The organism is Azospirillum sp. CT11-132 (genome assembly GCF_047302835.1).
Classification (GTDB): domain Bacteria; phylum Pseudomonadota; class Alphaproteobacteria; order Azospirillales; family Azospirillaceae; genus Azospirillum.
Map to the genome: position 1 here is coordinate 286,805 of NZ_JBGLZA010000009.1, position 55,037 is coordinate 341,841.

Genomic DNA, 55,037 nt, shown 5'->3' on the forward strand with positions numbered 1-55,037 from the left:
CACGTCGACGTCGCCGATGGAGAGGCCGAGGCGGGCCAGCAGCTTCTGCGTCGCCGGGGCCGGGCCTATGCCCATGACGCGCGGCGCCACGCCGGCCACCGCGGTGCCGACGACGCGGGCGCGCGGGGTCAGGCCGTAGCGCTTCACCGCGTCGGCCGAGGCGACGATCACCGCGGCGGCCCCGTCATTCACGCCCGACGCGTTGCCGGCGGTGACGCTGCCGCCTTCCTTGCGGAAGGGGGTGGAGAGCTTGGCCAGCGCCTCCAGCGTGGTGTCGGGGCGCAGATGCTCGTCGGCGGCGACGATGATCGGCTCGCCCTTGCGGCGGGGGATGCTGACCGGGACGATCTCACGGGCGAGGCGGCCCGATTCCTGGGCGCGGCCGGCGCGCTGCTGGCTGCGGACGGCGAAGGCGTCCTGGTCGGCGCGGGAAATGTTGTGGTCGGCGGCGACGTTCTCCGCCGTCTCCGGCATGCTGTCGATGCCGAACTTCGCCTTCATCAGCGGATTGACGAAGCGCCAGCCGATGGTGGTGTCGAAGATCTCGGCCTGCCGGGAAAAGGCGCTGTCGGACTTGCCCATGACGAAGGGGGCGCGGGTCATGCTCTCCACGCCGCCGGCGACGATCAGTTCGGCCTCGCCCGCCTTGATGGCGCGGGCGGCCATGCCGATCGAGTCCATGCCGGAGCCGCAGAGGCGGTTGACCGTGGTGCCGGGCACCGCCTCGGGCAGACTGGCCAGCAGCGCCGCCATGCGGGCGACGTTGCGGTTGTCCTCACCGGCCTGATTGGCGCAGCCGAGGATCACGTCGTCGACGGCAGACCATTCTACGCCGGGATTGCGCTCCATCAGGGCCTTCAGCGGCACCGCGGCGAGGTCGTCCGGGCGCACCGGAGCCAACCCGCCGCCGTAACGGCCGAAGGGGGTGCGGACGGCATCGCAGATGTAGGCTTCACGCATGGTTCGCTCCAGAAACTATCAGATGGGGATCGTGACCGTGGCCGCTAGGGGCAGCTATTCGACCGGGATCACGGTCCCCGCGATGCGCGCCGACTGGCCGCGGAACAGGCCGACCACCGTGCCGTCCTGGTTGGTGACGGTGACGTCATAGACGCCGGAGCGGCCGCGCTTGTGCACTTCGCGGCATTCGGCGGTCAGCACGTCGCCCAGCTTGGCCGGAGCCGGGAAGGTGATGGAGCAGCCCGCCGCCACCGTCACCTCGTTCGCCGCGTTGCAGGCATAGGCGAAGGCGGTGTCGGCCAGCGTGAAGGTCATGCCGCCATGGCCGATGTCGTGGCCGTTCACCATGTCCTTGCGCACGGTCATCGCCATGCGGGCATAGCCGGGGGCGATCTCCAGCAGCTCGATACCGTGGGCCTGGGCGCAATGGTCGCGCTCGTACATGCCGCGGCCGACCGCTTCGGCGAGGGATTGGGGATTGTGGGGAGCGGTGGTCATGCGGAAAGCTCCTTGCTTCTTGAATCCCTCTCCCGTCCCGGGAGAGGGGGGCGCCGCAGGCGCCGGGTGAGGGGTGATCCAAGGATCAGGTGCGTCCGTCTTGGATCACCCCTCACCCTTCCCAAGCTCCGCTTGGGCCCCTTCCCTCTCCCGGGGCGGGAGAGGGTATGAGGCTTGCGGAGATCTTTCGGCGCAGCAGGGCCGACGCCCGGTAGCGGTCCTCGCCATAGGTGCGGGCCAGTGCGTCGAGCACGGCCAGCACATGGGGCAGGCCGATGCGGTCGGCCCAGGCCAGCGGACCCAGCGGGTAGTTCACGCCCTTGGTCATCGCGATGTCGATGTCGGCGGCGCTGGCGACGCCCTGCATCGCCGCGTCCGCCGCCTCGTTGGCGAGCATGGCGACGGTGCGCATCACCACCAGACCGGGGGCGTCGTCGATCACCGACACCGCCTTGCCCAGCGCCTGGAACAGCCCGACGGCGACGGTGACCGCTTCGGACGGCGTCCCGTCGGCGGGGGCCAGCGCGACGCGGGTCGCCTTGGCGTAGTCCAGCGCGAGATCGAACAGCACCAAGGGAGCGATGCCGTCCTCGGCAGCGCGGGCGGTGGCGGTGCGGCCGTCGGTCAGGGCGAGCGTGACGCCATCGGCGACGAGCACGCCGGGGCCGGCGGTCTCCTCGACGGCGACGCCGGCCTCGCGTAGCAGCCCGGCCAGGGACGCGGCGGGGCTGAGGTCGCCCTGCACGGTGACACGCTGCGGCTTGGCGGCGGGTTCGGCGCTGCGCGGCACCGGCTTGGCGGCGCCGGGGCTGTGGTCGTAGAAGCCGCGGCCGGTCTTGCGGCCGAGGCGCCCGGCCTCGACCAGCTCCTGCTGGATCAGTGAGGGCTGGAAGCGCGGGTCGCCGAAATAGGCGGCGTGGACCGAGCGGGTGACGGCGAAGTTCACGTCATGGCCGATCAGGTCCATCAGCTCGAACGGCCCCATGCGGAAGCCGCCGGCCTCGCGGGCGACGGCGTCGATGGTGGCGGGATCGGCCGCCTGCTCCTGCACCAGCCGCAGCCCTTCGGCGTAGAAGGGGCGGGCGACCCGGTTGACGATGAAGCCGGGGGTGGAGCGGCAACGCACCGGGCTCTTGCCCCAAGCCTTCGCCGTGTCGAACAGCGTATCGAGCACCGCGGCGTCGGTGGCGAGCCCGCTGACGATCTCCACCAGCGCCATCAGCGGCGCCGGATTGAAGAAATGCAGGCCGGCCAGCCGTTCCGGCCGCTGCACCCCGGCGCCGATGGCGGTGACCGACAGCGACGAGGTGTTGGTGGCGAGGATGGCGCCCACGCCGACGATGCCTTCAAGCTCGGCGAACAGGCGGCGCTTGACGTCGAGGTCTTCGACGATGGCCTCCACCACCAGACCGGCGGGGGCGAGATCGGACAGGCCGTTCACCGCGCGCAGGCGGTCGACGGTGGCGTCACGCTCCGCCGCCGTGCGCTTGCCCTTCTCGACCAGGGCGGTTAGCGCCTTGGCGATGGACTCGACGGCGGCCTGCGCGGCGCCGGGGCGGGTGTCGACCAGCAGGACCGGGTGGCCGGCCTGCGCCGCGACCTGGGCGATGCCCTGGCCCATGGCGCCGGCCCCGACCACCGCGACGGTGACGGAAGGATCGAGCGCCGCCATCACCGCCCCTCGAACTTCGGCGCGCGCTTTTCGACGAAGGCGGCGACGCCCTCGCGGTAGTCGTGCGTGCGGCCGGCCTCGCGCTGGAGATCGCGTTCCAGGTCCAGCTGGGTGTCGAGGTCGTTGGCGGAGGAGGCGTTGAGCGCCTGCTTGATGAGGGCGAGGCCGCGCGTCGGCTGGGTGGCGAGCTGGCGGGCGAGCGCGCCCGCCTCTGCCATCAGCCTGTCGTCGTCCACCGCCTTCCAGATCATGCCCCAGGCTTCCGCCTGCTCAGCTGACACCTTGTCGCCCAGCATGGCGAGGCCCATGGCGCGGGCATGGCCGACCAGACGCGGCAGGGTCCAGGTGCCGCCGCTGTCGGGGATCAGCCCGATCTTGCAGAAGGCCTGAATGAAGCTGGCCGACCGCGCCGCCAGCACGATGTCGCAGGCAAGCGCGATGTTGGCGCCCGCCCCGGCGGCGACTCCGTTGACGGCGCAGATGACCGGCATCGGCAGGGCGCGCAAGGACCGGACCAGCGGGTTGTAGTTGGTCTCGATCGACACGCCGAGGTCCGGACCCTGGGCGCCCGGCGCGACGGCGCGGTCGGACAGATCCTGCCCGGCGCAGAAGCCGCGCCCGGCGCCGGTCAGCAGCAGGCAGCGCACGGCCTTGTCGTCGCGCACCTCGCCGACGGCCTCGCGCAGCTCCTCATGCATCGCCGCGGTGAAGCTGTTCAGCCGGTCGGGCCGGTTCAGCGTGATGGTGGCGACGCCGTCGGCGATGTCGAGAAGGATGGTCTTGTCGGTGGTCTGCCGGTCGCTCATTGGGCGGCCTCCAGAACCGGAACGCGGCTCTGCACCACGCGGAAGCGGTTGGCGACGAAAGCGAGGTCGCACAGCGCCGCATTGGCCGCCGGGTTGGCGCCGGTGCCGTGGAAGTCGCTGAAGGCCGCCGACTGGTTGACGAAGACGCCGCCGGTCAGGTTGACCGACAGGGCGACGCCGGCCTCGACGAACAGGTCGGTCGCCTGCTCGATCAGCTGCGGATCGGTGCTGTAGAGGCCGGTGGTCAGGGCGCCCTTGGTGCGGGTCAGGCGGGCGGCGCGCTCCAGGCTGTCGGCGGTGCTGTCGGTCTTCACGATGATGGAGATCGGGCCGAACAGCTCATGGCCGTACTTGTCCTCGTCGGCCGCATCCATGGTCAGGATCAGCGGGGTGCGGATGCGGGCGTCCGGGAATTTCGGATGGGTGATGGCGCGCGACGGCAGCACGACGGTGCCGAGCTTGGCGGCTTCGTCGATGCGGGCCAGCGTGGCGTCGGACTGGATGGCGCCCAGAACCTCCACCGCGCGTTCCGGGTCGGACAGGAACTTGTCGACGCCGCCGGCCAGTGCTGAGACGACCTGATCGAAGCTCATCCGCTCCGGCCCGGCCTGGATGCCGTCCTTGGGCACGAAGATGACCTGGGTCGTCGTGCACATCTGGCCGGAATAGAGGCTGAGCGTGAAGGCGAGGTTGCGCACCATGCCCTTGGGGTCGTCGGTGCCGTCGATCACCACCGTGTTGACGCCGGCCTTCTCGGTGTAGACCTGGGCCTGACGGGCGTTCTGCTCCAGCCAGTCGCCGAAGCCGGTGGAGCCGGTGTAGTCGATCACCGCCACCTCGGGCCGCAGCGCCAGATCCTTGGCGACGGTGTCGCCGATGGCGAGCGTGACGATGTTGGGGTCGAGCCCGCATTCCGCCAGAACCTCGCGCGCGATCTTTACGGTGATGGCGAGCGGCAGGATGGCGGTCGGGCCGGGCTTCACGATCACCGCATTGCCGGTGACGAGGCTGGCGAACAGGCCGGGATAGCCGTTCCAGGTCGGGAAGGTGGCGCAGCCGATGACCAGCCCGACGCCGCGGCCGACCACCTCGAAACGCTTGTCCATCACCAGCGGCGGGTTCTTGCCCTGCGGCTTCTCCCAACGCGCCGTCGGGGTCTGGTCGGTCATCGCCTTCCAGCCATAGGCCACCGCCTCAAGCCCGCGGTCCTGGGCATGCGGCGCGCCGGCCTGGAAGGCCATCATGAAGGCCTGCCCGGTGGTGTGCATCACCGCGTTGGCGATCTCAAAGCTGCGGGCGTTCAACCGCTTCAGGATTTCCAGGCAGACGCCGGCGCGGCCGTTCGGCCCGGCCTTGCGCCAGCCCGGCATTGCCGCCTTGGCCGCCTTGACCAGCGCATCGACGTCCGACACCGGATAGGTGATGCCGAGGTCGAAGCCGAAGGGCGAGCGCTCACCACCCGCCGTGCCGGTGACGCCCGGCTGGTCCAGCTCGAAGGGCTTGTCGCGGTAGGCCGCGAAGGCCGCCTCGCCATCGGCCGCCGCCGTCTCGCCATAGGCGCGCGGGCTCGGCATTTCGGGGAAGGCCGACCAGTAGGCGCGGCTGCGGCAGGCCTCGACGGCCTTCTGCAGTGTCGCCTCGTGCGTCTCGAACAGCGCTTGCGGGGTGGTGGTCATGGCGGGGCGTTTCCTTTTTCTCGTTGATTAGGCGGCGTCGAAGTCGATGACGACCCGTTCGGTCAGCGGGCGCGACTGGCAGGTCAGGACATAGCCGGCCTCGACCTCCCAAGGCTCCAGCGAGTAGTTCTCGGCCATCTCCACCTTGCCTTCGCGCACCTTGGCGCGGCAGGTGCAGCAGACGCCGGACTTGCAGGAATAGGGCAGGTCGGCGCCATGCCGGTGGGCGGCGTCGAGGATGCTCTCGCCGTCATAGGGCAGCGTGAATTCCTTGCGCTTGCCGTCCTGCAGGATGGCGATGGTCGCGGCATCGGTGGGGGTGTCGGTCGCCACCTTCCTGACCGTGGGCCGCGCGGCGGTCGTGGTGCCGAACAGCTCGACATGGATGTTGGCGGGCGGCGTGCCGCAGGCGGCCAGCGCGTCGCGCACCTCCTCCACCATCGGCTGGGGGCCGCAGAGGAAGGCGGCGTCGATATCCTCGGCCTTGAGCGGGCCGGCGCAGAGTTCGCGCACCAGACCGGCGCCGATGCGGCCGCCCAGCAGCCCGGCCTCTTCCGGTTCGCGGCTCAGCACATGGTGGATGACCAGCCGGCCGATATAGCGGTTCTTCAGATCCTCCAGCTCTTCGCGGAAGATGATGGAGGAGACGGTGCGGTTGCCGTAGACCAGCACGAAGCGGCTCTTCGGCTCCTGCGCCAGCACGGTCTTCAGGATCGACATCACCGGAGTGATGCCGCTGCCGGCGGCAAAGGCGACATAGGTGCGCGCCGCATCGGGGTCGATGGGGGTGTGGAAGCGCCCCATCGGCGTCATCACTTCCAGCACCGCGCCCGGCGCCAGCGACTGGTTGGCGTGGGTGGAGAACAGGCCGCCATCGACCTTCTTCACCGCCACGCGCAGTTCGCCCTCGCCCACGCCGGAGCAGATGGAGTAGGAACGCCGCACCTCCTCGTTCCCGATGTGGGTCTTGAGGGTCAGGTACTGGCCCTGGACGAAGCGGAAGCGGTCGGCGAGATCGGCCGGCACGTCGAAGGCGATCGACACGGTGTCCGCGGTCTCCCGGCGGCACTCGCGGATGGTCAGCGGGTGGAAGCTGGGGCTGGTCATGGGGTGGTCCTCGGTCGGGCCGGTTGAGTGGTCGCGGCACTTGCCCCCACCCCGACCCTCCCCCGCTGGGCGGGGGAGGGAGCAAGTGCTTGTTGGGAAAGGTAGCGGCAGTCCCTCCCCCGCCCAGCGGGGGAGGTTAGGTGGGGGCAAGCGCAGCGACCACTCATCAATGGCATTTGAACACGTCGAACGGTTCGAGGCAGGCGTTGCAGGCGTGCAGCGCCTTGCAGGCGGTGGAGCCGAAGCGGCTGATCTGGCGGGTGTCCTGCGAGCCGCAGCGCGGGCAGGCGATCACCTCGTCCGGCGCGGTCAGCGACCGCTTGCCGGAGGACGGCGGCGGGACGATGCCGACCTCGGCCAGCTTTTCGCGGCCGGTGTCGCTGATCCAGTCGGTCGTCCAGGGCGGGGCGATCACCACCGAGACGCGGGCGTCGAGCTTGGCGCGGGCCAGCGCGGTTTCCGCCTCCAGCACGATCACGTCGGTGGCCGGACAGCCGGAGTAGGTCGGCGTCAGGGCCACCGACAGCCGGCCGTCCGCGTCGGCCGACACCGCGCGGACGATGCCGAGATCGACGATGCTCAGCACCGGGATCTCCGGATCCATCACCCCGGCCAGCGCGTCCCAGGCGGCCTTCACGACCGCATCGGCGTCCGGTTCCGGTCCCCAGCAGCCCGCTGCATCCGGCATCTCGCCCTCACCAATTCGCGTCGGGATAGGCGCGCGGCAGGAACTGCATCTCGGCCAGCAGATAGCCGAGATGTTCGCTGTGCTCGCCACGGCGGCCACCCTTCTGCATCCAGCCATCGGCCGGGCGGTCGAGCGTCGCCTCCTCCAGAATGGTTTCGACGCGGGCGGCCCAAGCGGCCTTCAGCCCGGCCGGGTCGGGGACGATGCCGGCGGCGACCAGCGCCTGTTCGGCCTCGTCACGCTCGAACATCTCGCCGGTGTAGGGCCAGAGGCGGCCGAGCGCGTCGGCGACCTTGGCATGGCTGACGTCGGTGCCGTCGCCCAGCCGCACCAGCCAGTCGCCGCTGTGGCGGACATGGTAGCGCACTTCCTTCACCGCCTTGGCGGCGATGCCGGCCAGCGTCTCGTCCTTCGAGGCGCAGAGCCGCTCATACAGCTCCACCGACCAAGCATCGTGCAGGAACTGGCGGACGATGGTGTGGCCGAAGTCGCGGTTGGGCTGCTCGACCAGCAGGTGGTTGCGGTAGTCGAAGACGTCGCGCCGGTAGGCGAGGCGATCCTCGTCGCGGCCCTTGCCCTCCAGTTCGCTGGCATAGGTCAGCAGCATGCGGGCATGGCCGACGAGGTCGAGCGCGACGTTGGTCAGCGCGATGTCCTCTTCCAGCTCCGGCGCATGGCCGCACCATTCCGACAGCCGGTGCCCCAGCACCAGCGAGGTGTCGCCCAGCCGCAGCGTGTATGCGAACAGGGCCTCTTTGAGATCCGCGCTCATCAGATATTCTTCACGTCTGCGGGGATGTCGTAGAAGGTCGGGTGGCGATAGACCTTGTCGTCGGCCGGATCGAACAGGCTGGCCTTCTCCGACGGGTCGGAGGCGGCGATGCTGGATGCTGGGACCGCCCAGATGCTGACGCCCTCGCCGCGGCGGGTGTAGACGTCGCGGGCGTTGTCCAGCGCCATGCGGGCGTCGGCGGCGTGCAGGCTGCCGACATGCTTGTGCGACAACCCGTTCTTCGGCCGGATGAAGATCTCGAACAGCGGCCAGTCTTTACGGTCCATGGTCTCGTTCCCTCGGATTTCTTGGCTCAGCCGGCCTTCTTCAGGGCGCGCTGCTTGCGTTTGGCGGCATGGGCGACGGCGGCCTCGCGCACCCAGGCGCCGTCGTCCCACGCCTTGCGGCGGGCCTCGATGCGCTCGCGGTTGCAGGGGCCGTTGCCCTTCAGGATCTCGTTGAACTCGGTCCAATCGATGGCACCGAAGTCGTAATGGCCGGTCTCGGCGTTGAAGCGCAGCTCCGGATCGGGGATGGTCAGGCCGAGGAACTCCGCCTGCGGCACCGTGGCGTCGACGAAGCGCTGGCGCAGCTCGTCGTTGGAGAAGCGCTTGATCTTCCAGGCCATGTTCTGGGCGGAGTGGGCGGACTGGTCGTCCGACGGGCCGAACATCATCAGCGACGGCCACCACCAGCGGTTCAGCGCGTCCTGCGCCATCCGCTTCTGCTCCGGCGTGCCCTGGGCCAGCGCCAGCATCAGTTCGTAACCCTGGCGCTGGTGGAAGCTCTCCTCCCGGCAGATGCGGACCATGGCGCGGGCATAGGGCCCGTAGGAGCAGCGGCAGAGCGGCACCTGATTCATGATCGCCGCACCGTCGACCAGCCAGCCGATGGCGCCGATGTCGGCCCAGGTCGGGGTCGGGTAGTTGAAGATGCTGGAATATTTGGCCTTGCCCGACAGCAGCTGGCCGACCAGCTCGTCGCGCGACACGCCCAGCGTCTCGGCGGCGCTGTAGAGGTAGAGGCCGTGCCCGCCCTCGTCCTGCACCTTGGCCAGCAGGGCCACCTTGCGGCGCAGAGTCGGCGCGCGGGTGACCCAGTTGCCTTCCGGCAGCATGCCGACGATTTCCGAATGGGCGTGCTGGGAAATCTGGCGGACCAGCGTGCGGCGATAGCCCTCCGGCATCCAGTCGCGCGGTTCGATCTTCTCTTCGGCGTCGACGCGCTCCTGGAAGCGGCCCTGGAGAGCGGCTTCCTGTTCCGTCACCAAACGGGGAGACGGTTGAGCGCCCTGCTCGGTCTTGGCATCCAAACCCTGCGTGTACATCGGCATCCCCGAGATGGATCGCGTGTCCAGCGAACATTTTCTGAAAGCAAAATATGATACAGATCAAAGACTGTAAAGCGGATTTGTGTGTCGCTTTCGGGGTGGAGTGGTGGGCTTAGAAAATAACGTTTTATTTCAATGACTTGTGTCGAGGTGCGCAGGCATGCTTTGGGCCGTGCTCCGCCTGATGCGGGCACGATTGCGCCTCCACCGATACACGGGTGGCGCAGTTTTTCAAATTTTGTGCGATGCGGAAGAGGCAAGGCGAAGGGGGAGGGGCGCTGCCGGGTTTATAACCGACAACGGCGCTCTGGTTTGGGCGGCGGAGTGGCAGGAGTCCGCCACGTCCGCATGCGCCCTCTGCCGGCCCCCCATCTGTCCGACGGGTGTCCGGCTTGCTTTATGTGGTATTTGCGACGGCCCTCGGGCTCGCCGTAGGCAGGGGAGGATCGATGGGGGGCTTACGACGCCCGCAGCGCCCCCAGGAACCCGTCCACCTCCTGCCGCATCCGACCGGCATCGCCGGTGACGGTGTCGACCGACCGCACCATGACGCTGCTCGCCTGTTCGGCGGACGCGGCGGCGGCGGTGACGGCGGCGATGTTGTCGGAAACCGTGCGGGTGCCGTCGGCGGCGTCCTGGATGTTGGCCGCGATCTCGCCCACCGCGGCGCTCTGCTGTTCGACCGCGGCGGCGACCTCGCCCGCGATCTCGTTCAGGCGGGCGATGGTGCGGGTGACGGCGCTGATGGTGTCGACCGCGGTGCCCGACGCGCTCTGGATTTCGGCGATGCGCGCCTGGATCTCGGCGGTCGCCTTGGCGGTCTGGCCGGCGAGCTGCTTGACCTCGCTCGCCACGACGGCGAAGCCCTTGCCGGCTTCTCCGGCGCGGGCCGCCTCGATGGTGGCGTTCAGCGCCAGCAGATTGGTCTGGCCGGCGATGCCGGAAATCATGTCCACCACCTTGCCGATCTCTTCCGCGGCTTCGGCGAGGCTGCCCATCACGGCGGTGCTGCGTTCGGCATCGCGGGTGGCGTCGGCGGCGATGCCGGCGGAATCGGCGACCAGTTGCGAGATGCCGGCGAAGCTGGCCGACAGTTCGGCGGTGGCGGCGGCGACGCTGTCGACATTGGCCGAGGCGCGGCCGGCCGCCGACGACACCGCGTCGGAATGGCGCGCCGTCTCGGCTGCGCCCTCCGCCATCGCGGTGGAGGCGGCGGCCATTTCGGCGGTGGAGGCGGACAGCGCCTCGACAAGGCGCTTCACCGTCGCCTCGAAGCCGTCGGCGAGCGTACGCAGCTCGCGGCGGCGTTCCTCGGCGGCGGCGGTCTTCAGCCGCTCCTGCTCCTGCTGCAGGCGTTCGGTGTCGAGCATGGTGTCGCGGAAGACACGGGCGGCGGTGGCCATGCGGCCGATTTCGTCGCGGCGGCCCTCTTCGAAACTGGCGGTGAAATCGCGGGCGGCCAGCCGCTCCAGCGAACTGGCGACATCGAGGATCGGGCGGGAGATGCCGCGCACCAGAACGGCGCCGAAGCCGAGCGCCAGCAGCGTGCAGAGCGTCACCCCGCCCAGCACCATGCCGTGGGCACTGCTGTAGACCGCTGCGCCCTGGTCGGCCACCGCGCCGGCATCGACCATCGTGCCTTCGACCAGAGCGTCAAGAGCTTCCTGCACGCGGGCGAAGGCGACGGCACTGGGGCGCTTGAAGACGCTGACGGCGGACTGGGCATTGCCGTCGCGGGCCTGACTGCGCACCCGTTCGGCGGCCGATGCGTAGGCGGTCCAGGCCTCGTCGAACGCCGCCAGCCGCGCCGCACCCTCGCCGCCGGTGAAGCGGGATCCTGCGGCCTGACGGCGCGCCGTCACTTCGGCCACCGCGTCGGTCCAGCCCTTCTCGGCCTGGTTCACCTGCATCTCGTTGGTGGCGAGCGCATAGGCGGCCTCGGCGATGCGATGGCCTTGCGCAGCGGAGGTCAGTTGACCGGCCAGCTGGGTCGCCGGCAGCGATCGGCTGCGCATCGTCTCGGCGGCATTGTTTAGGATTTCCAGCCGGCTGAGCGTGAACAGTCCGAAGGCGGCGGCCATCACCACGGTGCCGAGCACGGCGACGATGATCTTGGCGCGGATGGTGAGACGTCCAAATGCACGAATTTTAGCCAATTTGTCCGCACCTCCGCCAAGCTTCCGGCAAGACATCATCCTGCCCGAAGGAATTATTCGACCCTCAATCTTACTAATCCGAACGTTTAAAATTATCAACGCGGAAGGTGAGTGAAATGGTCGGAGATCGCGGAGAACCGGGCAATTGTCACGGCCCGGGTGGGGGTGGACCCCAAAACGAAACGGCCGCCCCACCCCGTTGGTGCGGCGGCCGTTTCGGGACCGGCTGAGGATGGAGATCAGGCGGCCTTGCGAACGGAACCCAGCTCGGTGAACAGCTTCACCACGGCTTCGACGAACTCGTTCAGCTGGTCCTGGCCCAGGGCCGAGACCGTGATGTCGTCGACGACCAGCGCCTCGTCGCTGATCCGGCCGCCGGCGGCGGTCAGGTCGGCGCGGTAGGCTTCCGGGGCGGCCAGCAGGCGGCCGCGCAGCTTGCCGGGGATCGCCAGCAGCTGGATGCCCTGGTCGATGGCGGCGATCGGCTTGCCGGCATCCAGGAAGTGGCCGACGATGCGGCGGGTGTGGGCCGACTGCTGCAGCTTCGCCACGCTGCGCTCACCGCCCGGCAGCAGCAGCATGTCGAAGTCGGCGCCCAGCGCCTCGCTCAGATGCTTGTCCACCGGGAAGTAATGGCCCCAGGACTTGCCGTGCCAGCCGTTGACCAGACCCGTCTCGGTGGAGATGGTACGCAGCGTGGCGCCGGTCTTGATCAGGGCGCGTTGCGGCTCGGTCATCTCCGCTTCTTCGAAGCCGTTGGAGACGAGGATGGCGATGGACTTTCCTGCGAGCGATTGATCCATACTGTCTTGTCCTTTCATCGTTTCACCAAAGAACGCCGGAGCATCTCCGATGGCATGTAGGCCAGGGGAGAACCCGCCGGGGCAAGTGGCGGTCGGGAAACGGTCATCGCCGCGCACGGGAATGCGCGGCGGCCAGTTCCGCCCGCCGGGAGCCCGAGGTCGGGTGCCGGCGTGTGGGACCTTTACGTCCCGGATCGGTTTGTTTTCAGCATGCGGACTTAATTGGTCCCGATGCCGTTCCAAGTCAACAAGGGATTCCGCGGCGCACCCAAGGCCGCCGCCGCCCTGAAACCGGCCCCGACAGTGGATTTGCCGGCATTTTCCAGCCCAGTTCAAGACTTTCGGGCCAGTCTGGCCGTACCACCGGTTGATGCGGCGCAGAGCTGCCATACCATAGGGGCGTGGCTTCGCCGGGGAATTATCTCCGATGACCCTTGCCGGATCCGTTTGGGCACAAAAAAGCGGCCAGGGGGAAGGCCCCCGGCCGTCGGCAAGTCAAAGCATCAGCCGTTCGAAAAGATCCAGCTCGCACACTGGATCACGGACCAATCCCGATGATCGGAACCTGCGATCAATGGAACTGGTCAGCCTCGGTGGAGTCCTTGTACGCGGTGGTCGAGGAGGTGCCGCCGGAGATCGCCGTGGCGACCGCGTCGAAGTAGCCGGTGCCGACTTCGCGCTGGTGCTTGGTGGCGGTGTAACCGTCCTTCTCGGCCGCGAACTCGGCCTGCTGCAGTTCGGAGTAGGCGGCCATGCCGCGCTCGGCGTAACCCTTGGCGAGGGTGAAGGCCGAGTAGTTCAGGCTGTGGAAGCCGGCCAGCGTGACGAACTGGAACTTGTAGCCCATCGCGCCCAGCTCGCGCTGGTACTTGGCGATGGTGGCGTCGTCCAGATTGGCCTTCCAGTTGAAGGACGGCGAGCAGTTGTAGGCCAGCATCTTGCCCGGGAACTGCTTGTGCACGGCCTCGGCGAAGCGGCGCGCCTCGTCCAGGTTCGGCTTGGAGGTCTCCCACCACATCAGGTCCGAATACGGCGCGTAGGACAGGCCGCGGGCGATGCAGTGATCGACGCCCATGCCCTTCTTCAGGCGGAAGAAGCCCTCGGTGGTGCGGCCGCTGTCGAAGTCGATGAAGGGATGGTCACGCTCGTCGATGTCCGAGGTGATGAGCTGCGCCGACTCAGCGTCGGTGCGGGCGATCACCAGGGTCGAGGTGCCGCAGACGTCGGCGGCCAGACGGGCGGCGTTCAGCGTGCGGATGTGCTGCTGCGTCGGGATCAGAACCTTGCCGCCGAGGTGGCCGCACTTCTTTTCCGAAGCCAGCTGGTCTTCCCAGTGCACGCCGGCGGCGCCGGCCTTGATCATCGACTTCATCAGCTCGAAGGCGTTCAGCGGGCCGCCGAAACCGGCCTCGGCATCCGCGATGATCGGCGCGAACCAGTAGGTGTCGCCCTTGCCCTCGGAGGTCTGGATCTCGTCGGCGCGCTTGAAGGTGTTGTTGATGCGCTCGACGACCGCCGGGACCGAGTTCACCGGATACAGGCTCTGGTCCGGATACATCTGGCCGGCCGTGTTGGCGTCACCGGCGACCTGCCAGCCCGACAGGTAGATGGCCTTCAGGCCGGCCTTGACCGCCTGCATCGCCTGGTTGCCGGTCAGCGCGCCCAGCGTGTTGATGTAGGGCTCGGTGTTCAGCAGCTCCCACAGGCGGCGGGCGCCCAGCTCGGCCAGCGTGTACTCGATCTTGACCGAGCCGCTCAGACGCTTGACGTCGTCCATGGTGTAGTCGCGGCGGATGCCCTCGTAACGGGCGGCGTGGATGGCGGCCTTGGTCTTTTCATCGAGCGACATGGGTCAGGTTCCTTGTTGTCCGGTGCGCCCGGTTGATCGGGGCGGAACTGGGGTCTCGGGGCGGGCCTTTTGTCGGTCCCTGCGGCTGTTGTGCAGCGGCGTTTCCTCCCGCCGGTTTCATCTGCACTTTTCCGTCTTCGGGGCCGCTTTCGCTTTACAGCGCGGCCGTGAACCAAGACTTAAACCTGCCTTGAGTGCGTTGCAATAAGCCCTTGTTTGTAAAAAGGTCCGTTTGTAAACTGCCGTCTTCACAATCCTGTAAATCCGTAAATCTTGTAAAGCCAGAGAACTGAAATCCAGAGAACTGGTTGGGGGGCTGATCGTGGCGACTATGGAAAAGAAGGCGATGCTGGGTCCGAAGGTCCGCCGCCTGCGCCGCGACCATGCCCTGACCCAGGCGCAGATGGCCGAACAGCTGGGCATCTCCCCCAGCTATCTGAACCTGATCGAGCACAACCAGCGCCCGGTGACGGTGCCGCTGCTGCTGAAGCTGGGCCAGCAGTTCGGCGTCGATCTGCAGGCCTTCGCCGAGGATGAGGAAAGCCGCCTGGTGGCGGGCCTGCGCGAGGTGTTCGCCGACCCGCTGTTCGACGGCTCCGACATTAAGAACCAGGATTTTCGCGAACTGGCGGCGGTGGCGCCGACGCTGGGGCAGGCGGTGGTGGCGCTCTATCGCGGCTTCCGAGGGGCGCGTGACGATCTGCAGGCGCTGGCGGAGCGGGTGGCCGACCGCGAGAAGCTGCATCTGGTGCAGGCCACCGGCTTCCCGCAGGACGAGGTGCGCGACCTGTTCCAGGCCCATTCCAACCATTTCCCGGAGCTGGAGGCGGCGGCGGAAAGCCTGTGGCAGGACGGCAAGCTGGAGCGCGGCGACCTCTATCGCGGGCTGGTCGACTGGCTGAACACCCAGCACAGCGTGCGCGTCCGCCTGCTGCCGTCGGAGGTGATGGGCTATGCGGTGCGGCGCTTCGACCGCCACAGCCGGCGCATCCTGCTGTCGGAGATGCTGGCGCCGTCGGGCCGCACCTTCCAGCTCGCCTGCCAGATCGCGCTGCTGCGCCACCGTGATCTGCTGAACGGCATCGTCGACGCCGCCAACCTGTCGGACGACGAGGCGCGGCGGCTGACCCGCATCGGGTTGGCCAACTACTTCGCGGCGGCGGTGCTGATGCCCTACGACCGCTTCCACGAGGCGGCGACCCAGCTGCGCTACGACATCGAGATCCTGCGGCGGCGCTTCGATGCGTCGTTCGAGCAGGTCTGCCACCGGCTGACCACGCTGCACCGGTCGGGGGCCAAGGGCGTGCCCTTCTTCTTCATGCGGGTGGACAGCGCCGGCAACGTGTCGAAACGCTTTTCCGGCGCCGGTTTCCACTTCGCCCGTTTCGGCGGCGGCTGCCCGCGCTGGATCGTCTATGAAGCCTTCCGCACGCCGGGCAAGATCCACAGCCAGATGGCGGAGATGCCGGACGGCACCGCGTACTTCTCCATCGCCCGCACGGTGGTGAAGGCCGGCGGCGGCCACCGCAGCCCGCCGCAGCAATTCGCCGTCGCGCTGGGGTGCGATGTCCAGCATGCGGCTCAGGTCACCTATGCGGACGGGTTCGACCTGTCCAACACCGACGCGGCGACGCCGATCGGCGTGAATTGCCGGCTCTGCCCGCGGCTGGATTGTTCGCAGCGGGCGTTTCCGCCGCTGAATCATCGGCTTATCGTCGATGAGAACCTGCGCGGCCTCTCCCCCTACCTGTTCGCGCCGCCCAGTGCGGAATAGCAGGCGAATTGACCGGGATCAATGTTGTACGGCGTCGTTTGTGTTGTTTGCCGGAAAGCCCGTCATTCGACTGGTAGAAATCCGTGGCCTTTGACCGGGTTTGTTGATAGGTTTCGGCCGTTGCGTCGCGGCAGCTCCGCTCGCGTCCTCGCGCACCGGCCACCTGAACGCAGCGTCCCGGACTTTGGTATTGAACACCGCCAACCGAGCTTGGCCTCGACGGGTTTTGGAACGCCCCCCTTTCTGGAACGCCCAAATGAGCAACTTGATCAAAGAGCGCGTGCTGACCGTTCACCACTGGACCGACACGCTGTTCAGCTTCACCACCACGCGCGATCCGTCCTTCCGCTTCCTGCCGGGGCAGTTCACCATGATCGGGCTGGAGGTCGAAGGCCGGCCCCTGCTGCGCGCCTACAGCCTCGTCAGCGCGCATTACGAGGAGACGCTGGAGTTCTTCAGCATCAAGGTGCAGGACGGCCCGCTGACCTCGCGCCTGCAGCACCTGAAGGAAGGCGACACGCTGCTGGTGAACCGCAAGGCGACCGGCACGCTGATCACCGACAACCTGCTTCCCGGGCGGAACCTGTATCTGCTGAGCACCGGCACCGGCCTGGCGCCGTTCCTCAGCATCATCAAGGACCCGGAGATGTACGAGAAGTTCGACCGGGTGATCCTGACCCACGGCACCCGCACCGTGGCGGAACTGGCCTATGACGACCTGATCCACCACAGCCTGCCGGAGAACGAGTTCTTCGGCGAGCAGGTGAAGGAAAAGCTGCTCTATTACCCGACCGTGACGCGCGAGCCCTTCCGCAACCAGGGCCGCCTGACCACGCTGATGGAAACCGGCAAGCTGTTCACCGACCTGGGCCTGCCGGAGCTGGACGCCGAAAAGGACCGCGTGATGATCTGCGGCAGCCCGGCGATGCTGGCCGAGACCACCGCGATGATGGAAAAGCGCGGCTTCGTCATGGGCACCAACGGCGAGCCGGGCGGGTTCGTCATCGAGAAGGCGTTCGTGGAGCGGTGAGGAGGGTGGGTGTCGGCTTCGATGCCCCCACCCTAACCCTCCCCCGCTGGGCGGGGGAGTGGACAAGTGCTTGTTCGGGAGAGCGGCGGCAGTCCCTCCCCCGCCCAGCTCTCGCACAAAGCTATGCTTTGTGCTGACGCGGCAGGCGGACCGTAGGTCCGCTGAAAGCGGGGGAGGTTAGGTGGGGGTCTAACTTACTCCATAAAGTCACTCCCCCGCCGGAATAAACTCCCCCTCCCGCCGGTTTACAGTTCCGTGACGAAGGCACGTCACTCAATCCTTGACCGACTGGGCGCGCCTCCTCCGGGGGGCGCGCCCATTTTCTGTCCGCATCGGTGAATAAAATCGCCGTCCGGCCTGTTGGTGCGACGGTCACCGTTCAAACCGTCAAGCCTTTGGTGTAGACATCCCGCCCATGCGCCTGATCCTCATCCTCGCCGCGATGATCGTCGCCGGCCTCGCGAATCTCGCCGTCTGGTCCCTGCCGAACCGCCCGGTGCCGCTCGACCCGCCGCCGGGGGGCAAGCTGCGCAGCGTGTCCTTCGCGCCCTTCCGCGACGGGCAGAGCCCGCTGACCGGCGTCCTGCCCTCCACCGCCCAGATCGAGGAGGACATGGTCGCCCTCGCTCCGCAGGTGGCGGGCATCCGCACCTACACCTCGCTGGAAGGCTTGCAGGTGGTGCCGGAACTGGCGCGCAAGCATGGCATGCAGGTCACCATGGGGGCGTGGCTGTCCTCGCGGACCGACAAGAACGAGGCGGAGATCGCCTCGCTGATCGACCTCGCCAACCGCTACCCCGACGTCATCACCCGCGTCATCGTCGGCAACGAGGTGCTGCTGCGCCGCGAGCTGACGCCGGAGCAGGTCGCCGGCTACATCGACCGCGTCAAGGCGGCGGTGAAGCAGCCGGTGTCCTATGCCGACGTCTGGGAATGGTGGCTGAAATACCCGCAGATCGCGGACCATGTCGATTACCTGACCATCCATCTGCTGCCCTATTGGGAGGATGTGCCGGCCGGCGTGGAGGGCGCCACCGAGCGCATCCGCCAGAGCTACCGCACCATCGCCCACCGTTTCCCCGGCAAGCCGATCCTGGTCGGCGAGACCGGCTGGCCGACGCAAGGCCGCTCGCGCGGGGCCGCCGTGCCGGGGCTGGTCAACAAGGCGAAGTTCGTCAACGCCTTCGTCCGCATGGCCGAGCAGGAGGGCTTTGATTACAACGTGATCGAGGCCTTCGACCAGGAATGGAAAGCGAAGCTTGAGGGCACCGTCGGCGGCCATTGGGGCCTGTACAACGCCGACCGCACGCCGAAGTTCTCGCTGGCCGGGCCGGTCGTCGGCAATGTCGCGTGGCCCTGGCTGTTCGCGGCGTCCAGCGGGCTGGCTCTGGTGCTGCTGGGCGGGCTGGCGCTGCTGCGCCGCCATCTGCCGGGCACCGGCTGGGTGGCGCTGATCCTGCTGGCGCAGGCGCTGTCGACCCTCTATGTCCGCGCCGCCTTCGTGGCGGAGCATGGCAAGCATTACTGGCAGGACACCACGCTGGCCGTGGTGATGCTGGCGCTGACCGCCGCCCTGGCGCTGGCGGTGCTACTGACCGCCCACCGCACGCTGGCGAGCGGCGGTCTGGCGCAGGAGCCGCTGGTCGGCCTGCGCCACGCCCGCCCGGCCCTGACCCGCACCGAGCGGGTGGGGCGGTGGAGCGCCGTTGCGCTGGGCGTCGCGGCGCTGGTCTGGTCGCTGCTGATCGTCTTCGACGGCCGCTATCGCGATTTCCCCAACCCGTATCTGCTGATACCGGCGGTGGCGCTGCCGGCGCTGGGGCTGATCCGCGCCGCCCGCCGGCCGGTTGGGACGGAGACGCAGGGCGCGCTGGGCATCGCCAGCCTGTTCCGTCCGGCCGTTCCCGTCGCCGACGGCGAGCCGCGTGGCCTGTGCGGTGCCGTCCGCCGCCTGCCGGTCGAATCGGCCCTGGGCTTCGCCTTGCTGCTGGGGGCGCTGCTGACGGTGCTGGCCGAGGGTTTCGTGCCGCTCGAATCGCTGATCTACGGCCAGCTTCCGTTCATGGAGGCGCTGCACGAGGTCGATTGGACGCGGCCGAACTGGGAAGCGCTGGGCTGGGCCGCCCTGCAGATCCTGCTGGCGCTGCCCTTCCTGGCCGGTGTGTGGAGCGCCCGGCGTCCGCTGCGGCGGATTTGACGCCAGCCGGCCGCCAGCCGGCCGCCAGCTAGCCATTGCGCCGGCCGCCGCGCTGTGGATTGATGGACGGGTTCCTGGCCTTCCGGAGACCCGTCCGATGTCCCCCGATCTGTGGCTCGCCTTTGCCGCCGCCTCCGCCATCATGCTGATGATCCCCGGACCGACGGTGCTGATCGTCGTGTCCTATGCGCTGGGCCATGGGCGGCAATCGGCTATGGCGACGGTGGCGGGGGTGGCGCTGGGCGACTTCACGGCGATGACCGCCTCCATGCTGGGGCTGGGGGTGCTGCTGTCGACCTCGGCGGCGCTGTTCACCGTGCTGAAATGGATCGGTGCCGCCTATCTGGTCTATCTCGGCCTCAAGCTGTGGCGGGCGCCGGTCAAGGGGGTGGAGACGGTGGCCGACGAATCGGCGGTACGGCCCTGGCGCATGATGCTGCACACCTATGCCGTCACCGCGCTGAACCCCAAGAGCATCGTCTTCTTCGTCGCCTTCCTGCCGCAGTTCCTCGACACCGGCCGGCCACTGGCCGGGCAGATGGTGGTGATGGAGGCGACCTTCCTGGTGCTGGCGACGCTGAACGCCGCCGGTTATGCCCTGTTGGCTTCGGCGGCGCGGCGCGCGGTGCGGCGGCCGTCGGTGCAGCGGGCGGTCAACCGGATCGGCGGGTCGCTGCTGATGGCGGCCGGGCTGCTGACCGTCGCCTGGAAGCGGACGGCCTGACGCGGATGCCGGTTTGTTGACAGATCATCATAACTTCATCGAAAATTGTCGGTGCATTGGGGGATGCACGCGCCGGTAATTTTCGGGACGCCGGCCGAAGCGAATCGAACCGCGGAGGCGGTGATGGCCGATGGCTGCGACAGGGGCGAGAACGGCGACGGCGCGGATGACGGCCGGCGGGGGTCGGCGAGCGATGTTCTGGAATTCGCCGCCGAGACCGAGGACGCCGCCGACCGCGTGCGGCACAATCCGCCCTGGCTGATCCTGATCGTCGATGACGACCACGAGGTCCACGCCATCACCCGCGTCGTGCTGGGCGAGATGAGCTTCGAGGAGCGGCCGGTCCGTTTCCTGTCGGCCTACACCGCGCGGCAGGCGCGGTCGCTGCTGGTCGAGCATCCGGGCATCGCCGCCATCCTGCTGGACGTGGTGATGGAGACCGATGACGCCGGGCTGAAGCTGGTCCGCCACATCCGCGAGGAGATGGGAAACCGGCAGGTCCGCATCATCCTGCGCACCGGCCAGCCGGGGCAGGCGCCGGAACGGCAGGTGATCGCCGCCTACGACATCAACGACTACAAGGCGAAGAGCGAGCTGACGGCGCAGAAGCTCTACACCGCCGCCGTCGCAGCATTGCGCTCCTACCAGCACATCGCCACCATCGAGCGCGGCCGGCAGGGGCTGGAGCGGGTGATGGAGGCGGCCGACCATCTGGCCGGGCTGCGCTCGCGCTCGCAATTCCTCGCCGGGCTGGTCGGGCGGGCGGCGGCGCTGCTGACCGGCGTACAATCCGCCTTGCTGTGCGGACCGGGGGAGGGCGGCGGGCCGGCGATCGTGGCGGAGGCCGGGCTGCCGGCCGACCTGCCGACGGAGGTTGTGGCCGACATCGTGGCGGCGCTGGGCGACGGTCAAGCGCGCTGGGGGAGCCGGCATGGGGTGACGGTTCTGCGCGGCCGCGACGTCGCGCCGCTGGCGCTCTGCCTGCTCGGCGGCCCGTTTGCCGAGGGCGACCGGCCGCTGGTGGAACTGCTCTGCACCAAGGCGGCGGTCGGGCTGGACAATCTGCGGCTCTATGAACGGCTGAACCAGGCGCAGATCGCCACCGTCCATGCGCTGGGCAAGCTGGCCGAATACAAGGACGAGGTCACCGGCGACCATGTGAAGCGGCTGGGCCGCTGGGCCACCGCCATCGCCCGCGAGCTGTACGCCCGCAACGCCTTCGCGGAGGAGCTTGACGACTGGTTCTGCGACACCATCGGGCTGGCCAGCGTGCTGCACGACGTCGGCAAGGTCGGCATCCCCGACGCCATCCTGCGCAAGCCGGGCCGGCTGGACGAGGCGGAGATGGCGGTGATGCGCGAGCATGCGTCGATCGGCGGCAACATCCTGCGCGACGCCTGCGGCGGCGACCGCCGCGGCTATCTGTCGATGGGGGCGGAGATCGCCGAGAGCCATCACGAGAAGTTCGACGGCAGCGGCTATCCGCGGGGGCTGGCCGGCGACGCCATTCCGCTGGCCGGCCGCATCGTCGCCGTCGCCGACGTGTTCGACGCGCTGCTGCACCGTCGTCCCTACAAGAAGGCGTGGGACATCGGCGAGGTGCTGGACTTGCTGCGGGCGGAGGCCGGCAGCCATTTCGACCCGCGCGTGGTCGACGCCTTCCTGACGGTGCTGGAGCGCGACGGGTCGGGGGTGTAGGTCCCCCATCCCGTCAAAAGGCGCCCCTCCGGAGCTTATACGCCCAGCACGTCGCGCATGCTGTAGAGGCCGGGGGTCTTGTCCTGCGCCCACAGGGCGGCGCGGACGGCGCCCTTGGCATAGATCCCGCGGCCGGACGCCTTGTGGGTCAGCTCGACCCGCTCGCCGTCGCTGGCGAAGATCACTGTGTGGTCGCCGATGACGTCGCCGCCGCGCAGGGTGGCGAAGCCGATCTCGCCGCGCGGGCGGGCGCCGGTGTGGCCGTCGCGCACCTTCTGCCAGACATCCTCCAGCTTTACCCCGCGCCCGGCCGCCGCGGCGCGGCCAAGGCCGAGCGCGGTGCCCGACGGCGCATCAACCTTGCGGCGGTGGTGCATTTCCAGGATGTCGATATCGAAATCGTCGCCCAGCGTGTGGGCGACCTGCTCCACCAGCGCCAGCAGCAGGTTGACGCCCAGCGACATGTTGGGCGACTGGACGATGGCGGTGTGCGTGGCGGCGGTGGCGATGGCCGCCTGCTGCGACGGGTTCAGGCCGGTGGTGCCGACGACCAGCACGGTTTCCGACTGGGCGGCCAGCGCCGCGTGACGCTCCGTCGATTCGGGGCTGGTGAAGTCGATCACCGCGTCCGCCTCCGCGAACAGGGCGACCGGGTCGTCGATGGCGGTCACGCCCAGCGGGTCGATCCCGGCCAGGAGGCCCAGATCCTTGCCCAGCGCCGGGCCGCCCACCCGCTCGGTCCCGCCGGCCAGCGTGCAGCCCGCGGTCGCCGCGATCTCGCGCACCAGCATCTGGCCCATGCGCCCCGCGCACCCGACGACACCGATCTTCATGACGCCCATCCTCCGTTCAGCTCTGCCGGCCGGCTTTCCCGCCCTTCCAGCGGTTTAGCACAGGCCCGGCCGGGGCTTAAGCGCCAAGGCAGCCGCGCAGCGATGCGGCGAGGTTGCGCATCAGGGTGGGGTAGAGCGCTTCGCCTTCCGGCAGGTCGGCGCCTTCGGGGTCGAGCACGCCGGTCTTGGCCCTGGTGCCCTCGACCACCGTGCGGACCAGGGTCGGTTCGAACTGTGGCTCGGAGAAGACGCAGGCGGCGTTCAGACCGGCGATCTTGGCGCGGATGGCGGACAGCCGCTTGGCCGAGGGGCGGCGGTCCGGGCTGACGGTGATGGAACCGACCGCCGACAGATCGTAGTGCGCCTCGAAATACTGGTAGGCGTCGTGGAAGACGACGAAGGGCTTGTCCTTCAGCGGTGCGAGCGTCGTCTTCAGTTCCGCGTCCAGCGCGTCGAGCGCCTGCAGTGTGCGGTCGGCATTGGTGCGGAAGGCTTCCGCATCGGCCGGATCCTTGGCGGCCAGCGCGTCCGCCGTCGCCGTGACGATGGCCCGGGCGTTGGCGGGATCGAGCCAAATATGGCTGTTCAGTTCCTCGTGGTCCTCGTGATCGCCATGGGCGTGATCCTTGTGGTCGTGCTGCTCATGGCCGTGGTCGTGGGGCTCCCAGGCGCCGCCCTCGCGGGCTTGCAGCAGGGTCAGGCTTTTCAGGTCCATCAGGGTCAGCCGCGTCGCCTTCGGCGCGTTGGCCTGCAGCGGCTTTTCCAGGAAGCCCTCCAGTTCGGGGCCGACCCAGACCACCAGATCGGCGGCCGACAGCGCCTTCGCGTCCGACGGCTTCATCGTGTAGCTGTGCGGGGAGGCGCCGCCGCGGACCAGCAGCGTCGGCTCGCCCACCCCGTGCATGACCGAAGCGACGAGGGAGTGGATCGGCTTGATCGACACCACCACCTTCGGAGCCTCGGCCCAGGCCGGCAGGGAGGCGGTTGCGGCAAGGGCCGCAGTCAGAATGGCGGACAGCGCGGTAAGGCGCATGGGAGGGATCCTCTCGACTTGCTGGACAGGTCGCTGGTTTCAGCGCATAGGGAAGTCACTTTCAACTGGTGTCACGTTATAACATAACATGTCAACACCCAGCCTTCCCCACGACGCATCGCGGGATGCGTCCACGCTGTTCGCCGGTCCGCTCGCCTGGACCGAGGATCTGACCGTGCGTTTCGGCCGCCGCACCGTGCTGGACCGAGTCAACGTCGCCGTCCAGCCGGGCGAGGTGGTGACGCTGATCGGCCCCAACGGCGCCGGCAAGACGACGCTGGTGCGCGCGGTGCTGGGGTTGGTGGCGCCCGACGGCGGGCGGGTGCTGCGGCGCCCCAACCTGCGCGTCGGCTACATGCCGCAACGGCTGTCGGTGGACCGGACGCTGCCGCTGACCGTGCGGCGATTCCTGGCGCTGTGGCGGCCGGTGACCGCCGACAAGGTGGAGGCGGCGCTGGAGGAGGCCGGGGTGACGCGGCTGGCCGATTCGGCAGTGCAGACGATTTCTGGCGGCGAGATGCAGCGGGTGCTGCTGGCCCGCGCCCTGCTGGGCGAACCGGACCTGCTGGTGCTGGACGAACCCGACCAGGCGGTGGACGTGCATGGGCAGGCGGAGCTGTTCAACCGCATCGCCCAAGTGCGGCAGCGGCGCGGCTGCGGCGTGCTACTGGTCAGCCACGACCTGCACACGGTGATGGCGCGCACCGACCGGGTGATCTGTCTGAACAGCCATGTCTGCTGTTCCGGCCGGCCGGAGGATGTCAGCCGCCACCCGGAATACCATGCGCTGTTCGGCGGCCATGCCCGCGATCTGGCCGTCTATGTCCATCACCACGACCACGCCCATGCCGAGGACGGCAAGGTCGTGCATGACCATGACGGGGACTGCTGCCATGGATGAGTTCGTGATCCGCGCCCTGCTGGCCGGCGGCGGTATCGCCCTGTTGGCCGGGCCGCTGGGCTCCTTCGTGGTGTGGCGGCGCATGGCCTATTTCGGCGACACGCTGGCCCATTCGGCCTTGCTGGGCGTGACGCTGGGCTTCCTGCTGGGCGTCAATCCGATGATCGGCGTGATGGTGGTGTGCGTGACGCTGGCGCTGGCGCTGGTGGCGTTGCAGAGGCGGCGCAACCTCGCGGCGGACACGCTGCTGGGCATCCTGTCGCACGGGTCGCTGTCGCTGGGGCTGGTGGCGCTGGCCTTTCTGGAAACCTTGCGCGTCGATCTGATGGCCTATCTGTTCGGCGACATCCTGTCGGTGACCGACGGCGACCTGATTGCGATCTATAGCGGCGGCGCGGTGGCGCTGACCGGGCTGGCGCTGCTGTGGCGCCGGCTGCTGGCGGTGACGGTGGACGAGGATCTTGCGCGGGTGGAGGGCATGCCGGTCGACGCCCTGCGGCTGGCCTTCATGCTGCTGATCGCGCTGGTGATTGCCATCGCCATGAAGATCGTCGGCATCCTGCTGATCACGTCGCTGCTGATCATCCCGGCGGCGTCCGCCCGCCGCTTCGCCCGCACGCCGGAAGGGATGGCGGTGCTGGCCTCGATCCTGGGCATCCTGGCCGTGGTCGCCGGGCTGCTGGCCTCGCTGAACTGGGATCTGCCGGGCGGACCGAGCGTGGTGGTGGCCGCCGCCGCCCTGTTCCTGCTGGGATCGCTGGTGCCTGTGCGGCGTTGATGTGCGGCGCTGGCTGCAATCAGGAAAAGAACACGACTGCGTGAGTTTCCCATTTGCGGACGTACCCGCCTGCACCATAGTCCGCCGGCGGACGCAGTGGCGGATGGGCCGCCACTGCCGCCGTACCAATGGAGGGCTGGAGGATGGAGAAGATCCTCACTCTCCTGATCCTGGAGATCGTCAAGCGGCTGCTTGACCTTCTGATGCACTAAGATCGGGCGGGCGGGCCGGGGAATTGCCGTCCTCGGCCCGCCTACCCCCGATATTGGTGTTGCACCCGCCCGCTGTCAACGGGGCGCCGGAAAACACTCATTCGTCGATGTTGCGCGCCAGCACTTCGCGTTTGCCGGAGTGGTTGGGCTTGCTGACCACCCCTTCGGTCTCCATCCGCTCGATCAGGCGGGCGGCGGAGTTGTAGCCAATGCGCAGCTGGCGCTGGATGAAGCTGGTCGAGGCCTTGCGCTCGCGGCAGACCACCGCCACCGCCTTGTCGTAGAGGTCGTCGCCGGACCCGCCGCCGGTGCCGGGCAGGCTGCCGTCGTCGAAGGACTCCTCGCCCTCCTCGTCCTCCAGGATGGCGTCGACATAGTTGGGCTCGCCCTGCGCCTTGAGGAACCTGACGATCTGTTCGACCTCGTGGTCGGAGACGAAGGGGCCGTGGACGCGGGTGATGCGGCCGCCGCCGGCCATGTAGAGCATGTCGCCCTGGCCCAGCAGCTGTTCGGCGCCCTGTTCGCCCAGGATGGTGCGGCTGTCGATCTTGCTGGTGACCTGGAAGCTGATACGGGTCGGGAAGTTGGCCTTGATGGTGCCGGTGATGACGTCGACCGAGGGACGCTGCGTCGCCATGATCAGGTGGATGCCGGCGGCGCGCGCCATCTGGGCCAGACGCTGGATCGCCGCCTCGATGTCCTTGCCGGCAACCAGCATCAGGTCGGCCATCTCGTCGACGATCACGACGATGTAGGGCAGTTCGGTGAGGTCGAGCGGCTGTTCCTCGAACAGCGGCTTGCCGGTGTCGGGGTCGAAGCCGGTCTGGACGCGGCGGGTCAGCGACTCGCCGCCCTCGCGCGCCTCGCGGAGGCGGGCGTTGTAGCCCTCGATGTTGCGGACGCCCAGCTTGGACATGTTGCGGTAGCGGTCCTCCATCTCCCGCACCGTCCATTTCAGCGCCACCACCGCCTTCTTGGGATCGGTGACGACGGGCGTCAGCAGATGGGGGATGCCCTCATAGACCGACAGTTCCAGCATCTTTGGGTCGATCATGATGAAGCGGCAACGCTCCGGCGGCAGCCGGTAGAGAAGCGACAGGATCATGGTGTTGATCGCCACCGACTTGCCCGATCCGGTGGTGCCGGCGACCAGCAGATGGGGGAAGCGGGCGAGGTCGGCGACCACCGGCTGTCCGCCGATGTCCTTGCCGAGCGCCAGCGCCAGCTTGCCGCCATGCTTGTCGAAGCACTCCGCCGCCATCAGCTCGCGCAGCAGCACGGTCTCGCGCTTGGCGTTGGGCAGCTCGACGCCGATGACGTTGCGGCCGGGAACCACGGCGACGCGGACCGACACCGCGCTCATCGAGCGGGCGATGTCGTCGGCAAGGCCGATGACGCGCGAGGATTTGGTGCCGGGGGCCGGTTCCAGCTCGTACAGGGTGACGACCGGGCCGGGATGGACCTTCTGGATCTCGCCGCGCACGCCGAAATCGCCCAGCACGCCTTCCAGCTGGCCGGCATTGCGCTGAAGCGCCGCCTCGTCCAACTGTTCGCCGCGGATGCCGGTGGGCGGCATCTGCAGCAGGTCGAGCGGCGGCAGCTCGTAGCCCGGCGGGCCGTCCTCCTCGCCCAGCGGCAGGCGGCTCTGGCGCGGGTCGGACTTTGCGGCTTCGCGCTCCGATGCGGCGGATTTCGGCGGCGCGATGACCGGGACGGCGCGGACCGGCTTGTCGGCCGGGTTCGGAGCCGCAGCCGGGCCGGCGGACAGGGGAACCGGACCGGCGTCAAGACCAGCCGGGGGCAGCGGGGTCACCTGAACGGCCTCATCGAAGCGCGGGCGATTGCGTTTGGCCGCATCGTCGCCGCGCAGCGCGTCGTCCACCGCGACCGAGGCGGCCTTGGCAGCACTGCGGCCATGGCGGCGCAGGACATCGACGCCGTTGCGGGCGCCCTGGCGGATCATGCGCAGGCCGTTCACCGTGCCGCGGCCGAGCGAGCGGACGCTGGCGATCCATTCGCCGATGGTCAGCCCGGCGGCCAGGAACAGCACCAGCCCGCCGCCGACCGCGGCGGCGGTCGCCACCATCGGCTCGGCCCCGAACAGGTTGCCGACGCCGCGCAGCAGCACTTGACCGACGCTGCCGCCGGGAAGCGGGGCGAGCGGATCGGTGGAGGCGTCGGTCAGGCCGGCCAGCGCCATCGACACCAGGAACACACCCCACAGAGCCAGCACGGTGCGGAACAGCGGGTTGCCGAGCTTGCGCTGAGCACCCAGCCGCCAGCCCCAGAACATCGGCACCAGCGCGATCACGAAGGCGGCCCAGCCCAGCGACTGGATCAGCAGGTCGGCGGCATAGGCGCCGGGCGTGCCGAACAGGTTGCGCGCGCTTTCCGCATTGGCGGGGACCGAGTTCAGCGAGGGATCATGCGGGTCGTAGCTGCCCAGCAGCACCATCAGCAGCAGGCCGAACAGGCCCAGCACGAATCCCATCGCCTCGCGCGCGCGGGCAACGACGAAGGCGCGCATGGCGGGCGAGAAGAAGGGTGGCTTCTCCTGCCGGCCGCGGCCGGCGCGGATGCGGTCCTTGCCCGGTTCCTTCATGCCGTCGCGGGGCGCTCCCTTGCGCGGGCTGGCGGCGGGCCGTCCCAGGCTGGGCCGGGGGCGCGCGGAGGAGGGGCCGGCGGGTCGGGCCATGGGGCGGGAACCTCGTGCTGTAGAAACCGAAGATAAAAGGGGCTGGCCGGAGCCGGTCAGCCGAGAATGCGGACGATGGACGCGCAGGCCTGGGCGACGGTGTCGGTGTCTTGCACCAGGGCGACGCGGATGAAGGCGTCGCCGGGGTTTGGCTCGCCGGGGTTGTTGCGCGACAGATAGGCGCCGGGCAGGACGCGGACGGCGCCCTCCGCCCAAAGCCGCTTCGCGGCCTCCTCGCCGTTGCCGACTTCCAGCCACAGGAAGAAGCCGCCGGCCGGCCGGTAATAGCCGTAGCGGCCGCCCAGCTCCGCCTCCGCGGCCGCGAACTTGGCGCGGTAGGCGGCGCGGTTCTCCTCCACATGCGCCTCGTCGCGCCACAGCGCAGTGCTGGCGGCCAGGATCGGCAGCGGCATGCCGGCACAGCCGTAGCTGCGCAGGCGGGAGAAGCGGCCGATCAGCGCCGGGTCGCCGGCGACGAAGCCGGAACGCAGGCCGGCGGCGCTCGACCGCTTGGAAAGGGAGTGGAAGACCAGCAGGTTGGCCCAGGGCTTGCCGTCCGCGTAGGGCAGGGAGGCGGCAACTTGGAGCGCGCCGACCGGCGGGGTGTCCAGCCAGATCTCGGCATAGCATTCATCGACCGCCAGCACGAAGCCGTACTGCCGCGCCAGCCCGATGGCCTTGGCGAGATAGGCCGGCGTCGCCGCCGCGCCCTGCGGGTTGGCAGGGGTGCAGAGATAGAAGAGGGCGGTGCGCTCCAGCAGCTCCGGCGTCAGGGCGTCGAGGTCGGGCAGGAAGCCGGTCTCGCGCGTCGCCGACAGGAACACCGGCTCCGCCCCCGCCATCACCGCAGCCCCTTCATAGGGCGCGTAGAAGGGGTTCGGCATCAGCACCGCCGGCTGCCGCCCGGCCTTCTGCGTCGGCACCGCCAGCAGCGCCAGCATGAACAGCGCCTCCCGCGTGCCGGACAGCGGCAGGACGGAGCTGTCGGCGTGCAGCAGCCCGGCCGGCAGGTCGTAGCGGCGGGTCAGCCAGTCGCCGACCGCGGCGCGGAACTCCGGCGTGCCGCCGACCGGCGGATACTTGTTCCAGCCGGACGCCGTGGCGCGCAGCGTCTCCTCGATGATGGCGGGCGGGGTGTGCTGCGGCTCCCCCACCGTCAGCACGATGGGGGAGACGTTGGCGCGCGGGGTGATCGGCGCCAGCAGGTTGGCCAGCCGGGTGAACGGGTAATCGGTCAGCAGGTCGAGCCGGTCGTTGCCGATCGCCTCGGTGAAGACGGCACCGCTGTTGACGCTGAAATCGGTGAGGACCATGGCGACCGCAACCCTCTTCGCACCCCGGATGCCGCACCCCGGCGCGGGGAGGCGGCCATGTCTCGTGAAGGGCCGATCCTATCGGCGCGGCACGGGGGGCACAAGCGCACAAAGCCCTTGATTGCGGCAGAGCGCGGCCGGTGGCCGAACGGTCACAGGGGGGCGTGTGGCTGTCGGTCGCGGTGCCAGCTGTCCGCCCGCCTCACGCGGCGCGCAGCCATCCGGTGCCGGTATCGCGATAGGACAGGCGCACCGCCTCGGTATCCTCGCGTTCCCACTCGTCCAGCAGTTCGGTGGTGACCGGGCACCCCCTGGATTTCCCGACCCAAAGGGCACGCAAGAGCGCCTCGACCGCCAGCGGAATCGGATCGCCGTTCTCCCACCGCGTGACGGTTCCGCGCTGATAGCCGGTGTGTTCGGCCAGCTTCTGCTGCGACAGGCGCAGCATCGAGCGGAGGAAGCGAAGCTCGCGTCCGGTTAGGCGCCCTTTCTTGTCGGCGATGTCGTTGGCGATGGCGCGGTGCAGTCCGTCCAGATCCTCGATCGAGACGACCGGTCCGTCTTCGGTGTCCCTCTCGACATACCCGTTCTCAAGATACACGTTGTCGAGGCCGCACATCGTATAATGAAGCATCACCAGTCCTCCCATTCGACCGTGAGAACGCGAAGCGCGCCGCTGTCGGTCAGAATGATGGTCACGACGCCCGCATCCCGGTTGCCCAGGATGTTTTTGATGACCTTGCACTTCCAGCCGTTCCGGGCCTTCTCCGGAGCAGCAAGGACAAACCCCGTCCTGAGGATGTCGAGCGCATCCTCGGTGTTGAGCGCTTCCTGCTCTTCGCGCTCCTCCATCCTGTCGAAGGCATGGAGCCGGAATTCGACATTCTTGGTGTCCGCCGCGCGTTGCCGGATGACCCGTTCGGCCTCGTCGGTTCGCAACGAGTCGCGGCCGAGGTCGACGGGACGCTGAAAAGGCTTCGGATCCACCATGTATGTATCATTATCATACATTGTGAGCCGATCAAACGCTCCTATATCGTCCGGGTGATATTGACGTGCGGATTTTGCCCGGGTAAAAACGGATTCCACAACCGGAGTCCGCGATCATGGCCGTCACCGCCGAGACCCTCTGCACCGCCTTCCGGGGCGAGCGCCGCCTTGCCGCCGGGGATGCGCTGAGCGTCGCACGGGCGTTGCGGGCAGCGCTGGAGGCGGAGCCGGACGGGCCGCCGGTGCTGGTGCTCGAGGATGCCACCGGCAAGGCGGTCGACCTCGACCTGCGGGGAAGCGACGCGGAGGTCGCGTGGCGTCTTTCTCCGCCGCCGCCTCCCTTGCCGCGCGGGCCGGGGCGGCCGAAGCTGGGGGTGGTGGCGCGCGAGGTCACGCTGCTGCCGCGCCACTGGGAATGGCTGAACGCCCAGCCGGGCGGAGCGTCGGTGGCGTTGCGCAAGCTGGTCGACGAGGCGCGCAAGGGGAGCGAAGCAAAAGACCGCGTGCGCCGGGCGCAGGAGGCCGCCTATCGCGTCATGTTGGAACTGGCCGGTGACCGGCCGGGATACGAGGAGGCGGTGCGGGCGCTCTATGCCGCGGATCGCGCGCGGTTCGACGCGCTGACGGCGGGCTGGCCGGCCGATTTGCGCGATTATGTCCGTGCGCTGGCGGCGGAGGCGTTTGCCGGCTGAAAAATGGGAAGGCGCGTGACCTGCGCGCCCATCGGGTCCGTTCCCGCCGGAAGGAGCGGACCCGTCATGGCCGGCAGTCTGGGGCCGAAAGCCTTACAGCGCCTCGGAGTTGGTCTCGCCGGTGCGGATGCGCACGGCCTGGGCGATCTCCAGCACGAAGATCTTGCCGTCGCCGATGCGGCCGGTGTTGGCGGCCTTCTGGATCGCCTCCACCACCTGCTCGTACTGGTCGTCGGACACGGCGACCTCGACCTTCACCTTGGGCAGGAAGCTCACGGAATATTCGGCGCCGCGGTAGATTTCCGTCTGGCCCTTCTGGCGGCCGAAGCCCTTGACCTCGCTGACGGTCAGGCCCTGGATCCCGAGCGACGTCAGCGCCTCGCGCACTTCGTCGAGCTTGAACGGCTTGATGATGGCCATAACCAGTTTCATGTGGCTTCCCCTTAAAGCGTTGTTCCGGCCGCGTGTAAGGCTGTGGCCGCCCCGTTGCGGTTCCAGTCCGGCCTGTCACCGTACCGTCCTTCCGCCGATGGCCCAAGCCTGTTCGCGTCGACCGCAAAAATCAACGATTACAAGAATCGTGCCGGTTGAATTGCGCTGAAAGGATGGGAATATGCCTGTCGAATGGGCGCCCAAAAGGGCGGCATCTGCCTAAAAAACATTCAGCGACAATCTGTCCGGTGGCCGGCCGCGACCGGCCGGGGTCAGGACACTGGACAGGACGCGCCCGTGCGACAATTGTTTGGTCGCGTGGCGGCGCCGGCAAGGCTTGGGCACAAGGCTCAAGCCCGGCGGACGACCGCGCCACAGGCATCGAAGGCGAGAGGGCAGCGAGCATCATGGCCGTACCGGGCACCGAATCGGGCAACGCGACCGTCCCGCCGCAGGGCGGCGACATCACCACGGAGGTCGTGGTGCTGGGCGGCGGTCTGGCCGGGCTGACCATGGCGGCGGCGCTGGCCAGCGCCGGCGTGCCGGTGGTCTGCATCGACCAGGACAGCCCCGAACGCATGGGCGGCGGCGATTTCGACATCCGCACCACCGCGATCTCCTATGCCTCCAAGATGGTGCTGGAGGCGGCGGGGGTGTGGCATCACATGGCCGATCAGGCCGGTCCGATGCTGGACATCCGCATCGCCGACCAGTTCTCGCCCCTGTTCATCCATTACGACCACACCGAACTTGCGATGGAGGGCAAGCACCAGCCCTTCGGCTGGATCCTGGACAACAAGGACATCCGCCGCGCCCTGTTCACCCGCGCCGCCGAGCTGCCGGGACTGGTCCATCTGGCGCCGGCCAAGGCGGTGACGGTGGAGCGGACGCGGTCGGGCGTGATGGTGCGTCTGGCCGACGGGCGGACGGTGCGCGGCCGGCTGCTGGTCGGCGCCGACGGGCGGCGGTCGATGGCGCGCGATAGCGCGGGGATCAAGGTGCGGCGCTGGTCCTACGACCAGAGCGCCATCATCTGCACCATCCGCCACACCGAGCCGAACAAGGGCGTCGCGGTGGAGCATTTCCTGCCCAACGGTCCCTTCGCCGTCCTGCCGATGACGGACAACCGCTGCTCCATCGTGTGGAGCGAGAAGACCTCGCTGGTCGACACCTATCTGAAGCTGCCCGACGACCAGTTCGTCGACGAGCTGCAGCGCCGCTCCGGCGGCTATCTCGGCGAGATCACGCTGCTGACCAAGCGCGAGGCGTGGCCGCTGTCGGTCCTGCTGGCCGACCGCTTCATCGCCGACCGGCTGGCCCTGGTGGGGGAGGCGGCGCACGCCATCCACCCGATCGCCGGGCAGGGGCTGAATCTCGGCATGCGCGACGTCGCCGCGCTGGCGGAGGTGGTGGTCGACGCCTATCGCCTCGGCCTCGACGTCGGCGGGCCGGAGGTGCTGGCCCGCTTCCAGCGTTGGCGCCGCTTCGACACCGTGCTGCTGGCGGCGGTGTGCGACGGGCTGGTCCATCTGTTCTCCAACAACATCCCGCCGGTGAAGCTGGCGCGCGACCTGGGCATGGCGGTCATCAACCGGCTGCCGCCGGTCAAGCGCTTCTTCATGAAGCATGCGATGGGCGTGGTCGGCGACCTGCCGCGGATGATCCGCGGACAGCCGCTGTGACGCTGCCCTCCTGACCCGACTTCGGTGGTCCCGCCATTGGTGCTCCTTGGCAGCGGGGGGCGGACGCCTTATGTCCGCCATACCGCCCGGTTAAGGGATCCCGGGCCACTCCGACCAAGGATGAAGATCGTGCTTCGCCGTCTTTCCCGCTCTCTGCTGACCGGCGCCCTGCTCTCCGCCGCCCTTCTGGCTCCGCTGCCGGCCCTGTTCGCCTCGCCCGCCGCTGCCGCGCCGGCCACCCCGGTCTCGCTGTCGGCGCAGGATCAGGCGGTCGTCGCCAAGGTGGAGGAGTATCTGAACGGCATCACCACCCTGCAGTCTAAGTTCCTGCAGGTGGCGCCCAACGGGCGGCAGGCGACCGGCACCTTCTATCTGTGGCGGCCGGGACGGATGCGGCTGGAATATGACCGGCCGCTGAAGGACTTCATCGTCGCCGACGGCAGCTTCGTCTTCTATTGGGACGGCGAGATGCGCCAGCAGTCGAGCGCCCCCATCGGCTCGACGCTTGCCGACTTCATCCTGCGCAAGAACATCCGCCTGTCGGGCGACGTCACCGTCACCGAGGTGTTCCAGGCCCCCGGCGTGATCGAGGTCAGCCTGCTGGAGACCAAGGACCCCGGCAAGGGCACCCTGACCCTCGTGTTCGAGGATCACCCCTTCCAGCTGCGCAAATGGCGGGTGCTGGACGCCCAGGGCATGACCACCGAGGTGGCGCTGCTGAACCCGCGCACCGACGTCACCTTCGACCGCGACATGTTCTATTTCAAGGAGCCGCAACGCGGATCGGATTTCGGCCGCAACAACTGATCGGCCCCGAAGCGCGACCGAGAAATAAGGCCCGGGCAACAAAGCCCTTCGCCTTCTGTTGTCATGTCGCGGGACCGGCAGCAGGAGGCGTTCCATGTCCACCGATCAGGCACAACAGACTGGAACCGGCCGCTCGGGAGTCGAGCCGGCGGGCCGTCTGCGCAGCATGAACATGGCGCTGGCGCGCAACTGGTGGGCTCTGGCCCTGCGCGGTGCGGCGGCGATCCTGCTGGGGGTGCTGGCCCTGCTGATGCCCGGCGTGACGGTGGCGACGCTGGCGCTGACCTTCGCCGCCTATCTGCTGCTGGACGGTGTCTTTGCCATCCTCGCCGGCATCCGCGCCTCCCGCCATCATGAACGTTCGCTGCCCTTCATCCTGGAGGGTGTGGTCAGCCTGATCGCCGGCATCGTCGCCGCCCTGTGGCCGGCCGCCAGCCTGTTCGCGCTGGTGTTCCTGATCGCGGCCTGGTCGGTCATCACCGGCTTCGCCGAGGTGATGGGGGCGTGGCGGATGGACCGCACCCATGGGAAATGGGCCTGGGGCGTGGCCGGCGTGCTGTCGATCCTGTTCGGGCTCAGCATGTGGGTTCTGCCGGCACTGGGTCTGCTGGCGCTCGCCTGGGGCGTCGCGGCGTACCTGATCGCCTTCGGGGTGCTGGCGCTGGTGACCGCCTTCCGGCTGCGGCACTGCCATCGGGAGAACAACGCCTCGGGTGGCGGCGGGATGACGGCCGCGGTTTGAGGGGGGCGTTATCGGAGCCCCTCCCAATTCATAGCTCCATCGTACAATTTCCTACACGAACAGTCTCTGGCAGCCTGAACTCCGGCACGATGTTTGCTGCGCTGCGGCAAAACGGCTGCGAGGGGCTGTGTCATGACGCCGCACCGACCGACTCTTGGGCAAACCGGCGACCGATCCGGCGGCCGCTGCACAGGATCCGTGCAACACAACATTCTGGCCGCCGCGGCGTTCGGGGTGTCGAACTTCATCGCCGCGCAGGGCGGCTGTCCCGACCGGGTGTTCCACCGCGCCGGCGTGGAGGAGCGGGCGCTGGGCCAGCCGACGGTGGCGCTCGACCTCCGCGCCTATGTGGCGATGATGGAGGTGGCGGCGGCGGAGACCGGCAACGACAATTTCGGCCTGCTCTACGGACGGCAGTTCCAGCCGGAAATGCTGGGGCTGATCGGCTCCATCGCGCTGGCCGCGCCGACGCTGGGGGCCGCGCTGGACCATCTGGCCCGGCTGTTTCCCTTCCACCAGCAGGCGACCGAGACGCGCTTCGTCCGCGAGGGCGAACTGCTGCGGCTGGAATACCGCATCCTCGACGGCCGCATCGTCGAGCGGCGGCAGGATGCCGAACTGACCATGGGTATGTTCGCCAATGTGGTGCGCGCCTGCCTCGGTCCGGGTTGGATGCCGGAGGAGGTGCATTTCGAACATCCCAAGCCGGAAGGCTGGCGCCAGCATCAGGCGCTGTTCGACGCGCCTGCCCATTTCGGCCAGCGCACCAACGCCATCCTGCTGCGCGACCGCCATCTCGACCGCCGCATGCCCGGCGGCGACATGGCCCGGCTGACCGGGCTGTGCGGCACGCTGATCGACATCGCCCGCGGCACCGGCACCCCGCCGCTGCTCGATCGCGTGAAGGCGGAGGTGCGGGCGCGGTTGCCGGAAGGCCCGCCTTATGTCGAGGACATCGCCGACCGGCTGGGCATCGCCCGCTGGACCCTGCAACGCCGGCTGGCCGACGAGGGGCTGAGCTTCTCCGATCTGGTGGAGGGGGTGCGGCGCGATCTGGCGGCGGTCTACATCCGCCAGCGCCATGTCCCCATCGCCGACATCGGCGCCCTGCTCGGCTATTCGGAGGTCAGCGCCTTCAGCCGCGCCTTCAGCCGCTGGTTCGGCGCATCGCCGGCGAAGCTGCGCGATGGGAGGGGCTGAAGGATGGCAGTCGTGAGCTTCCCGTCATAAGATCGGTTCCGGGATACACCGGCGCAGGACAGGGCGGACATGGCGCGCGCATCGAGGAGTCGTCACCGTTTCTGGCGGGACCCCGCGCTTCCGCATCTTGAGGCGCGGAGCATCGAGGACGGGCAGGAGGTCCGCTATGGCTGGCACAGCCACCCGACCTTTTCCATCGGGTTGGTGACCGGTGGTGTCAGCGACTTCCGCATCGGCGCCGAATGCCACCGGATCGCTGCCGGTACGGTCGTTCTGATGAACCCGGACGAGGCGCATGTCTGTAACCCGCTGAACGGCCAGCCCTGGTCCTATCGCATGCTGTATGCCGATGCCGCGTGGCTGGCGGCGCTGGAGGGGGAGGCGACGTTCCGGCCCTATGCCCCGCATCTGAGCCGCGATTCGGAGCTGGCGGACAGGCTGGGACGGCTGTTCAGCCTGTTGTTCGATCCGCTCGCCGACAGCGCGGAGAAAGAGGCGGCAGTCCGGTCTTTCTTCGTCGCGCTGAGGCAGGCTCTGGGCGGTGTACCGTCCGGTCGGCATGGGGAGGGCCGGCCCGGCGGCGAACATGCGGCGCTGGACCGGGCCGCCGATTTCATCTCCGCCCATTGCACCCAGCCGCTGCGGCTGGCCGAGATCGCCGCGGTGTCGGGCTTGTCGCCGTCCTATCTGGTGCGGTCCTTCAAGGCCCGCTATGGGCTGACCCCGCATGCCTACCAGATCAACCGCCGCATCCAGTTCGGCCGGCGAGAGTTGCAACGCGGCCGCCCGATCGTGGAGGTCGCGCTGGATGCCGGCTTCGCCGATCAGGCCCATTTCCAGCGGGCCTTCAAGCGTCATGTCGCCGCCACTCCTGGCCAGTACATGCGCCGGGAGTGAAAGGCCGGCACGAAGGTGGGCGTGGCGATCAGGCGGCGATGCCGATATGGGCGGCGCTCGCCGCGAGCAGGGCGGCCATGGCACGGTTGAACAGCCGCATCCGCCGCCCATCCGCCAGCAGATGGCGCAACCGGGCGCCGGCGTAGGCCCAGCAGCCGACCGACAGATAACAGATGACGAAATATAGCCCGGCGAAGATCCAGAGCCGGGCAGGATCGTCCCCGGCATAGGCACCGACCCCGGCCAGCGCCGCGACCCAGGCCTTCGGGTTCAGCCACTGCATGGCGGCCCCTTGCAGCAAGGAGGGCGGCGGGGGCGGCTCGCCGGCGGCGACCTCTCCGTCGCTTTTCCATAATTTCCACCCCATCCACAGCAGGAAGACCATGCCTGCCCAACGGGTGAGCGTGGCGGCGGCGGGCCAGCCGCGCAACAGCTCCGCCAAGCCGAGCCCGGCCAACACCAGCAGCAGGACGAATCCCAGGGTGGCACCGGCGACATGGCGCAGGGTGGCGCGCAGACCGTGGGAGGCTCCGCTGGACAGCGCCACCACATTGACCGGGCCGGGGGAAATCGATGCGGCCAGCGCGAAGCCGGCCATCGACAGGCAAAGCATCATCATCGCCGCCGTCCTACTTCAGCAGCGGCAGCGAACCGGTCAGCGAGCGCACCAGCGCCGCTGGGCCGTGCAGGCAGAGGCCGAGATAGCGCACCTCCTCCTGCCGGGTGGCGGCGAGCCGCGGGCGATAGTCGTCGTAGCTCTTGGCGCGCTGGGCGACGTCGGTCATGCCGATCACACCCAGCCCGTCGGCCTCCCGTTCCGCCGCGCTCCGGCGCAGCGCGCGCAAGCCCTCGGCATCGGACACCAGGATCGGCATCACGATGGTGGTGATGCCGGGATGGCCGATGCCGTCGGCATCCTGAAGGTCGCAGCCGACCAGTTCGGGCCGCAGCTTCCCCAGCGTCATCGACAGGGCGGCGGCGGTGTTGGCGATCAGCCCGGGCGGCAGGGCGCGGTCGATGATGAAGGCACAGCGTGTCACGTCCGGCTTTCCCTTTGTTGGATGAAGGTCAGGCCGGGGACTGTCGTGGATCGGACGGGGGCGGGTATTGAATGAAATTACCCACGGCCGGACGGGGTGCGGCCGCTCGCGGCACACTGCCAGCGGTTCGGCCCGTCGCCCGCGCGGATGCGCGGCGGCAGGGCTGCAACCGGCATCCGCGCCGTCTATAGTGTCCCGACAGCACCGTCGCTTGGGGGGTGCCTGGGGGCATATGGGGTGCCGGGATGTCAACGAACTACGTCAACACCTTCATCACCGCCGCGGCCGACTGCAAGGCAAAGACCGGCACCGTTCCGTCCAAAGCCGGCACGATCGGCGCGCTGCAGCTCTCGCTGCTCTTGGAACGGCCCTATGCCCTGACCAGCGACGACCTGCTGCTGGAGGTCCACATGATCCGCAACGGCATTCCGCCGGAAGAACGCGAGGCGGCGCGCGCCCGGCTCTTCAGCAAGCCGCAGGCCTGCCTGCGGGCGTCGCCGCTGGTCAAGCAGTATGGCTGGGGCCTGCACCATGACGGCGACGGTCGGGTCGCCGCCTATGGGGCCGAGAGCGACGCCTACCGCGACCTGAGCCGCCGTGCGGACCTGAGCGTCGTTGCCGGAATGCGCAACAGCCGAGGCTGACGGCGCCGGTTCAGACCCCGACCTCCACCGCCGCGTTGACGACGTAGATCTGCTCGTTGCGGTCGTTCTTGTCGGCCAGGAAGATGCCGCTCGGCGCCAGCATGCCGCCGGCGGTGACGTGGATGCTGACGGCGCCATAGGGGAAGACGGCCTTCACCGCCTCGTGGTCCAGCCGGTCGGCATCGGCCGGCACGGCGAGGTGGACGCGCACCTGCATTTTGCTGGTGTCGCCGTCGACCAGGCTGCGCATGCCGGGCATGGAGTTGCGCTCTATGGCGTTGCGCACGGCGCGAACGGCGGCCTTGGTCACGTCCTGGCCATGCAGATCCACCCCCATGCCGAGTTCCACGAACATTACCTGTTTCATCGCGTCGGGCCTTCCAGTGGCTGTCGGTCGTGGCTGTTGGTCGACGGGGATGATGGCGCGTGGTCGCAGGCAGGGCCAGGGGGTGGCGGGGGGAATTTCGGGGGGTGGAAGGCGCCGGCCCCCCACCTCACGCCGCATCGGACTCTCGTCACGCCTTCGGGCGGATTTCGCTGTCCATCTTGGCGCCGTTGCGGTGGTGGGTGCCGGAGAAGGCGCGTTCCAGGCGGCGGGGCGCGCGGATCAGGTGGAGGTACAACTCGTCGAACTGGCCGACGGAGGCGAGCTGGCGCACGTCGTTGACGGTGATCCGCTGGCCGTTCAGCTCAATCAGGCCGCTGTCGCGCAGCCGCCGCAGGGTGCGGTTGATGTGGACGATGCTGAGACCCAGCGCGTCGGCCAGGATCTCCTGCGTCACCGGCAGCACGAAATGCCCGTTGGTCACCATGTTGACGATGCTGAGGCGGCGCAAAAGCTCGACGATCAGATGGGCGGTGCGCTCCAGCGCGGTGCGGCGCCCCAGGCTGAGCAGCCGCTCGGCGACGATGGCCTCCTCCCGCGCACCGGACCAGGCGAGGGCGGCGGCAAGGCGCGGGAAGGACCGGAACAGTTCGCCGATCCGCTCCGGCGGGAAGCTCGCCACCTCGACCGGGGTCAGGGTGGTGACGCTGTGGTCGGCCGATTCGAACAGGGTGCAGTACATGCCGATGATGTCGCCGGGCAGGACGAAATTGACGACCTGGCGCCGTCCGTCCGGCAAGGCTTTGTGGCGGATCGCCCACCCGTCCCGCATGATGCGGACGTCGCGATACCTTTCGCCCTGTTGGAGAAGATCGGTGCGTGGCGGCACGCGGTCGGTCGTCCTTTCCAATTCGGCAAGATACATCTTTTCCTCGTCCGACAGGACGAGGTAGCTACTCAATTTGAGCCACAATGGAGTGGGTTCGAGGGCGCGGCTCGCCAGGGCGCGAGTCATGGTCGTCTCTTTGCCTTCTTTGTCCTAATATTGGCGTTTCGATAAACGGTCGCGCCGTTGAACCGGTTCCGCAATGTCTCGAACGTTTAGGGTTTTCAGGCGAGGCAGCCACAACATAGGTTAATCGGCTGAATATTTTTCTCGAACGGTCTGTGACGCGCAGCCGACCCGTGTGTTGTTCCCTATGCAATTGGACCTACCGGCGGGTTTGGCCGGGCGGGGTGGAGAACCAATCGAACGGGGGGCATGATGACGTCGGAGGAAGAGGCGGCGGGTATGGCCGCTCTCTCGATTTGTGAATCGTTGGTGATCGCCATGGTCGAAAAGGGCCTCCTCACGGTCGAGGAGGCGCGGGGCGTGCTCGAGGACGCCGCCGCGGCCCATCTGCGACAGGAAATGCTGGAACCGGCAATCCGGCGGCAGGAGATGGCGGTGCGCTTCATCGAGCGGCTCGCCCTGCAGGTGAACGCCGCCGGTCCCTACAGTCGCGGCTGACGCACCAGTGCGGGCGGACCGGCGCGATCAGTCCTGCAGGATGGTCGAATTGCGCCGGTCGCCGGCCTCCCGCCGGTCGGTGGGTCCATCCGTCAGGGAATCGCTCAACAACTGCGCGACCTCCTTGGCGGCGATCGGCTTGTGCAGGATGCGGTAGCCGCTGGCCTCGGCATCGGCGATGCGTTCGGGCGCGGTGTCGCCGGTCAGCACGACGCTGGCCGGGGCCGGGAATCCCCGCTCCCGCAGGGCGGTTTCGACCGCACGGAGGGCCTCCAGCCCGGTGGCGCCCGCTTCCAGCCGGTAATCGGCGATCACCAGATCGGGCGGGCGCGGCTGGTCCCGCAGCAGGCGGAGCGCATCGGCGGCGCTGTCGGCCGCGGTCGCGCGCCAGCCGAAATCCTCGATCAGCAGGGTCAGCCCCTCGCGCACCAGCGGATCGTCGTCGATCACCAGGGCGGTGCCGCGTCCGGGCTCCGGCGCCTGTTCCGCATCGGGCGCCCCAGACGCCGCCGCGACCGCCGGCAGGGCGGAGGTGGGAATATCCAGCGTGAAGCAGGATCCCTTGTTCGGCCGGGACGCGACATGCACGCGGTAGCCCAGCAGCCGCGCCAGCCGGTCGACGATGGCCAGCCCCAGCCCCAGCCCCTTGCCGCGGTCGCGGGTGGGGTTGGAGATCTGATAGAATTCGTGGAAGATCCGCTCCAGATGCTCGGGCGGGATGCCGATGCCGGTGTCGTGGACCTGGATGCGCAAGGCGCCCGGACGATGGCGGCAGCCCAGCAGGATGCGGCCGTGGTCGGTATAGCGCAGCGCGTTCTCCACCAGATTGCGGATGATCCGCTCCAGCAGCGCCGGGTCGGCGTTCAGCGTCACGTTGGTGGGGACGCTGCGGAAGGCGACGCCCTTCTCCGCGGCGCGCAGCCGGTATTCGCCCTCCAGCCGCGCGAAGATGGTGCCGAGCGACACCGCCTGGATGTTGGGGGACACCGTGCCGGCATCCAGCTTGGAGATGTCCAGGATGGCGTCGAGCAGGCGGCACAGCGCGTCCATCGACGCCTCGATGCTGCCGACCAGCGACGCCGCCGGATGGTCGCCCAGCCGGATCGCCAGGGCGGAGGTCAGCAGGACCAGCGATTGCACCGGCTGGCGCAGGTCGTGGCTGGCCGCCGCCAGGAAATGCGTCTTGGCGGCGTTGGCGCGCTCCGCCACCATCAGCGCCATCACCGCCTCCTGGCGCGAGCGTTCCTCCTCGTTGCGGGCGCTTTCCGCCTCGGCGCGGGCCTGTTCGGCGCGCTCGGCCAGGGTGCGCTGGATGGTGATCTCCTCCGCCGCCCGCATCTCGCGCTCGCGCTGGATCGCCGCGATGTGGTCCAGCATGGCGTTGAAGCCGCGCGCCAGGGCCGAAACCTCGTCATTGCCGCGCACCCGGGCGCGCTGTCCGGTGAAGCCGTCGGTGGCGATGGCGCCGGCCAGCCGTTCCAGCTCGCGCAGGGACCGGGTCATATGGTTGCCGACGGCGCGGCTGCCGATGTAGATCGCCAGCAGGGCGAGAACGGCCACCAGACCATAGGCCGGCAGCATCCAGGACAGGAGCGCGGTGGTCGGCGTTTCCGGCGCCTCCAGCCGCAGCTTCAACCCAAGCCTCGCCAGCCGTTCCGGCACGGTCAGCGGCACCGTCACCGCCATCATGTCGGCCGGCACCGGCGGAGGCGGCCCGCTGCCGTGGAGAAGCTCCGCCTCCGGATGCAGGACCAGGGAGTCGAGCGGCACCTTGTAGAGCAGTGCCCCTTCCGGCGAGGTGGTGCGGGAATAGATCAGCATCTCCGCCGCCAGCAGGAACTGGGTATCGCCCTGCCGCACCACCTGGGCGGCAGGCTTGCCGGCGGCGATGGCGGCGCGCAGCCAGGCCATGTCGGAGGGAGCGATGGCCAGCGGGGCGGCATGGCGTCCGTTGTCGGCGACCGGCTCTCCTTCGAAATCGGTGAAGACCAGCGCCACCGGCATGCTGGCGATGTGGTTGAAGCTGCCCAGGAAGGGGATCAGGTAGGTTTCCTTCCCCGCGGAATCGACCAGGGCGGTGGCGAGCACGCTGTTTTCCGCCAGTTCGCGCACCGTCATCACCAGCGTGTTCAGCAGTCCTTCGGTCTGGCGGGCGGCGAGGCTGGCGTTCGCCTCCACATTGGCATGGTGCTGGCGCGCCAGATGACGGCTCGACACCAGATACAGGCTGGCGCCGATCAGGATGGCGATCAGCACGCCCAGCATCAGCGACACCATCGCGAAGCGGCGGGCCAGCCGTCCGGAGGTCAGCATCCGCTGGGCGGCGCGGGGGATGGTGCCGTCGGGAGTGGGGCCGGTGGGAGTTGGATCGCTCATCCGTGTTCTCAATCCACCGGAACCAGCACGCCGTCGGCGCGGAAGCGGGCCATCAGCAGGTCGTCCGGCCCCAGCGCCTCGTGCCGGCCGGGGGCGAAGGGGCGGTCGTAGTCGCGGGTCACCCCGTGATAGGGGCCGACCTGTTCCAGCGCGTCGCGCACGGCGGCGCGGTCGGCGGTGCCGGCGCGGTCGATCGCGAGCGCCAGGATGCGGGTCAGATCATAGGCGTGCAGGAAGCCCACCGGCGACACGATGTCCTCCGGCCGGTGGATGCCGAACAGGCGCCCGGCGGTCTCCAGCACCGGAGCCAGCCGGTCCTTGGGGATGCGGAAGGGGCTGACCGTTTGGATCACGCTGAAATCCACCTCCTGCAGGGCCGGTCCGGCCTGTCCGACGAAATCGCCGCCGGTGACGCCCCAATGGCTGAGGATCGGCAGCCGCCGCTGCGGCGGCAGGGCGGCGACCTCGCGCACCAGAACGGCGGCCTCGTCGTCGTTGGCGACCAGCAGGATCGCCTGGGCGCCGGCATCGGCCAGCGCCTGGTACTTGTCGATCAGCGAGCGGTCGCGCCAGTTGTACCAGGCGGTGCCGACCAGATCAGGCGTCTTGTGCCCGGCGAGGTAGCTGTTGGCGGCCTCCAGGTTGGATCGTCCCCAGGCGGTGTTGGTCAGCAGCAGCCCGACATGGGTCAGGCCGCGGTCGGTGGCGCGCTTCAACAGGAAGGGCATTGCCAAGCTGTCGCGCAACGACAGCCGGAAGATGTAGTTGGGCTCCATCCCGTTGTCGACGATGTCGTCGGCTGACGACCAGGGGGCCAGGAACAGGGTGCGGGTCTGTTCCAGGACCGGCAGCTCCTCGATCACCACCGGGCTGAACCGGCCGCCGAAGACGGCGACAAGTCCGGGGATGGTGGCCAGTTCCCGGATGTTCTTGATGCCGCGGGCGGAGATCGAGCGGTGTTCGCGGGTGATCAGCGTCAGCGGCCGGCCGCCAAGAACGCCCCCATTGCGGTTGATGTCGTCGATGGCGGTCAGGATCCCGCGTTGGATGGATTCGGCCGAGGTGCTGTTGGTCAGCCCGAACTCGCCGTCCAGCGCCAGCACCACCGGCTCCCCGGGAAGGTCCCGCTCCGTCTGCCCGGCAGCCGGCACTGCCGCAAGCGAAAGCGCGAGGGCAAGCAGAACCAGGATTGGACGGAACAGGTGGAGGGCTGCGGAAAACATTGGCCGTCGTTCAAGTGGATCGGCAAACGGAAGATTTGGCTCCCGTATGCGTAACGCGGCACTATGGGTGGGGGGGGCCGGTGGGGTCAATCTTCCCTTCGGCCGAGCGGCGGGTACGGAAGACCAGTGCCATTGTGGCAAGTCGCTCGCCGGCAGCGCTCATTATTATCGTTGGAGCCAAAATTGCGCATGGCGCGCGCCACCCGGCGGTGGGCGGCGCGCGCCGATCGGACCGGCTTGCTCAGACCAATTTGGCGGTCAGGCTGATCTGGGTGCCGGCCAGCGCCTTCGACACCGGGCAGTTGGCCTTCGCGCCGTTCGCCTGTTCCTGGAAGGTGGCCTCGTCGATGCCGGGGATTTCGGCTTCGCATTCCAGTTCGATCCGGCTGATGGCGAAGCCGGCGCCGGCCTTCTCCAGATGCACCTTGGCGGTGGTGTGGACGCGGGTCGGCGTGTGCCCGGCTTGGGCGAGCCCGGCCGACAGCGCCATGGAGAAGCAGCCGGCATGCGCCGCCGCGATCAGCTCCTCAGGATTGGTGCCCTGGCCGTTCTCGAAGCGGGAGGGAAAGGAGTAGCTGCCTTCGAAGGCGCCGCTGCCCAGCCGCATCTTGCCGCTGCCCGATTTCAGGTCGCCGCGCCATTCGGCATCCGATTGCCGCATCGCCATGGTGATGTCTCCCCTTGCTGGTCATGGTCCGACCGGCCCGCCGCCATGGCGGGGACCGGTCGAGCCTGACCTAGGGCCATCGACCGCGGCGGCCAGCCGCATACTCCCTTCGCGCCGCCGACCGTTACAGCCAGCGTTTTCTAAAGCCAATCAGGCACGCGCTCGGCCGCCAGCATCTCCTCCACCGTCGGGCGGGGGCGGATGACGGAGAAGCGGTCGCCGTTGACCAGCACCTCCGGCACCAGCGGCCGGGTGTTGTAGGTCGAGGCCATCACCGCGCCATAGGCGCCGGCCGACAGGAAGGCGACGAGGTCGTCGTCGGCCAGCCGCGGCAGCGGGCGCTGCACGGCGAAGGTGTCGCCGCTCTCGCACACCGGGCCGACCACGTCGTAGGGCTCGGCAGCGACGCCCTCGGCCGGCTCCGCCACCGGGACGATGCCGTGATAGGCGTCGTACAGCGACGGGCGGATCAGGTCGTTCATCGCCGCGTCGACGATGGCGAAGCGGCGGTGCAGCCCCTGCTTCACATAGATGACGCGGCTGACCAGGATGCCGGCGTTGCCGACCAGCGAACGGCCCGGCTCCAGCGTGATGCGGCAGCCGAGATTGCCGGTGATCGAGCGCACCATCGCGGCATAGTCGGCCAGATCGGGCGGCGCCTCGTTCTTGTAGGTGATGCCGAGACCGCCGCCGAGGTCCAGGCGCTGGATGTCGTGGCCGTCCTCGCGCAGCTGGTGCAGCAGGGCCGCGACCCGCTCGTAAGCCGCCCGGAAGGGGGCGAGGTCGGTCAGCTGCGAGCCGATATGGACGGCGATGGCGACCGGCTTGATGCCCGGCAGGGCCGCGGCGCGGCGGTAGATCTCGCGCGCATGGTCATAATCGATGCCGAACTTGTTCTCTTTCTTGCCGGTGGCAATCTTGGCGTGGGTCTTGGCGTCGACGTCCGGGTTGACGCGGAAGGCGATCGGAGCCTCCACGCCCATGGACGAGGCGATCTGGCTCAGCGCCTCCAGCTCCGGCACCGATTCCACATTGATCTGGTGGATGCCGGCCTCGAGCGCGGCGCGCAGGTCGTCGCGGGTCTTGCCGACGCCGGAGAAGACGATGCGCTCGGCCGGGATGCCGCCGGCCAGCGCCCGCTTCATCTCGCCCACCGACACCACGTCGCCGCCGGCGCCCAGCTTCGCCAGGGTGCGGATGACGGCGAGGTTGGAGTTGGCCTTCAACGCATAGCAGACGCCGGCATCCTGGCCGGCGAAGGCGCCGGCATAGGCGTTGTAGTGCGATTCCAGCGCCGCGGTGGAGTAGAGGTAGAAGGGCGTTCCCACCTCCCGCGCCACATCCTCCAGCGAGACGGATTCGGCATGCAGCACGCCGTTGCGGTAGGCGAAGACGCTCATCGGCGAGCCATTCGGAGAACCGGTGCGGGCGGCGTTCATGGGAACTGGACTCCGGAACCGGCCGGCTTGCCGGGCTTCGGGTCCTGCGAGGGGTTGGGATAGGTGCGCGGGAAGGGATCGACCTGACCCTCCGGAACCGGGCTGTCGACGAATTTCGGCTTCTTGCCGCAGCCGGCCAGCGCCAGGGCGCCGGCCAGGGCGAGGATGGTCAGGGTGAGGCTGCGGTTCACAGGAAACGCTCCCGGGCGGCCTTCACCGCCTCCTGCACGCGGACGGGGGCCGGGCCGCCGAAGCTGGTGCGGCTGTTCAGCGACGCCTCGATGCTCAGCGCCGGATAAACGGCTTCGGTGATGCGCGGCTCGATGGCCTTCAGTTCATCCAGCGTCAGGTCGGTCAGGCCGACGCGCCGGTCCTCCGCCGCCTTCACGGCACGGCCGGTGACGTGGTGCGCCTCGCGGAAGGGCATGTTCAACTCCCGCACCAGCCAGTCGGCAAGGTCGGTGGCGTTCAGGAAGCCGCGGTCGGCCGCCTCGCGCATCGCCGGGACGTTGGGCTGCATGTCGCGCACCATGCCTTCCATGGCGGCGATGCAGAGCGCCAGCGTGTCGTCGGCCTCGAACACCGGCTCCTTGTCTTCCTGCATGTCCTTGGAGTAGGCCAGCGGCAGGCCCTTCATGGCGATCAGCAGGCTGTTCAGGCTGCCGATCACCCGGCCGGCCTTGGCGCGCACCAGCTCCGCCGCGTCGGGGTTCTTCTTCTGCGGCATGATGGACGAGCCGGTGGTGAAGGCGTCCGTCAGCTTGATGAAGCGGAACTGGGCCGAGCACCAGATCACGATCTCCTCGGCGAAGCGCGACAGGTGCATGGCGCAGATCGACGCCGCCGACAGGTATTCCAGCGCGAAGTCGCGGTCGGACACAGCGTCCAGCGAATTGGCGGTCGGCCGGTTGAAGCCCAGCGCCTCCGCCGTCATGAAACGGTCGATGGGGTAGGGGGTGCCGGCCAGCGCGGCGGAACCCAGCGGGCATTCGTTCAGCCGGCAGCGGGCGTCGCGGAAACGGCTGCGGTCGCGCCCGAACATCTCGACATAGGCCAGCAGGTGATGGGCGAAGCTGATCGGCTGCGCCGCCTGCAGGTGGGTGAAGCCGGGCATCACCGTCCCGGTATGCTGCTCCGCCAGATCGATCAGCGCGGTCTGCAGCGCGGTCAGGCCGGCGATGGTCCGGTCGATGGCGTCGCGCACCCACAGCTTGAAGTCGGTCGCCACCTGGTCGTTGCGCGAGCGGCCGGTGTGCAGGCGCTTGGCCGGTTCGCCGATCAGCTCGGCCAGCCGGGCCTCCACATTCATGTGGATGTCCTCCAACTCCACCTTGAAGGTGAAGCTGCCGGCGTCAATCTCTGCTTTCACGCGGTCGAGGCCGTCGATGATGGCATCGGCGTCGGCCTGGGTTATGATGCCCTGCTTGGCCAGCATCGCGGCGTGGGCCTTCGACCCGGCGATGTCCTGGTCGGCGAGCCGCTTGTCGAAGCCGATGGAGGCGTTGATCTTCTCCATGATGGCGGCGGGACCGCGCGCGAATCGCCCGCCCCACATCTGGCTGGCGGCGGGTGCGGCAGAGCCCGTGGGGGCGGCGGAATTCGGCGGGGTCTGATCGGCGCTCATGGGGACGGATACCGGGGCATTCGGGTGAAGGGGAGCGAGGAAGCGTGAGTATGCGGACTTTGGCGGCCGTCGCAACGGTTTGTGTGTGCATGGCCGGGGCCGGCCTGTGGTGGAGCGCCGGTGCGGCGCCGAACCCCGGCTCGGGCGCCCCCGAGGTGGTGCGGCTGGGCGCGGCGGATGCCGCCACGCCGGTCGCCTCAACCGGCGCCGACAAGCTGGAGAAGTTCAAGGGGGCAGAGCCGAAGCCGATGCCGCCGCTGTCCTTCGTCGATGCCGAAGGGCGGCGGGTCGATCTCGCCGATTTCAAGGACCGGGTGATCCTGCTGAACCTGTGGGCGACCTGGTGCGGGCCCTGCGTCAAGGAGATGCCGTCGCTCGACCGCCTGCAGTCCCAGCTGGGCGGCGACGCCTTCCAGGTGGTGGCGCTGTCGCTGGACCGCGGCGGGCGGACGGCGGTGGAGCCCTTCTATAAGAAGACGGGGGTGGAGCATCTGACGGTGTTCCTCGATCCCGGATCGGAATCGATGAAGGTGCTGTCCTTGCGCGGCCTGCCCACCACCATCCTGGTCGATCCGGAGGGGCGCGAGCTTGGCCGCGTCGAAGGGGCGGTGGAGTGGGATTCGCCGGAGGTCGTCGCCTTTCTCCGCCAGTTCCTCGGCCATGGTGGCGGTCCGGCGCGCGACCGCGGCGGGGTGATGAAGACCGGCGGCTGACGATCCCCTGGCCTTGGGGTAGAGTGCGGCGATGACCTTCCGCCTGTCCCGAGCCATTCCATGACGCAGCCCGCAGCAATCGGCCCCAAGCGCTACACCATCGGTCCCGGCATCGTGATGATGCGTCAGGGCGAGCGCGCCGACCGGGCGTGGCTGATCGAATCCGGCGAGTTGGAGGTGCTGCTGACCCTGCCGGACGGCGGCACCCGGCGGCTGAGCGTCGTCGGCAAGGGGGCGGTGGTCGGCGAGATGGCGCTGATCGACGATGGCGAGCGCAGCGCCACCGTGCGCTCTCTGACCGAGGTGTCTTGCGTCGAGGTGACGCGGGACGCCTTCCGCGGGCTGCTGAAGCGCAGTCCGCCGCTGGCGTCGTTCCTGCTGCAGAGCCTGATCGCCGCCATCCGCCGCGACTATGGCCTGCCGGCGGTCGAACGGTACGGCAATGCGGTGGATTTCCGTTCCACCAACTCCTTTCAGAAGGTGGTCGACCGCCGGATGATCCGCGAGGGGCATGTCTTCTTCGGCCCCAACGAGCCGGTGAACGCCGCCTACCTGATCCAGTCCGGCCGCGTGGCGCTCCGCCCCGGCCGCGGCACGCTGGGCGACGACATCGCGACGCTCGGGCCGGGCCGGCTGTTCGGCGAGATCTATCTGCTGACCGGCCGCCAGCCCGACGTCACGGCCGTGGCGGTCGCCGGCGGCATCTGCGAGGTCATCGACAAGCGCAGCTTCGAGGATGCGGTGACGGCGATGCCGCCGATCCTGAAGTCGCTGGCCCGGATCTACATCGCCCAGCTGACGAAAAAGGCGCCGGCCCCGGCAGGCACTCCCCCGTCCGCCGAGAAGGCCGGCTGAGTCGGGAATTGGACTTGGTGCTGGATTAGGCGCTGGATTTGCCAGGGCATCTGGTGGAAAACAGCGCCTTCACGAATATTGCGGCGCTCCGGCCCCATCGGGGGTGTGCGCCATTCAGGGAGACAGCATGTTCACTGCCGCCAGCTTCCGCGTCGGCGACCGCGTCACGATCCGCAGCGGCCAGTCCATTCCGCAATCCATCGCAACGGTGGAACGCTATAAAGAGGGCGGCCGCTGCATGGTCCTGTCCGACGGCAGCGAATGGCGCGCCGACGGTCGCCGCCAGTGGAGCTTCCGTGGCAGCTACTACAAGGGTCCGGTGGTGGAGCCGTTCGAGGCCGGCGACGACGAGTTCATCGCCCGCCGCCGCGCCATCGGCGCCCTCCGCAAGTTCGGTGATGGCCTGACCATGGATTCGCCGCTGACCACCGAAGCGCTGCAGCGGATTCTGGAAGCGGTGGACCGGGAGAAGGGTGCGGCCGGCAAGCAGGGGTGATCCTTCACCCCGCCAGCGTCATGCCCATTTCCCAGAAATCGGCTTCCAGCCGGCAGGCCTGACGGAAGACGGTCAGCAGACGGGGGAAGCGCGCCTCCGTCATCCCGTCCGCCGCCAGCCGGTCGAGGTTCTCCCGCGCCGCCTGCGCCACCTCCTGATAGGCCTCCCCCGCATATTCCGCGATCCAGACGCGGTAGGGGTTGGACTCGTCCAGCGCGCCGGGCAGCCCGGCCAGCCGGCGGCCGATCTCGGCATAGCCGATGACGCAGGGGCTGAGCGCCACATGCAGGTCGAGCAGGTCGCCGCGCAGGCCGGTTTCCAGCACATAGCGGGTGTAGGCCATCGTCGCCTTGGCCTCCGCCGCCTGTTCCAGCTTGGCGGCCGGCAGGCCCCAGCCGGCGCAAAGGCCGACATGCAGGTCCATCTCCACGTCGAGGATCGCCTTCAGCCCGTTCAGTGACGCCCGCATCTCGCGCAGGTCGCGGCCCTTGTAGATGGCGAGCGCGTAGGCGCGGGCGAAATGGATCAGGAACAGGTAATCCTGCACCAGATAATGCCGGAAGCACGCCTGCGGCAGCGTCCCGTCGCCCATCCCGCGCACGAAGGCGTGGTCGACATAGGCCGACCAGTCCGGCCGGGCCTCGGCGACAAGCCGGTCGAACAGGTCGGGGCTGCGGGTGTGGGCGGTCATGAGCGCGGTCTCCGATGCGGCTGACGGAAGCGGGCCGACACTTTACCCGCTATTCGCCGGCCCGCTATTCGCCAGTTTGCAGCAAGGCCCCGCGCACGCGCGCCTGGTGAAAGGCATAGAGGAACACGGCGATGCCGGCCGCCATGTAGACCACGTTCAGCCCAACCGCCCAGGCCAGATGGTCCCAGCGCAGGACGCCGTCGAACACCAGCGCCCGCATGCCTTCGAACACATGGGCCGACGGCAGGGCCAACGATACCGGCTGCAGCCAGGCCGGCAGGACCGAGACCGGATAATAGACGGCGCTGACCGGGGCCAGCATGAAGACGACGATCCAGGCCAGCCCCTCCGCTCCCATGCCGTAGCGCAGGATCAGCGCGACGATCAGCAGCCCCAGCGACCAGCCCAGCACGATCAGGTTGGCGAAGAAGGCGGCCAAGGGCAGGCCCAGCGCGAAGACCGAATAGCCGAAGAAGGGAATCGCCAGCGCCGCCGCCGGCAGCACGCCGATCAGGGTGCGCAGCAGGCTCATGGTCATCAGCGCCGTCACCCATTCGCCGGGGCGCAAGGGGCTGACGAACAGATGGCCGAGGTTGCGTGACCACATCTCCTCCAGGAAGGAGATGGAGACGCCGAGCTGGCCGCGGAACAGCACGTCCCACAGCAGCACCGCGCTGACCAGCACGCCGGCACCCTGCGCCACCCATCCGCTGCCGCCGCCGTTGGTCGAGGCCATGAACTGGTTGATGTAGCCCCACAGGATCATCTGCATGGTCGGCCAATAGGCCAGCTCCAGAATGCGCGGCCAGGATCCGCGCAGCAAATACCAGTAGCGCAGAACCATGGCGCCGACCCGCCGCAACGAGAAGTCGGCCCTTGGAATGGCATGGGGGATCGCCTCCTCATTCGGCTGCATCGGCGGCCTCCCCGGCCAGGATCCCGCTGTCGGATGCAACGTCGTCGGACGCGCGGGCGATGTCGAGGAAGACCTCCTCCAGCGTCTGGCGGCCATAGCGGGCGACCAGGGCGGAGGGGGCGCCGCGGTCGACGATCCGGCCCTGCCGCATCATCAGCACGCCATCGCACAGCCGCTCCACCTCCAGCATGTTGTGGGAGGCGAGCAGGATGGTGGCGCCGGTGCGAAGGCGGTACCGCTCAAGATATGTCCGGATCCAGTCGGCGGTGTCGGGATCGAGCGAGGCGGTCGGCTCGTCCAGCAGCAGAAGCTCCGGGTCGTTGAGCAAAGCTTTCGCAAGGGAAACGCGGGTTTTCTGCCCCGCCGACAGCCCGCCGGAGGGGCGATCGAGAAAACGCGACAGGTCAAGATGCTCGGCCAATTCTTGGACGCGCTTTTTGACGCATGTCAAACCGTAGAGGTGGGCATAGACGGTAAGGTTCTCCCGCACCGTCAGCCGATGGGGCAGTTCGACGTAGGGGGAGGAGAAGTTCATGCGCGGAAGCACGGCATGCCGGTGGCGCGCCATGTCGACGCCCAGGATCTCCACCGTCCCGGCCGTCGGCAGCAAAAGCCCCAGCAGCATCGAGATGGTCGTCGTCTTGCCCGCCCCGTTGCCGCCGAGAAGGCCGGTGACGCTGCCGCGCGGCACGGTGAAGGTGATGGCGTCGACCGCCGTCACGTCCCGTCCGTCCGGAGCCGGGAAGCGCTTGGTCAATCCGTCGGCCCTTATGGCGGGCGATAAGACAGCGATCTGTTCGGTCATGGGCACAGAATATGGCGGTGTCCGCCGCAACCGCCAGGGGCATGCGCTCCAGATGCATGCAGGCCGGGGGTACGGATCATGGTGAGTTTCGCCAGCGCGCTGACCGCACCGATCCCGGTCGCTTCGCCGCCCCACTGGGCGCAGCCCGACGGCCGCATCACGCTGCGCACGCTGATCCTGATCCGCTGGGTCGCGGTGCTGGGGCAACTGGCCGCGGTGGCCTTCGTCAATCTCGGGCTGGGTTTCCCGCTGCCGCTGGGCCCGGTGCTGGCCGCCATCAGCGCGTCGGCTCTGCTGAACGTGGTGGCGATGGCCCAGCGCGGCGGCCGGCTGCGGCTGGCCGACCGCGACGCCGCGCTGTATCTCAGCTACGACATGCTGCAGCTGACGCTGCTGCTCTATCTGACCGGCGGGTTGAGCAATCCCTTCGCCATCCTGCTGCTGGCGCCGATGACCGTCGGTGCGGCCATCCTGTCGCGTTACAGCACGGTGCTGCTGACCGGGCTGAACCTGATCTGCCTGACCGCGCTCGCCCTCTGGCACTTCCCGTTGCCGTGGGAGGAGCCGGTGCGCTCGATGGCGCCGCTCTATGCCTTCGGCGTCTGGCTGTCGCTGTCGGTGTCGTCGGTCTTCATCGCCGGCTACGTCTTCCGCGTCGCCGCCGAGGCGCGTCGCTTCGCCGACGCGCTCTCCGCCTCGCAGGTGGCGCTCGCCCGCGAACAGCGGCTGGGCGCGCTGGGTGCCCTCGCCGCGGCGGCTGCGCACGAGCTGGGCTCGCCGCTCGGCACCATCGCCGTGGTGGCGAAGGAGCTGGCGCGCGACCTGCCGCCCGACAGCCCCTATGGCGAGGATGTCGAGCTTCTGCAGAGTCAGGTGATGCGCTGCCGCGAGATCCTGGCCGATCTGGCGCGCAAGCCGGAGGCCGATGGCGGCGACCCGTTCGAACGGCTGCCGCTGACCACGCTGATCGAGGCTGCCGCGGCGCCGCATCGTCTCGGCCACATTGACTTCGTCGTGGAACCCCACCCGGTCGGCGAGGCGGAGGAGCCCTTCCTGCGCCGCAGCCCGGAGATCATCCACGGCATCGGCAACTTCATCCAGAACGCCCACCAGTTCGCCCGCCACAAGGTGACGGTCGCCGCCGCCTGGGACGGCCGCGGCGTCACCATCACGGTGATGGACGACGGCCCGGGCTTCCCGCCCCATCTGCTGGGCCGCATCGGCGAGCCGTACCTGTCGGTGCGCGGCGAGCGCTCCGGCCCGAAGGGGCAGACGGGCGGCGGCCATATGGGGCTGGGCATCTTCATCGCGCAGACGCTGCTGGAAAAGACCGGCGCGACCGTGCGCTACACCAACAATCCGCCGGCCGGCACTCCGCCCGCCGACCAGACCGCCGGCGGGCATTCCAACCAGGGCGGAACGGGTGCGCGGATTTCCGTGCGCTGGAAGACCATCAACGCCAAGAAATGAGGTTTCACGGTGGACACCCTCAAAACAACCGATGACCTGCTGTCGGGCGATGCCGTCAAACTGACATTCACTGGCGACGTCACCCGCAGCCTCCTGATCGTCGACGACGACGCCCCCTTCCGCACGCGGCTGGCCCGCGCCATGGAAAAGCGCGGCTTCAACGTCGTCGCGGTCGATTGCGTCCAGCTCGGCATCGAGGTGGCGCAGGAATCCGCCCCCGCCTTCGCGGTGGTCGACCTGCGGCTGGGCGACGGCAACGGGTTGGACGTGGTATCGGCCCTGCGCGACGCCCGCCCCGACGCCCGCGTCGTCATGCTGACCGGCTACGGCAACATCGCCACCGCCGTCGCCGCGGTGAAGGCCGGCGCCGTCGACTACCTGCCCAAGCCGGCCGACGCCGATGCGGTGGAATCGGCGCTGCTGGCCGATGGCCGGCCGCTGCCGCAGCCGCCGGAAAACCCGATGTCGGCCGACCGGGTCCGCTGGGAGCACATCCAGCGAGTCTTCGAACAGTGCGACCGCAACGTCTCCGAGACCGCGCGCCGCCTGAAGATGCACCGCCGCACCCTGCAGCGCATCCTGAACAAGCACGCCCCGCGCGCCTGACGATCCGCGGCTCCGGCCGAGGCTCTTGGTCAGGAAACGCGAACGGCCCGCCCCGGAAGGGAGCGGGCCGTTCGCATGTCCGGCTAACGCATCGGTCAGGCGGTGCGGTCTTCCGTCCGGCAGGTCTTGATGCCCAGCAGCGTGTAGGCCGGGCAGAAGCCGACGACGGCCGTCAGCAGCGGCACCAGCCCGACCAGTCCCCACAGGGTCTGCGGCCCGACGACGGTCAGCGAAATCAGGATCAGCCCGACGATGGCGCGCAGCGCGCGATCCACCGGGCCCATGTTGCGGCAATTCATGGCGGCACCTGTCCGGTATTGAAGCGATGTCCACGGGACCCGCGTCCCGCATCGCACCGGTTTATGCCGTGGCCGGCTTGCCGTCTGTGACGGAGTCACAGGGGGGATCAGCCGGCGTCCGTGTCGAGAACCTTTTCGACGGCAGCCAGTATGGCATCCACATCGCCGGCAGCCGGTTCCGCTTCGATGTCCCCATGTACGATTCTATTGCGCAAACCGGCCAACTCACGCATGCGACGTTCCGTCGCAGGGGCGATGTAGCCGTTCATTGCGAGCGTCTGGATGAGGGAACCGGGGGTGCGCACGGAGTTCGGCTTGCGGTCGGCCTCATTCACCGACTGGACGGCGGCTTCCAGCAGAGCCCAAGCCATAACGAATGCGGGGCGACGAT

General features: G+C 68.7%; 55 protein-coding genes (2 of these 55 running past the window's edge). 20 read left to right on the forward strand and 35 right to left on the reverse strand.

Translation table 11 applies throughout. The features are described 5' to 3' along the window. The 13 genes from pcaF to aceA form a co-directional block, all read right to left on the reverse strand. Positions 1-960 carry the 5' portion of a 3-oxoadipyl-CoA thiolase gene (gene pcaF, locus ACCD06_RS32910; protein ID WP_413346563.1) on the reverse strand. It extends 249 nt beyond the left edge of the window, so only the first 960 of its 1,209 coding nucleotides appear in the window; the start codon lies at positions 958-960; its stop codon lies beyond the left edge, outside the window. A gap of 54 nt (positions 961-1,014) precedes the next feature. After that, positions 1,015-1,458 (reverse strand): hydroxyphenylacetyl-CoA thioesterase PaaI, encoded by a 444-nt coding sequence (gene paaI, locus ACCD06_RS32915; RefSeq protein WP_413346565.1) that lies wholly within the window; start codon positions 1,456-1,458, stop codon positions 1,015-1,017. A 112-nt stretch (positions 1,459-1,570) separates the two neighbouring features. Then, on the reverse strand, positions 1,571-3,130 hold the full coding sequence (paaH, locus tag ACCD06_RS32920; protein ID WP_413346567.1) for a 3-hydroxyacyl-CoA dehydrogenase PaaH: 1,560 nt from the start codon (positions 3,128-3,130) through the stop codon (positions 1,571-1,573). Then, positions 3,130-3,936: a 2-(1,2-epoxy-1,2-dihydrophenyl)acetyl-CoA isomerase PaaG gene (gene paaG / locus ACCD06_RS32925; protein ID WP_109073381.1), complete on the reverse strand. Its 807-nt coding sequence runs from the start codon at positions 3,934-3,936 to the stop codon at positions 3,130-3,132. Before paaG ends, paaH begins: the two co-directional genes overlap by 1 nt. Then, entirely contained in the window at positions 3,933-5,612 is a 1,680-nt protein-coding gene (paaN, locus tag ACCD06_RS32930; RefSeq protein ID WP_109073380.1) for a phenylacetic acid degradation protein PaaN, read from the reverse strand. Before paaN ends, paaG begins: the two co-directional genes overlap by 4 nt. A 27-nt stretch (positions 5,613-5,639) precedes the next feature. Then, the gene (gene paaE / locus ACCD06_RS32935; RefSeq protein ID WP_413346570.1) at positions 5,640-6,719 is read right to left on the reverse strand and encodes a 1,2-phenylacetyl-CoA epoxidase subunit PaaE; all 1,080 of its coding nucleotides are present in this window, start codon (positions 6,717-6,719) and stop codon (positions 5,640-5,642) included. A 166-nt stretch (positions 6,720-6,885) separates the two neighbouring features. After that, on the reverse strand, positions 6,886-7,407 hold the full coding sequence (gene paaD, locus ACCD06_RS32940) for a 1,2-phenylacetyl-CoA epoxidase subunit PaaD (protein ID WP_413346572.1): 522 nt from the start codon (positions 7,405-7,407) through the stop codon (positions 6,886-6,888). 7 nt (positions 7,408-7,414) lie between these two features. Next, positions 7,415-8,179 carry a 1,2-phenylacetyl-CoA epoxidase subunit PaaC gene (gene paaC / locus ACCD06_RS32945; RefSeq protein ID WP_413346574.1) on the reverse strand — a complete coding sequence of 255 codons (765 nt, stop codon included), beginning with the start codon at positions 8,177-8,179 and terminating at the stop codon, positions 7,415-7,417. Then, positions 8,179-8,466 carry a 1,2-phenylacetyl-CoA epoxidase subunit PaaB gene (paaB, locus tag ACCD06_RS32950; RefSeq protein WP_085092120.1) on the reverse strand — a complete coding sequence of 96 codons (288 nt, stop codon included), beginning with the start codon at positions 8,464-8,466 and terminating at the stop codon, positions 8,179-8,181. Before paaB ends, paaC begins: the two co-directional genes overlap by 1 nt. Before the next feature lie 26 nt (positions 8,467-8,492). Beyond that, positions 8,493-9,506, reverse strand: coding sequence for a 1,2-phenylacetyl-CoA epoxidase subunit PaaA (paaA, locus tag ACCD06_RS32955; RefSeq protein WP_413346577.1), 1,014 nt, complete (start codon positions 9,504-9,506; stop codon positions 8,493-8,495). 461 nt (positions 9,507-9,967) lie between these two features. Next, positions 9,968-11,665: a methyl-accepting chemotaxis protein gene (locus ACCD06_RS32960; protein ID WP_413346579.1), complete on the reverse strand. Its 1,698-nt coding sequence runs from the start codon at positions 11,663-11,665 to the stop codon at positions 9,968-9,970. A gap of 239 nt (positions 11,666-11,904) precedes the next feature. Further along, positions 11,905-12,468 carry a DJ-1/PfpI family protein gene (locus ACCD06_RS32965; protein ID WP_042697580.1) on the reverse strand — a complete coding sequence of 188 codons (564 nt, stop codon included), beginning with the start codon at positions 12,466-12,468 and terminating at the stop codon, positions 11,905-11,907. Between the two features lie 571 nt (positions 12,469-13,039). After that, positions 13,040-14,317: an isocitrate lyase gene (gene aceA / locus ACCD06_RS32970; protein WP_109152186.1), complete on the reverse strand. Its 1,278-nt coding sequence runs from the start codon at positions 14,315-14,317 to the stop codon at positions 13,040-13,042. A 331-nt stretch (positions 14,318-14,648) separates the two neighbouring features. Between aceA and ACCD06_RS32975 the strand changes: the two genes are divergently transcribed. The 5 genes from ACCD06_RS32975 (at position 14,649) to ACCD06_RS32995 (ending at position 21,740) form a co-directional block, all read left to right on the forward strand. Next, entirely contained in the window at positions 14,649-16,091 is a 1,443-nt protein-coding gene (locus ACCD06_RS32975; protein ID WP_109073374.1) for a helix-turn-helix domain-containing protein, read from the forward strand. A gap of 256 nt (positions 16,092-16,347) precedes the next feature. Continuing rightward, positions 16,348-17,121 (forward strand): ferredoxin--NADP reductase, encoded by a 774-nt coding sequence (locus tag ACCD06_RS32980; protein ID WP_109073373.1) that lies wholly within the window; start codon positions 16,348-16,350, stop codon positions 17,119-17,121. A gap of 415 nt (positions 17,122-17,536) precedes the next feature. Next, positions 17,537-19,318 carry a glycosyl hydrolase family 17 protein gene (locus ACCD06_RS32985; protein ID WP_413346582.1) on the forward strand — a complete coding sequence of 594 codons (1,782 nt, stop codon included), beginning with the start codon at positions 17,537-17,539 and terminating at the stop codon, positions 19,316-19,318. 97 nt (positions 19,319-19,415) lie between these two features. Then, positions 19,416-20,042, forward strand: coding sequence for a LysE family translocator (locus tag ACCD06_RS32990; RefSeq protein ID WP_413346584.1), 627 nt, complete (start codon positions 19,416-19,418; stop codon positions 20,040-20,042). Positions 20,043-20,165: 123 nt separating this feature from the next. Continuing rightward, positions 20,166-21,740: an HD domain-containing phosphohydrolase gene (locus tag ACCD06_RS32995; protein WP_413346586.1), complete on the forward strand. Its 1,575-nt coding sequence runs from the start codon at positions 20,166-20,168 to the stop codon at positions 21,738-21,740. Positions 21,741-21,775: 35 nt separating this feature from the next. On the opposite strand, the gene dapB is transcribed toward ACCD06_RS32995, so the two are convergent. Together dapB and znuA are read right to left on the reverse strand one after the other, a co-directional pair. Continuing rightward, positions 21,776-22,573, reverse strand: coding sequence for a 4-hydroxy-tetrahydrodipicolinate reductase (gene dapB, locus ACCD06_RS33000; RefSeq protein WP_413346588.1), 798 nt, complete (start codon positions 22,571-22,573; stop codon positions 21,776-21,778). Between the two features lie 76 nt (positions 22,574-22,649). Further along, positions 22,650-23,606, reverse strand: coding sequence for a zinc ABC transporter substrate-binding protein ZnuA (gene znuA, locus ACCD06_RS33005; RefSeq protein WP_413346590.1), 957 nt, complete (start codon positions 23,604-23,606; stop codon positions 22,650-22,652). Between the two features lie 88 nt (positions 23,607-23,694). Here znuA and znuC point away from each other — a divergent pair, with 88 nt between their 5' ends. Next, positions 23,695-24,507, forward strand: coding sequence for a zinc ABC transporter ATP-binding protein ZnuC (gene znuC, locus ACCD06_RS33010; RefSeq protein WP_413346592.1), 813 nt, complete (start codon positions 23,695-23,697; stop codon positions 24,505-24,507). Beyond that, positions 24,500-25,285, forward strand: coding sequence for a zinc ABC transporter permease subunit ZnuB (znuB, locus tag ACCD06_RS33015; protein ID WP_413346594.1), 786 nt, complete (start codon positions 24,500-24,502; stop codon positions 25,283-25,285). The genes znuC and znuB overlap by 8 nt, the downstream gene beginning before the upstream one ends. A 309-nt stretch (positions 25,286-25,594) precedes the next feature. Here the strand turns inward: znuB and ACCD06_RS33020 are convergent, their stop codons facing one another. From ACCD06_RS33020 to ACCD06_RS33035, 4 genes are all read right to left on the reverse strand, one after another. Beyond that, complete coding sequence (locus tag ACCD06_RS33020) at positions 25,595-28,192, reverse strand: DNA translocase FtsK (protein ID WP_413346596.1); 2,598 nt, start codon at positions 28,190-28,192, stop codon at positions 25,595-25,597. 56 nt (positions 28,193-28,248) lie between these two features. Further along, positions 28,249-29,505 carry an aminotransferase class I/II-fold pyridoxal phosphate-dependent enzyme gene (locus tag ACCD06_RS33025; protein ID WP_413346598.1) on the reverse strand — a complete coding sequence of 419 codons (1,257 nt, stop codon included), beginning with the start codon at positions 29,503-29,505 and terminating at the stop codon, positions 28,249-28,251. Between the two features lie 202 nt (positions 29,506-29,707). Further along, entirely contained in the window at positions 29,708-30,139 is a 432-nt protein-coding gene (locus ACCD06_RS33030; RefSeq protein ID WP_413346600.1) for a helix-turn-helix domain-containing protein, read from the reverse strand. Further along, positions 30,139-30,495, reverse strand: coding sequence for a hypothetical protein (locus tag ACCD06_RS33035; protein ID WP_413346602.1), 357 nt, complete (start codon positions 30,493-30,495; stop codon positions 30,139-30,141). The genes ACCD06_RS33030 and ACCD06_RS33035 overlap by 1 nt, the downstream gene beginning before the upstream one ends. Before the next feature lie 116 nt (positions 30,496-30,611). Between ACCD06_RS33035 and ACCD06_RS33040 the strand changes: the two genes are divergently transcribed. After that, positions 30,612-31,187, forward strand: coding sequence for a DUF2239 family protein (locus ACCD06_RS33040; RefSeq protein ID WP_413346604.1), 576 nt, complete (start codon positions 30,612-30,614; stop codon positions 31,185-31,187). Positions 31,188-31,280: 93 nt separating this feature from the next. Here ACCD06_RS33040 and glnK read toward each other — a convergent pair whose 3' ends face one another. Further along, positions 31,281-31,619, reverse strand: a complete 339-nt coding sequence (gene glnK / locus ACCD06_RS33045; RefSeq protein ID WP_014189833.1) for a P-II family nitrogen regulator — start codon at positions 31,617-31,619, stop codon at positions 31,281-31,283. A 407-nt stretch (positions 31,620-32,026) separates the two neighbouring features. On the opposite strand from glnK, the gene ACCD06_RS33050 reads away from it, so the two are divergent. The 5 genes from ACCD06_RS33050 to ACCD06_RS33070 all read left to right on the forward strand — a co-directional run bounded on the left by ACCD06_RS33050 (position 32,027) and on the right by ACCD06_RS33070 (position 36,947). Further along, positions 32,027-33,301 carry a UbiH/UbiF/VisC/COQ6 family ubiquinone biosynthesis hydroxylase gene (locus tag ACCD06_RS33050; protein ID WP_413346607.1) on the forward strand — a complete coding sequence of 425 codons (1,275 nt, stop codon included), beginning with the start codon at positions 32,027-32,029 and terminating at the stop codon, positions 33,299-33,301. 120 nt (positions 33,302-33,421) lie between these two features. Next, positions 33,422-34,108: a LolA family protein gene (locus ACCD06_RS33055; RefSeq protein WP_413346609.1), complete on the forward strand. Its 687-nt coding sequence runs from the start codon at positions 33,422-33,424 to the stop codon at positions 34,106-34,108. Between the two features lie 94 nt (positions 34,109-34,202). Continuing rightward, positions 34,203-34,850, forward strand: a complete 648-nt coding sequence (locus ACCD06_RS33060; protein WP_413346611.1) for an HdeD family acid-resistance protein — start codon at positions 34,203-34,205, stop codon at positions 34,848-34,850. A 198-nt stretch (positions 34,851-35,048) separates the two neighbouring features. Next, complete coding sequence (locus ACCD06_RS33065) at positions 35,049-36,050, forward strand: AraC family transcriptional regulator (RefSeq protein ID WP_413346613.1); 1,002 nt, start codon at positions 35,049-35,051, stop codon at positions 36,048-36,050. 69 nt (positions 36,051-36,119) lie between these two features. Beyond that, complete coding sequence (locus ACCD06_RS33070) at positions 36,120-36,947, forward strand: AraC family transcriptional regulator (RefSeq protein ID WP_413346615.1); 828 nt, start codon at positions 36,120-36,122, stop codon at positions 36,945-36,947. A gap of 28 nt (positions 36,948-36,975) precedes the next feature. Here the strand turns inward: ACCD06_RS33070 and ACCD06_RS33075 are convergent, their stop codons facing one another. Next, positions 36,976-37,566: a LysE family translocator gene (locus tag ACCD06_RS33075; protein ID WP_199232098.1), complete on the reverse strand. Its 591-nt coding sequence runs from the start codon at positions 37,564-37,566 to the stop codon at positions 36,976-36,978. A gap of 10 nt (positions 37,567-37,576) precedes the next feature. Next, a complete protein-coding gene (locus ACCD06_RS33080; RefSeq protein ID WP_413346618.1) occupies positions 37,577-37,987 on the reverse strand; it encodes a DUF2000 domain-containing protein in 411 nt (136 codons plus the stop codon). A 245-nt stretch (positions 37,988-38,232) separates the two neighbouring features. On the opposite strand from ACCD06_RS33080, the gene ACCD06_RS33085 reads away from it, so the two are divergent. After that, a complete protein-coding gene (locus ACCD06_RS33085; protein WP_413346620.1) occupies positions 38,233-38,631 on the forward strand; it encodes a DUF6157 family protein in 399 nt (132 codons plus the stop codon). Positions 38,632-38,641: 10 nt separating this feature from the next. Here the strand turns inward: ACCD06_RS33085 and ACCD06_RS33090 are convergent, their stop codons facing one another. Together ACCD06_RS33090 and ACCD06_RS33095 are read right to left on the reverse strand one after the other, a co-directional pair. After that, positions 38,642-38,998, reverse strand: coding sequence for a Lin0512 family protein (locus ACCD06_RS33090; RefSeq protein WP_109157150.1), 357 nt, complete (start codon positions 38,996-38,998; stop codon positions 38,642-38,644). A 148-nt stretch (positions 38,999-39,146) separates the two neighbouring features. Beyond that, the gene (locus tag ACCD06_RS33095; protein ID WP_158282055.1) at positions 39,147-39,917 is read right to left on the reverse strand and encodes a Crp/Fnr family transcriptional regulator; all 771 of its coding nucleotides are present in this window, start codon (positions 39,915-39,917) and stop codon (positions 39,147-39,149) included. Positions 39,918-40,217: 300 nt separating this feature from the next. Between ACCD06_RS33095 and ACCD06_RS33100 the strand changes: the two genes are divergently transcribed. Next, positions 40,218-40,466 (forward strand): hypothetical protein, encoded by a 249-nt coding sequence (locus ACCD06_RS33100; RefSeq protein ID WP_413346623.1) that lies wholly within the window; start codon positions 40,218-40,220, stop codon positions 40,464-40,466. Positions 40,467-40,493: 27 nt separating this feature from the next. Here the strand turns inward: ACCD06_RS33100 and ACCD06_RS33105 are convergent, their stop codons facing one another. The 6 genes from ACCD06_RS33105 to argH form a co-directional block, all read right to left on the reverse strand. Further along, positions 40,494-42,842, reverse strand: coding sequence for an ATP-binding protein (locus tag ACCD06_RS33105; RefSeq protein WP_413346625.1), 2,349 nt, complete (start codon positions 42,840-42,842; stop codon positions 40,494-40,496). 8 nt (positions 42,843-42,850) lie between these two features. Then, complete coding sequence (locus tag ACCD06_RS33110) at positions 42,851-44,065, reverse strand: ABC transporter substrate-binding protein (protein WP_413346627.1); 1,215 nt, start codon at positions 44,063-44,065, stop codon at positions 42,851-42,853. A 241-nt stretch (positions 44,066-44,306) separates the two neighbouring features. Next, positions 44,307-44,732: an OsmC family protein gene (locus ACCD06_RS33115; RefSeq protein WP_136701105.1), complete on the reverse strand. Its 426-nt coding sequence runs from the start codon at positions 44,730-44,732 to the stop codon at positions 44,307-44,309. 140 nt (positions 44,733-44,872) lie between these two features. Continuing rightward, positions 44,873-46,132, reverse strand: a complete 1,260-nt coding sequence (lysA, locus tag ACCD06_RS33120; RefSeq protein ID WP_413346998.1) for a diaminopimelate decarboxylase — start codon at positions 46,130-46,132, stop codon at positions 44,873-44,875. A gap of 35 nt (positions 46,133-46,167) precedes the next feature. Next, positions 46,168-46,362, reverse strand: a complete 195-nt coding sequence (locus ACCD06_RS33125; RefSeq protein ID WP_109157156.1) for a hypothetical protein — start codon at positions 46,360-46,362, stop codon at positions 46,168-46,170. Further along, positions 46,359-47,795: an argininosuccinate lyase gene (gene argH, locus ACCD06_RS33130; protein WP_109157157.1), complete on the reverse strand. Its 1,437-nt coding sequence runs from the start codon at positions 47,793-47,795 to the stop codon at positions 46,359-46,361. The genes ACCD06_RS33125 and argH overlap by 4 nt, the downstream gene beginning before the upstream one ends. An 89-nt stretch (positions 47,796-47,884) precedes the next feature. Between argH and ACCD06_RS33135 the strand changes: the two genes are divergently transcribed. From ACCD06_RS33135 to ACCD06_RS33145, 3 genes are all read left to right on the forward strand, one after another. After that, a complete protein-coding gene (locus ACCD06_RS33135) occupies positions 47,885-48,508 on the forward strand; it encodes a TlpA family protein disulfide reductase (RefSeq protein WP_413346630.1) in 624 nt (207 codons plus the stop codon). A 60-nt stretch (positions 48,509-48,568) separates the two neighbouring features. Then, positions 48,569-49,363: a cyclic nucleotide-binding domain-containing protein gene (locus tag ACCD06_RS33140; RefSeq protein ID WP_109157159.1), complete on the forward strand. Its 795-nt coding sequence runs from the start codon at positions 48,569-48,571 to the stop codon at positions 49,361-49,363. A 127-nt stretch (positions 49,364-49,490) separates the two neighbouring features. Beyond that, complete coding sequence (locus tag ACCD06_RS33145) at positions 49,491-49,859, forward strand: hypothetical protein (protein ID WP_136701108.1); 369 nt, start codon at positions 49,491-49,493, stop codon at positions 49,857-49,859. Between the two features lie 4 nt (positions 49,860-49,863). On the opposite strand, the gene tenA is transcribed toward ACCD06_RS33145, so the two are convergent. From tenA to ACCD06_RS33160, 3 genes are all read right to left on the reverse strand, one after another. Then, entirely contained in the window at positions 49,864-50,550 is a 687-nt protein-coding gene (tenA, locus tag ACCD06_RS33150; RefSeq protein WP_413346632.1) for a thiaminase II, read from the reverse strand. Positions 50,551-50,614: 64 nt separating this feature from the next. Beyond that, positions 50,615-51,466 carry an ABC transporter permease gene (locus ACCD06_RS33155; RefSeq protein WP_109157162.1) on the reverse strand — a complete coding sequence of 284 codons (852 nt, stop codon included), beginning with the start codon at positions 51,464-51,466 and terminating at the stop codon, positions 50,615-50,617. Next, positions 51,453-52,271 (reverse strand): ABC transporter ATP-binding protein, encoded by an 819-nt coding sequence (locus tag ACCD06_RS33160; protein ID WP_413346635.1) that lies wholly within the window; start codon positions 52,269-52,271, stop codon positions 51,453-51,455. The genes ACCD06_RS33155 and ACCD06_RS33160 overlap by 14 nt, the downstream gene beginning before the upstream one ends. A gap of 78 nt (positions 52,272-52,349) precedes the next feature. On the opposite strand from ACCD06_RS33160, the gene ACCD06_RS33165 reads away from it, so the two are divergent. Together ACCD06_RS33165 and ACCD06_RS33170 are read left to right on the forward strand one after the other, a co-directional pair. Next, the gene (locus ACCD06_RS33165; protein ID WP_413346637.1) at positions 52,350-53,741 is read left to right on the forward strand and encodes an ActS/PrrB/RegB family redox-sensitive histidine kinase; all 1,392 of its coding nucleotides are present in this window, start codon (positions 52,350-52,352) and stop codon (positions 53,739-53,741) included. A gap of 36 nt (positions 53,742-53,777) precedes the next feature. After that, entirely contained in the window at positions 53,778-54,347 is a 570-nt protein-coding gene (locus ACCD06_RS33170; RefSeq protein ID WP_044553362.1) for an ActR/PrrA/RegA family redox response regulator transcription factor, read from the forward strand. 95 nt (positions 54,348-54,442) lie between these two features. Here ACCD06_RS33170 and ACCD06_RS33175 read toward each other — a convergent pair whose 3' ends face one another. Together ACCD06_RS33175 and ACCD06_RS33180 are read right to left on the reverse strand one after the other, a co-directional pair. Continuing rightward, positions 54,443-54,646 carry a DUF2892 domain-containing protein gene (locus ACCD06_RS33175; protein ID WP_085092153.1) on the reverse strand — a complete coding sequence of 68 codons (204 nt, stop codon included), beginning with the start codon at positions 54,644-54,646 and terminating at the stop codon, positions 54,443-54,445. Between the two features lie 107 nt (positions 54,647-54,753). After that, positions 54,754-55,037 carry the end of a HepT-like ribonuclease domain-containing protein gene (locus tag ACCD06_RS33180; protein ID WP_413346639.1) on the reverse strand. 385 nt of this gene lie beyond the right edge of the window, so the window shows 284 of its 669 coding nt (coding positions 386-669); its start codon lies beyond the right edge, outside the window; its stop codon occupies positions 54,754-54,756.

Excerpts from the sequence above, each read along its gene's own strand:
- paaI (WP_413346565.1), bottom strand. The coding sequence starts at position 1,458 with ATGACCACCGCTCCCCACAATCCCCAATCCCTCGCCGAAGCGGTCGGC.
- paaH (WP_413346567.1), bottom strand. The coding sequence starts at position 3,130 with ATGGCGGCGCTCGATCCTTCCGTCACCGTCGCGGTGGTCGGGGCCGGC.
- paaG (WP_109073381.1), bottom strand. The coding sequence starts at position 3,936 with ATGAGCGACCGGCAGACCACCGACAAGACCATCCTTCTCGACATCGCC.
- paaN (WP_109073380.1), bottom strand. The coding sequence starts at position 5,612 with ATGACCACCACCCCGCAAGCGCTGTTCGAGACGCACGAGGCGACACTG.
- paaE (WP_413346570.1), bottom strand. The coding sequence starts at position 6,719 with ATGACCAGCCCCAGCTTCCACCCGCTGACCATCCGCGAGTGCCGCCGG.
- paaD (WP_413346572.1), bottom strand. The coding sequence starts at position 7,407 with ATGCCGGATGCAGCGGGCTGCTGGGGACCGGAACCGGACGCCGATGCG.
- paaC (WP_413346574.1), bottom strand. The coding sequence starts at position 8,179 with ATGAGCGCGGATCTCAAAGAGGCCCTGTTCGCATACACGCTGCGGCTG.
- paaB (WP_085092120.1), bottom strand. The coding sequence starts at position 8,466 with ATGGACCGTAAAGACTGGCCGCTGTTCGAGATCTTCATCCGGCCGAAG.
- paaA (WP_413346577.1), bottom strand. The coding sequence starts at position 9,506 with ATGTACACGCAGGGTTTGGATGCCAAGACCGAGCAGGGCGCTCAACCG.
- ACCD06_RS32965 (WP_042697580.1), bottom strand. The coding sequence starts at position 12,468 with ATGGATCAATCGCTCGCAGGAAAGTCCATCGCCATCCTCGTCTCCAAC.
- aceA (WP_109152186.1), bottom strand. The coding sequence starts at position 14,317 with ATGTCGCTCGATGAAAAGACCAAGGCCGCCATCCACGCCGCCCGTTAC.
- ACCD06_RS32975 (WP_109073374.1), top strand. The coding sequence starts at position 14,649 with ATGGAAAAGAAGGCGATGCTGGGTCCGAAGGTCCGCCGCCTGCGCCGC.
- ACCD06_RS32980 (WP_109073373.1), top strand. The coding sequence starts at position 16,348 with ATGAGCAACTTGATCAAAGAGCGCGTGCTGACCGTTCACCACTGGACC.
- ACCD06_RS32985 (WP_413346582.1), top strand. The coding sequence starts at position 17,537 with ATGCGCCTGATCCTCATCCTCGCCGCGATGATCGTCGCCGGCCTCGCG.
- ACCD06_RS32990 (WP_413346584.1), top strand. The coding sequence starts at position 19,416 with ATGTCCCCCGATCTGTGGCTCGCCTTTGCCGCCGCCTCCGCCATCATG.
- ACCD06_RS32995 (WP_413346586.1), top strand. The coding sequence starts at position 20,166 with ATGGCCGATGGCTGCGACAGGGGCGAGAACGGCGACGGCGCGGATGAC.
- dapB (WP_413346588.1), bottom strand. The coding sequence starts at position 22,573 with ATGAAGATCGGTGTCGTCGGGTGCGCGGGGCGCATGGGCCAGATGCTG.
- znuA (WP_413346590.1), bottom strand. The coding sequence starts at position 23,606 with ATGCGCCTTACCGCGCTGTCCGCCATTCTGACTGCGGCCCTTGCCGCA.
- znuC (WP_413346592.1), top strand. The coding sequence starts at position 23,695 with ATGTCAACACCCAGCCTTCCCCACGACGCATCGCGGGATGCGTCCACG.
- znuB (WP_413346594.1), top strand. The coding sequence starts at position 24,500 with ATGGATGAGTTCGTGATCCGCGCCCTGCTGGCCGGCGGCGGTATCGCC.
- ACCD06_RS33020 (WP_413346596.1), bottom strand. The coding sequence starts at position 28,192 with ATGGCCCGACCCGCCGGCCCCTCCTCCGCGCGCCCCCGGCCCAGCCTG.
- ACCD06_RS33025 (WP_413346598.1), bottom strand. The coding sequence starts at position 29,505 with ATGGTCCTCACCGATTTCAGCGTCAACAGCGGTGCCGTCTTCACCGAG.
- ACCD06_RS33030 (WP_413346600.1), bottom strand. The coding sequence starts at position 30,139 with ATGCTTCATTATACGATGTGCGGCCTCGACAACGTGTATCTTGAGAAC.
- ACCD06_RS33035 (WP_413346602.1), bottom strand. The coding sequence starts at position 30,495 with ATGGTGGATCCGAAGCCTTTTCAGCGTCCCGTCGACCTCGGCCGCGAC.
- ACCD06_RS33040 (WP_413346604.1), top strand. The coding sequence starts at position 30,612 with ATGGCCGTCACCGCCGAGACCCTCTGCACCGCCTTCCGGGGCGAGCGC.
- glnK (WP_014189833.1), bottom strand. The coding sequence starts at position 31,619 with ATGAAACTGGTTATGGCCATCATCAAGCCGTTCAAGCTCGACGAAGTG.
- ACCD06_RS33050 (WP_413346607.1), top strand. The coding sequence starts at position 32,027 with ATGGCCGTACCGGGCACCGAATCGGGCAACGCGACCGTCCCGCCGCAG.
- ACCD06_RS33055 (WP_413346609.1), top strand. The coding sequence starts at position 33,422 with ATGAAGATCGTGCTTCGCCGTCTTTCCCGCTCTCTGCTGACCGGCGCC.
- ACCD06_RS33060 (WP_413346611.1), top strand. The coding sequence starts at position 34,203 with ATGTCCACCGATCAGGCACAACAGACTGGAACCGGCCGCTCGGGAGTC.
- ACCD06_RS33070 (WP_413346615.1), top strand. The coding sequence starts at position 36,120 with ATGGCGCGCGCATCGAGGAGTCGTCACCGTTTCTGGCGGGACCCCGCG.
- ACCD06_RS33075 (WP_199232098.1), bottom strand. The coding sequence starts at position 37,566 with ATGATGATGCTTTGCCTGTCGATGGCCGGCTTCGCGCTGGCCGCATCG.
- ACCD06_RS33085 (WP_413346620.1), top strand. The coding sequence starts at position 38,233 with ATGTCAACGAACTACGTCAACACCTTCATCACCGCCGCGGCCGACTGC.
- ACCD06_RS33090 (WP_109157150.1), bottom strand. The coding sequence starts at position 38,998 with ATGAAACAGGTAATGTTCGTGGAACTCGGCATGGGGGTGGATCTGCAT.
- ACCD06_RS33100 (WP_413346623.1), top strand. The coding sequence starts at position 40,218 with ATGATGACGTCGGAGGAAGAGGCGGCGGGTATGGCCGCTCTCTCGATT.
- ACCD06_RS33105 (WP_413346625.1), bottom strand. The coding sequence starts at position 42,842 with ATGAGCGATCCAACTCCCACCGGCCCCACTCCCGACGGCACCATCCCC.
- ACCD06_RS33110 (WP_413346627.1), bottom strand. The coding sequence starts at position 44,065 with ATGTTTTCCGCAGCCCTCCACCTGTTCCGTCCAATCCTGGTTCTGCTT.
- ACCD06_RS33115 (WP_136701105.1), bottom strand. The coding sequence starts at position 44,732 with ATGGCGATGCGGCAATCGGATGCCGAATGGCGCGGCGACCTGAAATCG.
- lysA (WP_413346998.1), bottom strand. The coding sequence starts at position 46,132 with ATGAGCGTCTTCGCCTACCGCAACGGCGTGCTGCATGCCGAATCCGTC.
- argH (WP_109157157.1), bottom strand. The coding sequence starts at position 47,795 with ATGAGCGCCGATCAGACCCCGCCGAATTCCGCCGCCCCCACGGGCTCT.
- ACCD06_RS33135 (WP_413346630.1), top strand. The coding sequence starts at position 47,885 with ATGGCCGGGGCCGGCCTGTGGTGGAGCGCCGGTGCGGCGCCGAACCCC.
- ACCD06_RS33140 (WP_109157159.1), top strand. The coding sequence starts at position 48,569 with ATGACGCAGCCCGCAGCAATCGGCCCCAAGCGCTACACCATCGGTCCC.
- ACCD06_RS33145 (WP_136701108.1), top strand. The coding sequence starts at position 49,491 with ATGTTCACTGCCGCCAGCTTCCGCGTCGGCGACCGCGTCACGATCCGC.
- tenA (WP_413346632.1), bottom strand. The coding sequence starts at position 50,550 with ATGACCGCCCACACCCGCAGCCCCGACCTGTTCGACCGGCTTGTCGCC.
- ACCD06_RS33155 (WP_109157162.1), bottom strand. The coding sequence starts at position 51,466 with ATGCAGCCGAATGAGGAGGCGATCCCCCATGCCATTCCAAGGGCCGAC.
- ACCD06_RS33160 (WP_413346635.1), bottom strand. The coding sequence starts at position 52,271 with ATGACCGAACAGATCGCTGTCTTATCGCCCGCCATAAGGGCCGACGGA.
- ACCD06_RS33165 (WP_413346637.1), top strand. The coding sequence starts at position 52,350 with ATGGTGAGTTTCGCCAGCGCGCTGACCGCACCGATCCCGGTCGCTTCG.
- ACCD06_RS33175 (WP_085092153.1), bottom strand. The coding sequence starts at position 54,646 with ATGAATTGCCGCAACATGGGCCCGGTGGATCGCGCGCTGCGCGCCATC.